Source organism: Kitasatospora sp. NBC_00458 (assembly GCF_036013975.1).
In the GTDB taxonomy this organism is placed as follows: domain Bacteria; phylum Actinomycetota; class Actinomycetes; order Streptomycetales; family Streptomycetaceae; genus Kitasatospora.
Genome location: NZ_CP107904.1, coordinates 2,011,759 through 2,067,798 on the forward strand (window position 1 = coordinate 2,011,759; position 56,040 = coordinate 2,067,798).

Annotated in this window: 52 protein-coding genes and 1 pseudogene (2 of these 53 cut by a window edge); 19 read left to right on the forward strand and 34 right to left on the reverse strand. The window is 74.0% G+C overall.

Annotation, left to right across the window (positions count from 1 at the left end; genetic code table 11):
• From OG550_RS07495 to infC, 4 genes are all read right to left on the reverse strand, one after another.
• Positions 1-311, reverse strand: partial view of a TrmH family RNA methyltransferase gene (locus OG550_RS07495; protein WP_327675848.1) — the beginning only. It extends 556 nt beyond the left edge of the window; only the first 311 of its 867 coding nucleotides appear in the window; it begins with the start codon at positions 309-311; its stop codon lies beyond the left edge, outside the window.
• A 113-nt stretch (positions 312-424) separates the two neighbouring features.
• Positions 425-820, reverse strand: coding sequence for a 50S ribosomal protein L20 (gene rplT, locus OG550_RS07500; protein WP_327675850.1), 396 nt, complete (start codon positions 818-820; stop codon positions 425-427).
• Positions 821-929: 109 nt separating this feature from the next.
• Positions 930-1,124 (reverse strand): 50S ribosomal protein L35, encoded by a 195-nt coding sequence (gene rpmI / locus OG550_RS07505; RefSeq protein WP_030055648.1) that lies wholly within the window; start codon positions 1,122-1,124, stop codon positions 930-932.
• A 139-nt stretch (positions 1,125-1,263) separates the two neighbouring features.
• A complete protein-coding gene (infC, locus tag OG550_RS07510; protein WP_327683722.1) occupies positions 1,264-2,037 on the reverse strand; it encodes a translation initiation factor IF-3 in 774 nt (257 codons plus the stop codon).
• Positions 2,038-2,498: 461 nt separating this feature from the next.
• Here infC and OG550_RS07515 point away from each other — a divergent pair, with 461 nt between their 5' ends.
• Positions 2,499-2,876: a DUF1844 domain-containing protein gene (locus tag OG550_RS07515; RefSeq protein ID WP_327675856.1), complete on the forward strand. Its 378-nt coding sequence runs from the start codon at positions 2,499-2,501 to the stop codon at positions 2,874-2,876.
• 159 nt (positions 2,877-3,035) lie between these two features.
• Here OG550_RS07515 and OG550_RS07520 read toward each other — a convergent pair whose 3' ends face one another.
• On the reverse strand, positions 3,036-3,779 hold the full coding sequence (locus OG550_RS07520) for an SseB family protein (RefSeq protein ID WP_327675858.1): 744 nt from the start codon (positions 3,777-3,779) through the stop codon (positions 3,036-3,038).
• Between the two features lie 120 nt (positions 3,780-3,899).
• Between OG550_RS07520 and OG550_RS07525 the strand changes: the two genes are divergently transcribed.
• Positions 3,900-5,132: an amino acid deaminase/aldolase gene (locus OG550_RS07525; protein ID WP_327675859.1), complete on the forward strand. Its 1,233-nt coding sequence runs from the start codon at positions 3,900-3,902 to the stop codon at positions 5,130-5,132.
• A 389-nt stretch (positions 5,133-5,521) separates the two neighbouring features.
• Complete coding sequence (locus OG550_RS07530; protein ID WP_327675861.1) at positions 5,522-6,442, forward strand: lytic polysaccharide monooxygenase auxiliary activity family 9 protein; 921 nt, start codon at positions 5,522-5,524, stop codon at positions 6,440-6,442.
• A 275-nt stretch (positions 6,443-6,717) separates the two neighbouring features.
• On the opposite strand, the gene OG550_RS07535 is transcribed toward OG550_RS07530, so the two are convergent.
• The 4 genes from OG550_RS07535 to OG550_RS07550 form a co-directional block, all read right to left on the reverse strand.
• Positions 6,718-7,938 carry a DUF2510 domain-containing protein gene (locus tag OG550_RS07535; RefSeq protein ID WP_327675863.1) on the reverse strand — a complete coding sequence of 407 codons (1,221 nt, stop codon included), beginning with the start codon at positions 7,936-7,938 and terminating at the stop codon, positions 6,718-6,720.
• Between the two features lie 130 nt (positions 7,939-8,068).
• Positions 8,069-8,887 carry a 3-oxoacyl-ACP reductase gene (locus OG550_RS07540; protein ID WP_327675866.1) on the reverse strand — a complete coding sequence of 273 codons (819 nt, stop codon included), beginning with the start codon at positions 8,885-8,887 and terminating at the stop codon, positions 8,069-8,071.
• A 9-nt stretch (positions 8,888-8,896) separates the two neighbouring features.
• Positions 8,897-10,276, reverse strand: a complete 1,380-nt coding sequence (locus tag OG550_RS07545; protein ID WP_327683724.1) for an aldehyde dehydrogenase family protein — start codon at positions 10,274-10,276, stop codon at positions 8,897-8,899.
• Between the two features lie 71 nt (positions 10,277-10,347).
• Positions 10,348-11,769 carry a glutamine synthetase family protein gene (locus OG550_RS07550; RefSeq protein ID WP_327675868.1) on the reverse strand — a complete coding sequence of 474 codons (1,422 nt, stop codon included), beginning with the start codon at positions 11,767-11,769 and terminating at the stop codon, positions 10,348-10,350.
• A gap of 153 nt (positions 11,770-11,922) precedes the next feature.
• Here OG550_RS07550 and OG550_RS07555 point away from each other — a divergent pair, with 153 nt between their 5' ends.
• Positions 11,923-12,660 (forward strand): gamma-glutamyl-gamma-aminobutyrate hydrolase family protein, encoded by a 738-nt coding sequence (locus OG550_RS07555; protein WP_327675870.1) that lies wholly within the window; start codon positions 11,923-11,925, stop codon positions 12,658-12,660.
• 115 nt (positions 12,661-12,775) lie between these two features.
• Here the strand turns inward: OG550_RS07555 and OG550_RS07560 are convergent, their stop codons facing one another.
• The 7 genes from OG550_RS07560 to OG550_RS07590 form a co-directional block, all read right to left on the reverse strand.
• Entirely contained in the window at positions 12,776-13,666 is an 891-nt protein-coding gene (locus OG550_RS07560) for an SGNH/GDSL hydrolase family protein (RefSeq protein ID WP_327675872.1), read from the reverse strand.
• An 82-nt stretch (positions 13,667-13,748) separates the two neighbouring features.
• Positions 13,749-14,987 carry a beta-ketoacyl-[acyl-carrier-protein] synthase family protein gene (locus OG550_RS07565; protein WP_327675874.1) on the reverse strand — a complete coding sequence of 413 codons (1,239 nt, stop codon included), beginning with the start codon at positions 14,985-14,987 and terminating at the stop codon, positions 13,749-13,751.
• The gene (locus OG550_RS07570; protein ID WP_327675876.1) at positions 14,984-15,352 is read right to left on the reverse strand and encodes an acyl carrier protein; all 369 of its coding nucleotides are present in this window, start codon (positions 15,350-15,352) and stop codon (positions 14,984-14,986) included. The genes OG550_RS07565 and OG550_RS07570 overlap by 4 nt, the downstream gene beginning before the upstream one ends.
• Before the next feature lie 44 nt (positions 15,353-15,396).
• A complete protein-coding gene (locus OG550_RS07575; RefSeq protein ID WP_327675878.1) occupies positions 15,397-16,806 on the reverse strand; it encodes an MFS transporter in 1,410 nt (469 codons plus the stop codon).
• Positions 16,807-16,900: 94 nt separating this feature from the next.
• Positions 16,901-17,806 carry a cyclopropane-fatty-acyl-phospholipid synthase family protein gene (locus OG550_RS07580; protein ID WP_327675880.1) on the reverse strand — a complete coding sequence of 302 codons (906 nt, stop codon included), beginning with the start codon at positions 17,804-17,806 and terminating at the stop codon, positions 16,901-16,903.
• A 193-nt stretch (positions 17,807-17,999) separates the two neighbouring features.
• Complete coding sequence (locus tag OG550_RS07585) at positions 18,000-18,953, reverse strand: acyl-ACP desaturase (RefSeq protein ID WP_327675882.1); 954 nt, start codon at positions 18,951-18,953, stop codon at positions 18,000-18,002.
• 77 nt (positions 18,954-19,030) lie between these two features.
• The gene (locus OG550_RS07590) at positions 19,031-20,302 is read right to left on the reverse strand and encodes a chromate transporter (RefSeq protein WP_327675884.1); all 1,272 of its coding nucleotides are present in this window, start codon (positions 20,300-20,302) and stop codon (positions 19,031-19,033) included.
• Positions 20,303-20,474: 172 nt separating this feature from the next.
• Between OG550_RS07590 and OG550_RS07595 the strand changes: the two genes are divergently transcribed.
• The 4 genes from OG550_RS07595 to OG550_RS07610 all read left to right on the forward strand — a co-directional run bounded on the left by OG550_RS07595 (position 20,475) and on the right by OG550_RS07610 (position 24,061).
• Positions 20,475-21,551, forward strand: a complete 1,077-nt coding sequence (locus OG550_RS07595; RefSeq protein WP_327675886.1) for a cation diffusion facilitator family transporter — start codon at positions 20,475-20,477, stop codon at positions 21,549-21,551.
• A gap of 114 nt (positions 21,552-21,665) precedes the next feature.
• On the forward strand, positions 21,666-22,571 hold the full coding sequence (locus tag OG550_RS07600; RefSeq protein WP_327683726.1) for a 5'-3' exonuclease: 906 nt from the start codon (positions 21,666-21,668) through the stop codon (positions 22,569-22,571).
• Between the two features lie 267 nt (positions 22,572-22,838).
• On the forward strand, positions 22,839-23,660 hold the full coding sequence (locus OG550_RS07605) for a hypothetical protein (protein WP_327675888.1): 822 nt from the start codon (positions 22,839-22,841) through the stop codon (positions 23,658-23,660).
• Entirely contained in the window at positions 23,657-24,061 is a 405-nt protein-coding gene (locus OG550_RS07610; protein WP_327675889.1) for a winged helix-turn-helix domain-containing protein, read from the forward strand. Before OG550_RS07605 ends, OG550_RS07610 begins: the two co-directional genes overlap by 4 nt.
• A 513-nt stretch (positions 24,062-24,574) precedes the next feature.
• Here OG550_RS07610 and OG550_RS07615 read toward each other — a convergent pair.
• Positions 24,575-27,430, reverse strand: coding sequence for a DEAD/DEAH box helicase (locus tag OG550_RS07615; protein ID WP_327683728.1), 2,856 nt, complete (start codon positions 27,428-27,430; stop codon positions 24,575-24,577).
• Positions 27,431-27,692: 262 nt separating this feature from the next.
• On the opposite strand from OG550_RS07615, the gene OG550_RS07620 reads away from it, so the two are divergent.
• The gene (locus OG550_RS07620) at positions 27,693-28,067 is read left to right on the forward strand and encodes a hypothetical protein (protein WP_327675891.1); all 375 of its coding nucleotides are present in this window, start codon (positions 27,693-27,695) and stop codon (positions 28,065-28,067) included.
• A gap of 37 nt (positions 28,068-28,104) precedes the next feature.
• Positions 28,105-28,461 (forward strand): annotated as a pseudogene (locus tag OG550_RS07625) (ArsR/SmtB family transcription factor); the annotation flags it as partial.
• 230 nt (positions 28,462-28,691) lie between these two features.
• Here the strand turns inward: OG550_RS07625 and OG550_RS07630 are convergent.
• Positions 28,692-29,891 (reverse strand): aminotransferase class V-fold PLP-dependent enzyme, encoded by a 1,200-nt coding sequence (locus tag OG550_RS07630; protein ID WP_327675893.1) that lies wholly within the window; start codon positions 29,889-29,891, stop codon positions 28,692-28,694.
• Between the two features lie 93 nt (positions 29,892-29,984).
• Here OG550_RS07630 and OG550_RS07635 point away from each other — a divergent pair, with 93 nt between their 5' ends.
• Entirely contained in the window at positions 29,985-32,078 is a 2,094-nt protein-coding gene (locus OG550_RS07635) for a S9 family peptidase (protein WP_327675895.1), read from the forward strand.
• A 130-nt stretch (positions 32,079-32,208) separates the two neighbouring features.
• Positions 32,209-32,706: an RICIN domain-containing protein gene (locus tag OG550_RS07640; protein ID WP_327675897.1), complete on the forward strand. Its 498-nt coding sequence runs from the start codon at positions 32,209-32,211 to the stop codon at positions 32,704-32,706.
• A gap of 22 nt (positions 32,707-32,728) precedes the next feature.
• Here OG550_RS07640 and OG550_RS07645 read toward each other — a convergent pair whose 3' ends face one another.
• Both OG550_RS07645 and OG550_RS07650 read right to left on the reverse strand, forming a co-directional pair.
• Positions 32,729-33,793 (reverse strand): LLM class flavin-dependent oxidoreductase, encoded by a 1,065-nt coding sequence (locus OG550_RS07645; protein ID WP_327675899.1) that lies wholly within the window; start codon positions 33,791-33,793, stop codon positions 32,729-32,731.
• An 85-nt stretch (positions 33,794-33,878) separates the two neighbouring features.
• Entirely contained in the window at positions 33,879-34,412 is a 534-nt protein-coding gene (locus OG550_RS07650) for a MarR family winged helix-turn-helix transcriptional regulator (RefSeq protein ID WP_327675901.1), read from the reverse strand.
• 257 nt (positions 34,413-34,669) lie between these two features.
• Between OG550_RS07650 and OG550_RS07655 the strand changes: the two genes are divergently transcribed.
• Entirely contained in the window at positions 34,670-37,045 is a 2,376-nt protein-coding gene (locus tag OG550_RS07655) for an immune inhibitor A domain-containing protein (protein ID WP_327675903.1), read from the forward strand.
• Positions 37,046-37,136: 91 nt separating this feature from the next.
• On the opposite strand, the gene OG550_RS07660 is transcribed toward OG550_RS07655, so the two are convergent.
• The gene (locus OG550_RS07660; RefSeq protein ID WP_327675905.1) at positions 37,137-38,591 is read right to left on the reverse strand and encodes an MFS transporter; all 1,455 of its coding nucleotides are present in this window, start codon (positions 38,589-38,591) and stop codon (positions 37,137-37,139) included.
• A gap of 74 nt (positions 38,592-38,665) precedes the next feature.
• On the opposite strand from OG550_RS07660, the gene soxR reads away from it, so the two are divergent.
• Positions 38,666-39,277, forward strand: a complete 612-nt coding sequence (gene soxR / locus OG550_RS07665) for a redox-sensitive transcriptional activator SoxR (protein ID WP_327675907.1) — start codon at positions 38,666-38,668, stop codon at positions 39,275-39,277.
• Between the two features lie 347 nt (positions 39,278-39,624).
• On the opposite strand, the gene OG550_RS07670 is transcribed toward soxR, so the two are convergent.
• Genes OG550_RS07670 through OG550_RS07690 form a run of 5 tightly spaced genes read right to left on the reverse strand, consistent with a single transcriptional unit; the run spans position 39,625 to position 45,307 of the window.
• Positions 39,625-40,602, reverse strand: coding sequence for an ABC transporter ATP-binding protein (locus OG550_RS07670; protein WP_327675909.1), 978 nt, complete (start codon positions 40,600-40,602; stop codon positions 39,625-39,627).
• Complete coding sequence (locus OG550_RS07675; protein ID WP_327675911.1) at positions 40,599-41,600, reverse strand: ABC transporter ATP-binding protein; 1,002 nt, start codon at positions 41,598-41,600, stop codon at positions 40,599-40,601. The genes OG550_RS07670 and OG550_RS07675 overlap by 4 nt, the downstream gene beginning before the upstream one ends.
• On the reverse strand, positions 41,600-42,586 hold the full coding sequence (locus OG550_RS07680; protein WP_327675912.1) for an ABC transporter permease: 987 nt from the start codon (positions 42,584-42,586) through the stop codon (positions 41,600-41,602). The genes OG550_RS07675 and OG550_RS07680 overlap by 1 nt, the downstream gene beginning before the upstream one ends.
• Positions 42,583-43,542: an ABC transporter permease gene (locus OG550_RS07685; protein ID WP_327675913.1), complete on the reverse strand. Its 960-nt coding sequence runs from the start codon at positions 43,540-43,542 to the stop codon at positions 42,583-42,585. The genes OG550_RS07680 and OG550_RS07685 overlap by 4 nt, the downstream gene beginning before the upstream one ends.
• Positions 43,543-43,555: 13 nt before the next feature.
• Entirely contained in the window at positions 43,556-45,307 is a 1,752-nt protein-coding gene (locus OG550_RS07690; protein ID WP_327675914.1) for an ABC transporter substrate-binding protein, read from the reverse strand.
• Positions 45,308-45,581: 274 nt separating this feature from the next.
• Here OG550_RS07690 and OG550_RS07695 point away from each other — a divergent pair, with 274 nt between their 5' ends.
• Positions 45,582-47,057, forward strand: a complete 1,476-nt coding sequence (locus tag OG550_RS07695) for an aminopeptidase P family protein (protein WP_327675915.1) — start codon at positions 45,582-45,584, stop codon at positions 47,055-47,057.
• A 45-nt stretch (positions 47,058-47,102) separates the two neighbouring features.
• Here OG550_RS07695 and OG550_RS07700 read toward each other — a convergent pair whose 3' ends face one another.
• Entirely contained in the window at positions 47,103-47,393 is a 291-nt protein-coding gene (locus OG550_RS07700) for a helix-turn-helix domain-containing protein (RefSeq protein ID WP_327675916.1), read from the reverse strand.
• Between the two features lie 35 nt (positions 47,394-47,428).
• Positions 47,429-47,800 carry a type II toxin-antitoxin system RelE/ParE family toxin gene (locus OG550_RS07705; protein WP_327675917.1) on the reverse strand — a complete coding sequence of 124 codons (372 nt, stop codon included), beginning with the start codon at positions 47,798-47,800 and terminating at the stop codon, positions 47,429-47,431.
• 129 nt (positions 47,801-47,929) lie between these two features.
• On the opposite strand from OG550_RS07705, the gene OG550_RS07710 reads away from it, so the two are divergent.
• Positions 47,930-48,340 (forward strand): MerR family transcriptional regulator, encoded by a 411-nt coding sequence (locus OG550_RS07710; RefSeq protein WP_327675918.1) that lies wholly within the window; start codon positions 47,930-47,932, stop codon positions 48,338-48,340.
• On the opposite strand, the gene OG550_RS07715 is transcribed toward OG550_RS07710, so the two are convergent.
• From OG550_RS07715 to OG550_RS07725, 3 genes are all read right to left on the reverse strand, one after another.
• Positions 48,300-49,340, reverse strand: coding sequence for a nitronate monooxygenase (locus tag OG550_RS07715; protein ID WP_327675919.1), 1,041 nt, complete (start codon positions 49,338-49,340; stop codon positions 48,300-48,302). The genes OG550_RS07710 and OG550_RS07715 overlap by 41 nt on opposite strands.
• Positions 49,341-49,423: 83 nt before the next feature.
• The gene (locus OG550_RS07720; protein ID WP_327675920.1) at positions 49,424-50,080 is read right to left on the reverse strand and encodes a response regulator transcription factor; all 657 of its coding nucleotides are present in this window, start codon (positions 50,078-50,080) and stop codon (positions 49,424-49,426) included.
• Positions 50,077-51,360, reverse strand: a complete 1,284-nt coding sequence (locus OG550_RS07725) for a sensor histidine kinase (RefSeq protein WP_327675921.1) — start codon at positions 51,358-51,360, stop codon at positions 50,077-50,079. Before OG550_RS07725 ends, OG550_RS07720 begins: the two co-directional genes overlap by 4 nt.
• Positions 51,361-51,534: 174 nt before the next feature.
• Between OG550_RS07725 and OG550_RS07730 the strand changes: the two genes are divergently transcribed.
• On the forward strand, positions 51,535-52,611 hold the full coding sequence (locus tag OG550_RS07730; protein WP_327675922.1) for an ABC transporter permease: 1,077 nt from the start codon (positions 51,535-51,537) through the stop codon (positions 52,609-52,611).
• Complete coding sequence (locus tag OG550_RS07735; RefSeq protein ID WP_327675923.1) at positions 52,608-53,288, forward strand: ABC transporter ATP-binding protein; 681 nt, start codon at positions 52,608-52,610, stop codon at positions 53,286-53,288. The genes OG550_RS07730 and OG550_RS07735 overlap by 4 nt, the downstream gene beginning before the upstream one ends.
• Positions 53,289-53,300: 12 nt before the next feature.
• Here the strand turns inward: OG550_RS07735 and OG550_RS07740 are convergent, their stop codons facing one another.
• From OG550_RS07740 to OG550_RS07750, 3 genes are all read right to left on the reverse strand, one after another.
• A complete protein-coding gene (locus tag OG550_RS07740) occupies positions 53,301-53,897 on the reverse strand; it encodes a Uma2 family endonuclease (protein WP_327675924.1) in 597 nt (198 codons plus the stop codon).
• A gap of 97 nt (positions 53,898-53,994) precedes the next feature.
• A complete protein-coding gene (locus OG550_RS07745) occupies positions 53,995-54,708 on the reverse strand; it encodes a GntR family transcriptional regulator (RefSeq protein WP_327675925.1) in 714 nt (237 codons plus the stop codon).
• 164 nt (positions 54,709-54,872) lie between these two features.
• Entirely contained in the window at positions 54,873-55,880 is a 1,008-nt protein-coding gene (locus tag OG550_RS07750; RefSeq protein WP_327675926.1) for an NAD(P)-dependent oxidoreductase, read from the reverse strand.
• A gap of 106 nt (positions 55,881-55,986) precedes the next feature.
• Here OG550_RS07750 and OG550_RS07755 point away from each other — a divergent pair, with 106 nt between their 5' ends.
• Positions 55,987-56,040, forward strand: partial view of a TetR/AcrR family transcriptional regulator gene (locus OG550_RS07755; protein ID WP_327675927.1) — the 5' portion only. 525 nt of this gene lie beyond the right edge of the window; only the first 54 of its 579 coding nucleotides appear in the window; its start codon is at positions 55,987-55,989; its stop codon lies beyond the right edge, outside the window.

The window sequence follows — 56,040 nt, forward strand, 5'->3', positions numbered from 1 at the left end:
GGGGTCACGGTGTCGCAGATCCCGGCGATGACCTCGTCGGTGGCGGTGAGCACCGGCAGGCCCTCGGCGAGGGCGGCGTCGACGATGCCGGCGTGCCGGTCGGCGGCCTCCGGGGTGGCGTAGACCTCGACGACGGCGTGCTCGCCCGAGTCCGGCAGCCGCCCGAACGCGATGGCCTCGCGGACGGCCTGCGGGCCCTCGGCGAGGAAGCGGCGTTCCTTGCCGCGCTGGCTCCGCTTGGCGAGGCGCCGGGCGGCGACCACCCGGGGCGAGCGCAGGGAGGTCAGCAGGGGGGTGTCGGTGCTCGGCATGATCTCGTCTCTGTGCGGGCTCTGTACGGACCGGCGGCGGTCGGAACGCAAAACCGGACCCGCAGGATCGAGCCTGCGGGTCCGGTCAGCTCGACTCGACTGATCCAGGAAGATCAGGCGGCGTCGGCGGCGGCCTTCGGGGCGTTCACGTCGGCCGGCAGCGCCTTCTGGGCGACCTCGACCAGGGTGGCGAACGCGCCCGGGTCGTTGACGGCGAGGTCGGCCAGCATCTTGCGGTCGATCTCGACGCTGGCGGCCTTCAGGCCCTGCACGAAGCGGTTGTAGGTGATGCCGTTGGCACGGGCCGCAGCGTTGATGCGCTGGATCCACAGCTGACGGAAGTCGCCCTTGCGCTTCTTGCGGTCGTTGAAGTTGTAGACCAGCGAGTGGGTGACCTGCTCCTTGGCCTTGCGGTACAGGCGCGAGCGCTGGCCGCGGTAGCCGCTGGCGCGCTCCAGGATGACCCGGCGCTTCTTGTGGGCGTTGACTGCCCGCTTGACGCGTGCCACTTGATTACTCCTTGGGTTGGACCACGGACTACTTCACGTGGTCCGTCATTCGAATGGGTCGGGAAGGATCAGCTGCCCCGCACACGGCTCGCACCGGGCGGGAGGGCGATCACTTGCCGAGAAGCTTCTTGATCTTCTTGGCGTCAGCGGGGGCCAGCTCGACGGTGCCGGCCAGCTTGCGGGTCAGCGTCGAGGGCTTGTGCTCCAGGAGGTGGCGACGGCCGGCGCGCTCGCGCAGGACCTTGCCGGAGCCACTGATCTTGAAGCGCTTGCTGGCGCCACTGTGCGTCTTCTGCTTCGGCATTTCGCCGTATCTCCTCGTCGGTCCGTCCACGCCCGCGCGGTGTGCGCCGCGCGGGCGTGAAGGATGGATCTGCGGTGACCGGGCGGGCGCCCCGTCTCCGTGGTGGCCGGTCCCCCGGGCCGCCCTGGCCGGTGAAGGCTCAGGCGCCCTGGGAGGCCTCGGCCGGCTGCTCGACCTCGGCGGCGGCCTCGACGTCGGCCTCGACGACGGCCTCGGCGGCCTCATCGTTGTCGTCGGCGTCGTCGATCTCGTCGGCCTCGGCCTCGGCCTCGGCGGCGGCGTTCTCGGCCTCAAGCGCGGCGTCGTCGTCGTCCGCGGCGGCGTCCGGGCCGGTGTTCCGGCCCTGGCGCTCGGCCTTGCGGGCGTCCGCGATCGCGCGGGCCTCGGCCATCGCCTCGGTCTTCTTCTTGTGCGGGCCGAGAACCATGATCATGTTACGGCCGTCCTGCTTCGGCGAGGACTCGATGAAGCCCAGGTCCTGGACGTCGTCGGCGAGCCGCTGGAGCAGTCGGAAGCCCAGCTCGGGGCGGGACTGCTCACGACCGCGGAACATGATCGTGATCTTGACCTTGTCGCCCTGCTTGAGGAACCGAACGACGTGACCCTTCTTGGTGTCATAGTCGTGCGGGTCGATCTTCGGCCGGAGCTTCATCTCCTTGATGACCGTGTGCGCCTGGTTCTTGCGCGCCTCACGGGCCTTCATGGCCGACTCGTACTTGAACTTGCCGTAGTCCATGAGCTTGCACACCGGCGGCCGGGCGGTCGCCGCGACCTCGACCAGGTCGAGGTCGTACTCCTGCGCGAGCTCCAGCGCCTTGGCAAGCGGCACGATGCCGACCTGCTCGCCGCTGGGACCGACGAGTCGCACCTCGGGGACGCGAATCCGGTCGTTGATGCGGGGCTCGGTGCTGATGGGGCCTCCTCGGTTGCACCTTCTGCGATGCGGCCGTCGGACGGCGGTCGCACGTAGTGGACTCGACCACTGGGCGGGGCTTCATTCGTGCTGCGCTGCCTGACTTGCTGGTAGGCACTGCATGCACCGCGACACGAAAAAAGCCCCGCTCGGTACAAGCGGGGCTCCACACAACCGGGGGCGACGCCCGGTGAGGGGCGCTGCGGGCGACTCGGCGCCTGGGCGCCCGTCGCGGACCGGACCCGTCGACCGCGAAGCCGATCGGGTGGGAGACTTTCGCGGTTGCCCTCTCGGGCCTCCTGTGGTGGAGCCTCCACTTGCTGGCCGGGCATCCGTGAGGACGCCTGGCCGGTCAGTCTCGAATCATACAGCGCCGGGCGGTAGAACACTATTCCGCCCCTCCGCGCCACCCCTTGTACGCTCCCTCTGTACGGAGACCGGCACGACGGAACGAGCCCCCCTTGAGCAGCGAGCCCACCCAGAACCCCGCCGCGGACGACGAGGCGATCGGCTTCGACGACCTCACCCGGGACATCGCCGAGGTCCCCGCCGTCGAGGTGATCACCACCGTCGCGGTGCACCTGATGAGCGCCGCCGCCGTGAAGTGCGGCCTCGCCGAGGGCGGCGAGAAGGACAAGGACCTCGACGAGGCCCGCAAGCTGATCACCGCGCTGGCCGGGCTGGTCACCGCCGGCGCCCCGGAGATCAGCAACTTCCACGCCGCTCCGCTGCGGGACGGCCTGCGCTCGCTCCAGCTGGCCTTCCGCGAGGCCTCGGTCGTCCCGGACGCCCCGGGCTCCGGTCCGGGCGAGAAGTTCACCGGGCCGGTCTACTCCTGAGCCCACCCGGCGCCGCGCGGCGGCGCCGGTGCGCGAGGCCCCTTCGGAACGCGGCGTTCCGGAGGGGCCTCCGCGTTTCCGCTGCGGGCCCGGCCGCCGCGGCGCCGGGGAGCTCCCGCGGTTACGGGGAGCTCCCGCGGCTGCGGCCGCGCGTGACGGCTAGCGCCGGTAGAGCGGCTCCCCCGGCAGGGCCGAGCCCGCGGGCAGCACCGCCAGGCTCAGGCCCCGGTCGAGCCGGACCCGCAGCACCGGATCGGCGGCGACCGCCCGACCGACCCGCTGGGCGGCCTCCTGCACCCCGGCCTGGTCCAGGCCCTCGTCCAGCACCACCGCGAGCAGGCCGTCCGCGTCCTGGTACGGCGCCAGCAGGCCGCACACCACCGCGGGCTCGGCGGCCAGCAGCGCCCGGACCGCCTCCCGCACCTCGGGGTCGGCCACCGGCGGCAGGTACGGCCGGTTCTCGGCGAGCGCGCGCAGCCGGGCGCCGGACAGCTGGTAGGCGACCGGGCCCGCCGGGTCGATCAGCAGGGTGTCGGCGCGCTCGGAGAAGGCGACCATCGCGGCCTGCGGGGCGGCCACCGGCGCCGGGCGGGCGTCGGCGCGCCAGCGGGCCAGGGTCTCCAGCGAGGTGAAGGCCGGCAGGGCGCGGCGGCCGTCGGCGGCCTCGACCACGGGGACGGCCATGTCACTGGTCTTCTCGTGCCGGTGCCCGTGCTCGTCCAGCTCCACCTCGCCGAGGATCGCCACGATCGGCACCATCAGCCGGGTGGGCGCGAGCGCTGCGAGCACCTGCGGATCGGCCGTGCGGTCCTGCGACCAGCGGGCGAGCGCGGCGGCCAGCGCCGGGTCGGCGGCGCCGTCGTCGGCGGCGAATCCGGGGTTGGGGATGTTCTTGCGGTCCACCCGGCCGACCCTATGCCACCGCGCCGGCCCCGCCCACGGACCGAAGGTCCCCGGAAAGGCACCCGACACGCCCCCGTCCACCCCCTACCGACCGGTAGCGCGGTGTGGCAGTCTGCGGCCATGGCCACCCTCGAAGCTGCTGCCCGCGCCGCCGCCGCGTCCTCCCCGGCGGCCGACCGCGCCCGGTACGACCGGGCCACCGCCCACCTGGACGGCCCGGTGGCCGTCGTCGACCTGGCGGCGTTCGACGCCAACGCCGCCGACCTGGTGCGCCGGGCGGCGGGCAAACCGATCCGGGTCGCCAGCAAGTCGGTGCGCTGCCGGGCCCTGCTGGACCGGGCACTGGCCACCGACGGCTTCGCCGGGGTGATGAGCTTCACCCTCGCCGAGTCGCTCTGGCTGGCCCGCTCGGGCCTGCGCGACGTCCTGCTCGCCTACCCCTCCACCGACCGGGCGGGCTTCGCCGAGCTGACGGCCGACCCGGAGCTGGCCGCCGCCGTCACCGTGCTCCTGGACGACCCGGCCCAGCTGGACCTGGTCGACGCGGCCCGGGCCGGCTCCGCCGAGGTCCGGGTCTGCCTCGAACTGGACACCGCGCTGCAGCTGCTCGGCGGGCGGGTCCGGGTCGGCGCCCGGCGCTCGCCGCTGCGCTCCCCCGAGGACCTGGCCGCCTTCGCCGAACTGGTCCAGCGCCGCCGCGGCTTCCGGGTGGTCGGACTGATGGCGTACGAGGGGCACGTGGCCGGGGTGGGCGACTCGGTGCCCGGGCGGCCGGTCCGTTCCCGGCTGATCCGGCTGATGCAGTCCAAGGCCCGCGCCGAGCTGGCCGGGCGGCGGGCGGAGACGGTCCGGCTGCTGCGCCGGGTCGCGGACCTGGAGTTCGTCAACGGCGGCGGCACCGGAAGCGTCGAGTCGACGGCGGCGGAGCGCGCGGTGACCGAGGTGGCGGCCGGCTCCGGGCTGTACCAGCCGCGGCTGTTCGACCACTACCGGGCGTTCCAGGGCCGGCCGGCCGCGCTGTTCGGCCAGCCGGTGGTGCGCCGGCCCGGGGTCGGCGTGGTGACGGTGCTCGGCGGCGGCTACCCGGCGTCGGGCGCGGCCGGTCCGGACCGCTCCCCCGTGCCGTACCTGCCGCCGGGGCTGCGCTACGACCCGATGGAGGGCGCGGGCGAGGTGCAGACCCCGCTGCTCGGCTCGGCCGCCGACGACCTGCTGATCGGCGACCGGGTCTGGTTCCGGCACGCCAAGGCCGGCGAACTGTGCGAGCGGTTCTCCGAGTTGCACCTGGTCGAGGGGGACTCGGTGGTGAGCACCGTGCCGACCTACCGGGGCGAGCGGCAGACCTTCCTCTGAGCGGGGCGGCCCGCCGAACGGGGCGGTCCGCCGAACGGGGCGGTCCGCGCCGCGGGCCGGGCCGCACCGCACCGCACCGCCACCAACGCACCACGCACGCACCACGCACGCACCACGCGTCGACCCGCCGCGCGGGCGGCCAACCTTGACCGCGCCTTAAGAGGGCCCGATGGGATGCCTAACCCCGGCATCCGGTCGGGCCTTTGCGCTGCTCGCAGGGCTACAGTCCGTCAAAAAGTGGCCCACAACGGCCTATTGCCAGCTGGTCTAGTCCAATCATACGCTCAGCTCAGGGGCCGGCGCGCCGGGTCGGCGGGCCCCTCGGACAGACGTGTCCGGCACTCCCCCACATCTTCGGCCCGGGAACACGGTCAAGGAGTCCCCACCCCATGTCCATGAAGCGAACCGCCATGTCCGTAGGCGTCATCGGCGCCGCGGTCCTCACCGTCTCGGTCACCGGCATCGGCACCGCGGGCGCGCACGGCACCGTCACCAACCCGGTCAGCCGGGTCGCGGCCTGCTACGCGGAGGGCCCCGAGACCCCCAAGTCGCAGATCTGCAAGGACCTCGTCGCCCTCAGCGGCACCCAGCCGCTGTACGACTGGAACGAGGTCAACCTCGCCAACGCCGCCGGCAACCACCAGGCGCTGATCCCGGACGGCAAGCTCTGCTCGGCCGGCCGCGACAAGTACAAGGCCCTCGACCTGCCGCGCGCCGACTGGCCGGCCAGCGCGGTCACCGCCGGCAAGGTCGACTTCAAGTTCCGGGTCACCGCCGCGCACCAGGGCAACCAGACCATCTACATCACCAAGCAGACCTGGGACCCGACCAAGCCGCTGAAGTGGTCCGACCTCGACGCGGTCCCGGTCGCCCAGGTGCCGACCAGCCGGACCTCCGACAACGGCTACTACAACTACAGCGGCACCCTGCCGCAGCGCACCGGCCGCCAGCTGCTCTACATGGTCTGGCAGCGCACCGACAGCCCCGAGGCCTTCTACAGCTGCTCCGACGTCGACTTCGGCAAGTCGGCGGCGGCCGGCCAGCCGGCGGCGCTCACCGCGCAGGCCCCGGCCGCGCCGAGCGAGGAGCAGATCTCCGCAGGCCTGTCCAAGTCCACCGTGGCCCACCACGGGCACGGCGGCAACGCCAACGAGCCGGCCGGCGCGGTCGTCCCGACCAACAGTGCCGCGGTGGGCGGCGGCTCGGCCACCGGCCCGCTGCTGCTCGCCGGTGCCGCCGCGATCGGCGTCGGCTGGGCCGGCATGGTGCTCCGGCGTCGTCGGGTCGAGGCTGTTCGACACGACGGCTGACCGCCGGAAGCCGGGGCCGGACCGCCCTACCCCCGTGAGGTCCCGGCCCCGGCGATGCTCCACCGCGCAGTGAACGGCGGCGGCCCGCCCGGACGATTCCGGGCGGGCCGCCGCCGTGTGTGAGCGGAGCGCGGGCCGTACGCGGGGCGGTGCCGTGCGCGCGGGGAGGCGTCCCGGTGTCCCGGCTTCGTGCCTCCCCGCCCTCCCGGTCGCCCCGTGCCGTCGGCCCGCGGGGTCCGGATCCGGGTCCGGGTCCGGACCCCGCGGGCCGGCGGTCAGGTCGTCGCGGTGCCGGAGCCGCCGCCGTCGGCCCCGCCCGGGAAGCCCGGGATGGCCGGCAGCTTGCCGCTGTAGTCGTCGATGCCCTTGACGATGGTGTCCATCAGCGCCACGTCGGGCGCCTTGGCGGTGATGTCGAAGCCCAGGTGCACCGAGACCAGCGACTTGCCGTCGGCGGACGGGAAGACCACGGTCTGCACGTAGCCGTCGTTGCCCTTCGTCGCGTCCACCTTCCAGCGGACCAGGTAGCCGTCCCGGCCGTCGACCTTCACCGCCTCGGACTTCAGCTCCTCGTGCGAGACGATCTCGTTGTAGGAGTCCTTGGCCGCCTTCTCGATGTCGGCCTTGGCGGCCGCCTGGGCGTCGGTGCCGCCTCCGGCGATCCGGCCCGTGTTGGCTCCGCCGAGCGAGCAGGTGCCGCCGCCCTCGCACTCGTACTGGCCGATGCTCAGGGCGGCGAAGCCGTCCCGGGTGGTGCCGCCCTCCCAGCCGGACGGGACGGGCAGGACGAGCCGGTTCACCACGTCGACGGCCTTGTCGGAGCCCGTTCCGCTGCCGTCGCCCTGGTCCCCGTTGCCGCCGTTGCCGCCGTTGCCGTTCTTGCTGTCGCCGCCCCCGTTGCCGTTGTTCTTGCCGTTCCCGTTCCCGTTCCCGTTCCCGTTCCCGTTCTTGCCCCCGCCGTTGCCGTTCCCCTGGCCGTTGCCGCCGCCGTTGCCCTGGCCGCTGCCCTGATCACCGGGGCCGCCGAGGTCCGGCAGGCCCCGCCAGGGGCCGTCGCCGTAGGGCCCGGTCGGGAAGGCGGGGCGGGCGGAGCGCTTCCGCTCCCCGTGGTCGTCCATCGCCAGGTAGGTGATGCCCGACCCGGCGCCCAGCCCGAGCAGGGCCGCCACCGTTGCGGCGATCACCAGCTTGGACGGCCGGCGCCGCCGCTTCGGGGGCGGCGGCACGGGCGAGCCGTAGGCGGTGCCGAAGGGGGGCGGCTCCGGGTAGCGGGCCGACGGTCCACCCTCCAGCACCTCCCCCTCCAGCACCCGGGTCTCGGCGGTCGCGTCCGGCCCCGGAGCGCCGGCCGCCGGGGGCTCCGGCGGCGGCGCGTCCGAGGGTGCGGGCCGGGTGCTGGCCGTCCAGCCCGTGCCGTCCCACCAGCGCTGCGGTCGCGGATCGCTGGTGATGTCCTTCGGGTCCGGGTACCACCCGGCGGGAATCTGCTCGCTCACGACAGAGAATCTAAAGGGAACCGGATAAACGCGATATCAGCTGGACGCCGAATTCCCGGCATTTTCCATGAGATTACGGTGAGAAGCGGAGCGGCCCGGGGCGGACGGGCCCGTGAGCGGCCCGGACGGCCTACAGCGGGGTCACGTAGGCCCCCGCGATCCCGCCGTCCACCAGGAACTCGCTCGCCGTGATGAAGGAGGAGTCGTCGCTGGCGAGGAACGCCACCGCGGCGGCGATCTCCTCCGGCCGGGCGAACCGGCCGAGCGGGATGTGCACCAGCCGCCGGGCCGCCCGCTCCGGGTCCTTGGCGAACAGCTCCCGTAGCATCGGGGTGTCCACCGGCCCGGGCGAGAGCGCGTTGACCCGGATCCCCTCCCGGGCGAACTGCACGCCCAGCTCGCGCGACATCGCCAGCACCCCGCCCTTGGAGGCGGTGTAGGAGATCTGCGAGGTGGCCGCGCCCATCCGGGCCACGAAACTCGCGGTGTTGATGATCGACCCGCGCCCGTGCCGCCGCATGTACGGCAGCGCGGCCTTGCAGCAGAGGTAGACCGAGGTCAGGTTGACCTCCTGGACCTTGCGCCACATCTCCAGCCCGGTGGTCAGGATGGAGTCGTCCTCCGGCGGTGAGATGCCCGCGTTGTTGAACGCGACGTCCACGCTGCCGTACGTCTCGTAAGCCTCGTCGAACAGCGCCTCGACCATGTTCGGGTCGGTGACGTCGGTGTGCACGAAGAGGCCTCCGACCTCCTGTGCGGCCGCCTTGCCGGTGGCCTCGTCGAGGTCCGCGCAGACCACCCGCGCCCCCTCCGAGGCGAGCCGGCGGGCGGCGGCCAGGCCGATCCCGCTGCCGGCTCCGGTGATCACGGCGGTGCGGCCGACCAGCCGCCGGCAGACCGGGGCGTCGGGCTCCTGGGCGTCCTGCGCGTCCTGGGACTTCCGGGTCACGGCGTGCTCCTACTCCTCGGTCCGGATGAAGACGTTCTTGGTCTCGGTGAAGTGGGCGAGCGCGTCCGGCCCGAGCTCACGGCCGACGCCGGACTCGCCGAAGCCGCCGAACGGCGTCCAGTAGCGCACCGAGGAGTGCGAGTTGACGGAGAGGTTGCCCGCCGCGACACCCCGGGCCAGGCGCAGCGCCCGGCCGATGTCCCTGGTCCAGATCGAGCCGGAGAGGCCGTACCGGGTGGCGTTGGCGAGCCGCAGGGCGTCCTCCTCGTCCTCGAAGGGCAGGACGACGGCGACCGGTCCGAAGATCTCCTCGGTGACCGCCGGCACCTGCGGGTCGGTGGGCGCCAGCACGGTCGGCGGGTACCAGAAGCCGGGGCCGTCCGGCACGGCGCCGCGGGCCAGCACCGGCAGGTCGGGGGTGACGTACGACGCCACCCGGCGGACCTGCGCGGCCGAGATGAGCGGGCCGAGCTGGGTCCCCGGGTCGGTCGGGTCGCCGGTGCGGACCGCTTCGACGGCGGGCAGCAGCAGGGCGAGGAAGTCGTCGTAGGCCTCGCGCTGGACCAGGATCCGGCTGCGCGCGCAGCAGTCCTGGCCGCTGTTGTCGAGGAAGGACATCGGGTCGGCGGCGCCCGCGAGGTCGGCGTCGGCGAAGACGATGTTGGGGCTCTTGCCGCCGAGTTCGAGGGTGACCCGCTTGGCCCGGGCCGCACAGCGGGCGGCGACCTCCTTGCCGACCGCGGTCGAGCCGGTGAAGACGATCTTGCGGACGGCCGGGTGGTCGACCAGGGCCCTGCCGGTGGTCGCGCCGGCTCCCGGGACCACCTGGAGCAGGCCCTCGGGCAGCCCGGCGGCGAGGGCGAGTTCGGCCAGCCGGAGCGCGGTCAGCGGGGTGGCCTCGGCGGGCTTGAGCAGCACCGCGTTCCCGGCGGCGAGGGCGGGTGCGAAGCCCCAGGCGGCGATCGGCATCGGGAAGTTCCACGGCGCGATCACCCCGACCACGCCGATCGGCTCGTGGAAGGTGACGTCGAGCCCGCCGGCGACCGGAATCTGCCGCCCGGTCAGCCGCTCCACGCCGCCGGCCGCGTACTCCAGCAGGTCGCGGACGTTGCCCGCCTCCCAGCGGGCGGTGCCGGTGGTGTGGCCGGCCTCGGCGACCTCCAGGGCGGCGAGTTCGGGGACGTGCACCTCGACCTGGTCGGCGAAGCGCCGCAGCAGTCGGGCCCGCTCGCCGGGGGCGAGGGCGGCCCAGCCCTGCTGTGCCTTGACGGCCCGCTGGACGGCGGCGTCCAGCCGTTCCGGGGTGGTGTCCGGGACGGTGGCCAGGGTCTCGCCGGTGGCGGGGTTGAGGACGGTGGAGGAGGCGGGCCCGGTGCCGGGGCCCGCCACGTCGGAGGTGTCGTGGGCCGCGGTGGCCCCGGTGGTCTCGGTGGTCGTGCCGGTGCTGGTCTCGATGGTGGTCACATCCGCTCGAAGGATCGGTAGCGCTCCCAGTCGGTGATGGCGCTGTCGTAGGCGGCCTGTTCGACCCTGGCCATGTGCAGGTAGTGCTCGACCACGTCGTCGCCGAACGCGGCCCGGGCCGCCTCGCTGGCGCCCCACAGGTCGGCCGCCTCGCGGAGCGAGCCGGGCACCCGGGCGTAGTCGTCGACGGCGTAGGCGTTGCCCAGGCAGGGTGCGGGCAGCTCCAGCTTGTGCTGTACCCCGTGCAGCCCCGCGGCGATCATCCCGGCCACCGCGAGATAGGGGTTGACGTCCCCGCCGGGTACCCGGTTCTCCATCCGCAGGCCCGGGCCGTGGCCGACCACCCGGTAGGCGCAGGTGCGGTTGTCCCGGCCCCAGGCGACCGCCGTCGGGGCGAAGGAGCCCGGGCGGTACCGCTTGTAGGAGTTGATGTTGGGCGCGTACAGCAGGGTGAACTCGCGCAGCGCGAGCAGCTGGCCGGCCAGGAAGTGCCGCATGGTGTCGGTCATCCGCCCGTCGGACCCGGCGAAGGCCGGCGCGCCGACGGCGTCGCGCAGCGAGAGGTGGATGTGGCAGCTGTTGCCCTCGCGCTCGTCGTACTTGGCCATGAAGGTGAGCGCGCAGCCGAGTTGGGCGGCGATCTCCTTGGCGCCGGTCTTGTACACGCTGTGCTGGTCGCAGGTGGTGAGCGCGTCGGCGTAGCGGAAGGCGATCTCGTGCTGGCCGAGGTTGCACTCCCCCTTGGCGGACTCCACGACGAGGCCGGCGCCGGCCATCTCGGTGCGGATCCGGGAGAGCAGCGGCTCGACCCGGGCGGTGCCGAGCAGCGAGTAGTCGACGTTGTAGAGGTTGGCCGGGGTCAGGCTGCGGTAGCCGCCCTGCCAGGCCTGCTCGTAGGTGTCGCGGAAGACCAGGAACTCCAGCTCGGTGCCGATGTCGGCGGCCAGGCCGTGCTCGGCCAGCCGCTCGATCTGGCGGCGCAGCAGCTGGCGGGGGGCGGCCGCGACCGGGTGGCCGCCGTGCCTGGCCAGGTCGGCGGTGACCTGGGCGGTGCCGGGCTGCCAGGGGGTGAGCCGGAGGGTGCCGAGGTCGGGGCGCATGGTGAAGTCGCCGTAGCCGGTCTCCCAGGAGGAGAGCGCGTAGCCGTCCACCGTGTTGAGGTCGACGTCGACGGCGAGCAGGTAGTCGCAGGCCTCCGCGCCGTTCTCGGCCACCTCGTCGAGGAAGAACCGGGCGGCGAAGCGCTTGCCCTGCAGCCGGCCCTGCATGTCGGTGAAGGCGAGCGCGACGGTGTGGACCTCACCGGCGTCGACCAGGGCGCGCAGTTCGTCCAGGGGGAGCGGGGCTCGGCGCGGCGCACCCGGGGCGGCTCCTGCGGGCGCGGCGGCACCGCCGGGCGCGGCGACGTGGTCGGACATGGCCGGCCTCCTCCTCCATCACGCTGCGAGATCGTTCGGTCACAGCGAACCGTACGGCCTGCCACTGACAGCGCGGAAGAGGGCGGGCGGGTGTGGCGCGCCGATATGCGTGGTTGGCGGTGTATCGGGTGGTGCGGGAGGAGAATGCCCGCCATGGATCGCAGGCCTTTTGTCGGCGTCAGCACCTATCTGGTGGACGCGAGTTGGAGCGACTGGAGGGACCGCCGGGTGGCCCTGGTGCCCGAGCGGTACACCTCGTACGTACGGGAGTCGGGCGGGATCGCGGTGCTGCTGCCGCCGGACGCCGCGGAGCGCGCACCGGAGGTGCTGGCGCGGCTGGACGCCCTGGTCATCGCGGGCGGGCCGGACATCGACCCGGCCTACTACGGTCAGCGGCCGCACCCGCTCACCGACGTGGACTCGGGCGAGCGGGACGTCTGGGAGTGCGCGCTGCTGCGGGCGGCGCTCGCGGCCGGCATGCCGCTGCTGGGCATCTGCCGGGGCATGCAGGTGCTGAACGTGGTCTGCGGGGGCACCCTGGTGCAGCACCTGCCGGACGTCGTCGAGGTGGACGTGCACACCGGCTCGCCCGGGAAGTACGGGACGCACGTGGTGCGGCCGGTCCCGGGGACGCTGCTCGGCGGGCTGCTGCCGGAGCCCGAGCTGACCGTGCCCACCTTCCACCACCAGGCGGTGGACCGGCTCGGCACGGGCCTGCGCGTCGGTGCGCACGCCCCGGACGGCACGGTGGAGGCGGTGGAGGGGCCGGGGTTCACGCTGGGAGTGCAGTGGCACCCGGAGCAGGGGGACGACCTGCGGGTGATGCAGGCGCTGGTCCGGGCGGCGACCGCGGCCCGGGCGGTGCAGCCGGAGCCGGTCGAGGTGGGGTAGCCGCCGGGCGGGGCGGCCCGTCCGCGCCCGTCCACGCCCGTCCGTGCCCGCACCCCGGGTGAGTGGGGTGCGGGCGGGGCGCCCCACCGGTGCTCGGGCGCCGCTCGGGCGGGCCTCAGGCGGTGGTCGGCGCCGGGCCGCCGGACGCCGCGCCGGCCGGTACCCCGGCCTCCGCGTCGGCCCCGGCCCCGGGCAGCCGGGCGGCGGCGTCGAGGAGGGCGGGGAGCATGCGGGCGGCGTGCTCGGCGTAGCCGCGGGAGCTGGGGTGGACCCCGTCGGGGCAGAGGAGGTCGGCCCGGTCCCGGAACTCGGGGCCGGAGGACGGCGCGAGCGGCGTACCGGCGCGGACGGCGGCGCGGGTCTGCAGGCGGGCGAGGCGCCGGGAGCGGTGCCCGCCCAGCAGGCGGACGGGGGTGCGGAAGCCGGGCGCGTGGCCGGGGTCGGGGCACGGCACGACGACCGGCTGCCAGCCGGTCTCGCGGAGCCGCCCGAGCAGCAGCGCGAACCGGCGGGCGGAGCGGCCGAGGGGCAGCGGGAGGAGGGCGTCGTTGCCCCCGACGATCACCACGGCGAGCCCGGGCCGCAGCCGCGCCGCCCTGGCGACCTGGTGGCGCAGGCCGGTCGTGGTGGCACCGACCCGGGCGAGGACGCGCAGCTCGACCGGCCGGTCGAGCCGGTCGCCGAGGGCCTGGGCGAGCCGGGCGCCGAGCGTCTCCTCGGCCCGGCCTGCGCCGAGGCTCCGGGCGAGCGAGTCGCCCAGCATCAGCAGGGTGACCGGCCGCTCGTCGGCGGGTTCGGCCGGGCCGTAGCGGCCGTCGGCGCGGGGGGCCGTCCAGTCGGCGGGCGGGCGGCGCATCAGCAGCCGGCTGTAGAGGCGGGAGGCGGCGAGCCCGGCCCGCACCAGCGGGCGGCGGGCGGCGGGGGCGGTGCGGGCGGCGGTGCGGGCGGCTTCGGCGGGCGGGGTGGTGGCGGCGTCCGGGGTGACCGGTGCGGTCGGGGCGGGCATGGCGGGACTCCGGGGCTGGCGGGCAGACGGGCTGGCGGGCAGGGGGCTGGGGGCGGACGGGCAGGGGCAGGGGCAAGGGCGTTCAGGCGGTGGTCAGGACGACGGCCGCGTTCTGGCCGCCGAAGCCGCTGGAGACCGAGACGGCGGCCTGGAGCCGCGCCCGCCTCGGCACCTTGGTCACCACGTCGAGATCGATCGCGTCGTCCGGCCGGTCGAGGTTGGCGGTGGGCGGGATCAGTCCGTGCTGCAGGGTCAGCACGGTGACCGCCGCCTCGATGGCGCCGGCCGCGCCCAGGCAGTGGCCGATCACGCTCTTGACCGCCGTGACCGGGGGCGGGTCGCGGAAGACCTGCCGCAGGGCGGCCGCCTCCGCGAGGTCGTTGAGCGTGGTGCCGGTGCCGTGCGCGTTGACGTGCCCGATCTCGTGCGGGGCCAGTCCGGCGTCGGCGAGCGCGGCCCGGACGGCGCGCGCCAGGCCCGCACCGTCCGGGCGGGGCGCCGTGAAGTGGTGGGCGTCCGCGGCGGAGCCGTGGCCCGCCAGGCGGGCGCGCGGGCGGGCACCGCGGGCCCGGGCGTCTGCGGCGCGTTCCAGCACCAGGACGCCCGCGCCCTCGCCGAGCACGAAGCCGTCCCGGTCCGCGTCGAACGGCCGGGAGGCACCGGCCGGGTCGTGCCTGCGGCGGGAGAGCGCGCCGAGCCGGTCGAAGGAGGTCGCGACCATGGGGGTGCGGCCGCTCTCCGCGCCGCCGGCCAGCACCACGTCGCAGGTGCCGGCCCGGAGCAGGTCGCAGGCGATGCCGAGGGCGGTGGTGCCGGACGCGCAGGCCGTGCTGGTCACCAGGTTGGGGCCGCGGGCGCCGAGGTCGAGACCGACCTCACCGGCGGCCATGTTGGGGATGGAGCGCGGCACCATCAGCGGGGAGACCCGGTCCGGCCGGCCCTCCGCGAGCCGTCCGTACTCGGCGGCGTGGGTGTCCGTGCTGCTGGCGCTCACCCCGAGCACCACGCCGACCCGGTCCGCGTCCCAGCCGGCCGGGTCGAGTCCGGCGTCGGCGACGGCCTCCCTGGCGGCCAGGACGGCGAGTTGGGCGAACCGGTCGAGCCGCCGGGCCAGCCGGCCGCCGAGCAGCGCGACCGGGTCGAAGTCTCCGGCCTGGCAGGAGAAGTCGACGTTCAGACCGGCGAGGCGCGGGTCGGTCCGGGCGGTCGGCTCGCCGCCGAGCAGGTGCTCCCAGCCGGCCGCCACGCCGAAGCCGGCGGGGGTGACCAGTCCGAGCCCGGTCACCGCCACCGACCGGGCGGCCGCCGTGTGAGCGCTCAACTGACGGCGCCCGCGGCCAGATCGGCGCCGGTCAGCGGGGCGCCGCCGGGAGCCGGGACCGCCCCTGCCGGCGGGACGGCGGCCGTTGCGGTGGCCGTTGCGGTGGCGGTTTCGGCTTCGGCTTCGGCGGTTGCGGTTTCGGCCAGGACGCCATCGGCGTGGGCGACGAGTCCGCCGAGCGTGGAATCCGGCCGGATGTCGCTGACGGTGGCGCCGATCCGCTCCTCGACCAGCAGGGAGAGCTCGACCAGCGCGAGGCTGTCCAGGTCCAGCGAGGCCAGCGTGGCGCCGGGCGTGACCAGTGCGGCGGGGACGTCGAACTCCTCGACCAGGCAGTCGCGCAGGACGGTGAAGGTGTCGGACATGGGGCGTTCCTTTCGATGGCGGGAGGTGTGAACGGCCGGGCCGTTCAGTCCGGTTCGGGCACGAGGACGGCCCTCGGCACCGGGCGCCGGCCCGGCAGCCGGAGCCAGGCGAGCAGGACGGCGACCGCCGCGACGGCCCCGCCGACCCGGGCGGCGGCGGTGAGCCCGGTGGCGAACGCGGCCGCGTCACCCGTCGCCGCACCGGCCCCGGCGGTGGCCAGCACGGAGCCGAGCACCGCCACCCCGAGGGTGGAACCGACCTGCCGGGTCGCGTCGTTGAGGGCCGACCCGACCCCGGCCATGGCGGCCGGCACGGCGCTCATCACCAGTTCGGTGGCGACCGGCGCGAGCAGTCCGGCGCCGAATCCGGAGACCGCCTCGAAGGCGAACACCGGCGCGTCCCCCGACTCCGCACCGAGGCGGCCGAGCTGGACGAATCCGGCGGCGATCAGCAACTGCCCGACGGCCACCGGCACACGCGCCCCGGCGTACCGGGCGACCACCGGGCCGAGGACGGCTCCGACCGCCAGTCCCAGTGACAGCGGGACCATCCGCAGTCCGGCCTGCCAGGCGGACAGGCCGCGGACCTGCTGGAGGTAGAGGGTCAGCAGGAACATCGCGCCGAACATCGCGAAGGACATCAGCGCCAGCGACACCGTGGCCGGCCAGGCCGGGCCGTCGCGCAGCAGCCGCAGCGGCACCATCGGTGCGGCGCAGCGGAGTTGGCGCAGCACGAAGAGGGAGGTCAGCAGCGCGGCGGCGGCGAGTGCGGCGAGCACCCCGGGGCTGGTCCAGCCGCGTCCGGGCGCCTCGATGATCCCCCAGACCAGGGCGAGCAGGGCGGCGCAGGAGAGCGGCGCGCCGAGCCGGTCCAGCGGCCGGGCCTCGGGGTCGCGCGACTCGGGGACCACCGGGGTCACCGCCAGGAGTACCGCCACCACGGGGACGTTGAGCCAGAACGCGGCCTGCCAGCCGTGCTGTTCGACCAGTCGGCCGCCGACCACCGGGCCGAACAGCGCACCGATCCCGGCGACCGCCGCCCAGATCCCGATCGCCCGCCGCCGGTCGTCCGCCGCGGGCAGCACGTGCACGACGGTGGAGAGCGTGGCGGGCATGAAGAGGGCCGCGCCGACGCCCATCGCGCAGCGGGCGGCGACCAGCGCGGCCGGGCCGTCGCCGAGCGCGCCCGCCACCGAGGCGAGCGCGCAGACGGCGAGCCCGGCGGCGAAGGCCCGCCGCCGGCCGTACCGGTCGCCGAGGGCTCCGGCGGCGAGCACGCAGCCGCCGAGGGCGAGCGCGTAGCCGTCGACGATCCACTGGGTCTCGGCCAGGGTCGGGCCGAGGTCGGCGCGCAGGCCGGGGATCGCCACGTTGAGGACGGTGAAGTCGAGTCCGAGGAGGAAGAGGGCGGCGCAGACGACGGCGACCGCCGCCCAGGCGCGCGTCCTGGTCACCGGCCCGGCCGCGGCGCCGGGTCCGGGCCGGGCTCCGAGGCCGGGTCGGGTTCCGGGTGCGGGTCCGGGTCCGGTCGAGGGGTCCACCCGGGCCTCAGACCGGCAGCCGGAGCGGCTCGTCACGCCGCCGGAAGCCGATCCGGTAGAGCGTGGCGGCGCCGCGCAGGAAGGTGACCTCGCAGGCGCGCAGGTAGCGGCGGTAGCGGCGGAAGCCGTCCGGGCCGACCAGGTCCTCGGCCTCGGCGCGGGCCCGCAGCAGCCGGGCGTTCCAGGCGCCCAGGGTGCGGGCGTAGTCCTCGGCGGAGGCGCGGACCGCGGTGACGGCGAAGTACGGGTCGCAGGCGGTGGCGATCTCGCTCAGCCGGGGCAGCACCGCGCCGGGGAAGATCTCGGCGGCGACGAAGGAGCCGACCGGGCCCTCTCCCCCGGCCACGCCGTCGTAGGCGATGGTCTGCAGCGACATCCGGGCGCCGGGGCGCAGCCAGCCGTGGCAGCGCTCGAAGTAGCCGCGGTAGGCGGCGAGGCGTTCGGCGGCGTCCATGTCGGCGGTGGCGAAGTGCTCGAAGGCGCCGATCGAGACGATCCCGTCGTAGGGCCGCTCGGGCCGGTGGCCGTCCCAGCTCTCCAGCCGGACGTCGACGCCGGGCAGGCCGAGCGCCCGGACGTGGGCGTGCTGGGCGCGGGAGAGGGTGAGCCCGGTGGCCCCGCCGGCCCGGCCGGTGAGGACGGCGTGGGTGAGCAGGCCGCCCCAGCCGCAGCCGACGTCGAGCAGGCGGAACCCGGCGTCGGAGGCGGCGCCGGCCAGGTCGAGGTGGAGGTCGAGCTTGGCGCGCTGGGCGCGGGGCAGCGCGGTGGTGTCGGGCTCGCCGGGGGCGATGCCGTCCCAGAGGGCGGCGGAGTAGCTGAGCGTCTCGTCGAGCCAGAGTGCGTAGAACTCGTTGCCGAGGTCGTAGTGGAACTCGATGTCGGCGGCGCTGGTGCCGACGGTGGTGGTGGTCATGCGGCGGTCGTGCCTCTCCTGTTCGGGGACGGACGGGTGGCAGACGGTGGGCGGTGGGCGGCGGGCGGTGGGCGGTGGGCGGTGGGCGGTGCGGGACGGGCCACCCGCGAGAAGCGAGGCCGACGGATGCCGGGTGCCAGGTGCCGGAGATCGGGTGCCGGGGATCGGGTGCCGGGCGCCGCCGCCGTCGGTCTCAGGCGGGCGCGGCCCGCTCGCGGCGGGCCCGGACGGCGAGCGCCTGGGCCCGGCGTTCGACGAACCGGGCGGCCCGGGCGTCGAGCCGCTCCAGGTGCCCGGCGAGCCGGTCGCGGGCCTGCTCGCCCTCGGGGCCGAGGCCGGTCAGTTCGAGGATCCCGAGCGAGCGGAGCAGCGGGACGAGCACCTCGTCGTGGTGGACCCGCAGGTCGTACACGCCCGCGACGGCGATCTCGCCCGCCATCCGGGCGAAGCCGGGCATGCCCTGGCCTGGCATGGCGAAGCCGCGGACGGTGGCGTCGAGGGTGACGAGCACGTGGTCCGCGTCCAGTTCCAGTGCGGCGCGCAGCAGTTCGCGGTAGAAGACCATGTGCAGGTTCTCGTCCTGGGCGACCCTGGCGAGCAGGCGGTCGCAGACCGGGTCGCCGCTGAGCCGGCCGGTGTTGCGGTGGCTGACCCGGGTGGCGAGCTCCTGGACGGCCGCGTAGGCGACGAGGCCGAGCACGCCGGTCGGTTCGGGGACGGCTCCGGCGGCGACCTGGGCCATCCGGGCGCGTTCCAGGGCGGTCGGGTCGACGGCGCGGGAGGCGTGCAGGTAGCCGCGGATGGCGGCGGCGTGCCGGTCCTCCTCGGCGGTCCAGCGGTGCAGCCAGGCGCCCCAGGCGCCGTCCCGGGAGGTCTGTGCGGCGATGGTCCGGTGGTAGCCGGGGAGGTTGTCCTCGGTCAGCAGGTTGACCACCAGGGCGGAGCGGATCGCCGGGGCGAGCGCGGAGTGCTCGGGCCGCCAGGGTTCACCGTCGAGCGGCCCGTCGAAGTCCCGGCCGAGGCTCCACGGCACGTACTGGTGCGGGAACCATTCGCGCGCCGCGGCGATGTGACGATTCATCAGTTCTTCGGCAGCGGGCTCCAGTTCGACGAGCCAGTGGACGGCTCGCACCGTGTTGATCTTCACGGGCGCCGATCGTTGCGCAGGCGCACGGGGGCGCGCAAACCGGCTTCACCCGGTCGGGTGAGCCCCTTCGGGAGGATTCACGCCACCGGCAGACCGGCGGCCGCCGCGAGCGCGCCGGCCGCCCCCGCGGCGAGCAGGGCGAGCACCACACCCCGCCGGGCCGCGACCAGCCAGAGCAGCGCCCCGGCCAGGACGCCCCACTGCCAGGCGTGGCCCAGTGCGGCGGCCAGCGGCACGGCCGAACCGGCGATGGCGCCGATCACCGCCGGGCCCGCGCCGGTGAGGAAGTCCTGCACCCGCCGGTCCGCACGGAGCCGGTCGAAGTGCCGGCCGCCGAGGATCACGAAGAGGAAGGACGGGGCGAAGGCGACCGCCGCCGCCAGCAGCCCGCCGGCGATCCCGGCGGCCGCGTAGCCGACCACGGCGACGGTCTGCACCACCGGGCCGGGGGTGACCTGGCCGAGGGCGACGGCGTTGAGGAACTGTCCGTCCGTCATCCAGTGGTGGCGGTTGACCGCGTCGTCCCGCATCAGGGGGATGATCACGAAGCCGCCGCCGTAGGAGAGCGCCCCCACCTTGAACGCCACCCAGGCCACCGCGCCCAGTCCGCCGAGCGCGGGAAGGCCGACGGCGAGCGGCAGCCCCGCGGCCGGCCCGGTCCGCCGGCCGCCGGAGCGGGGGCCGGACCCGGGTCCGGAGCGGGAGCGGGAGCGGGGCCGCCCGTCACCGGACCGGGGCCCCTTGTCGCCGGACCGGGCCCCCTTGCCGCCGGGCCGGGAGCGCGGGCCGGACCGGGCCGCGACCTCGGTCAGCCCTGCCGCGACCAGGACCAGCACCAGCCAGGGCCCGGTGACGATCGCGGCCGCCGCCCCCGCCAGCGCGTACCCGGTCCAGCGGGCGCGGGCGACCCGCGCCCGGCCGGCGCGGGCGAAGCTGCCGGGGATCAGCGAGGTGGCGGCCTGGACGGCGACCGCCGGCACGGCCGCCCCGGCCCCGGCGGCCGCCCCGAGCACCCCGGGCGGCGGGTCGCCGGCCAGGAAGAGCACCGCGAGCGCGAGGATCAGCGCCAGCCCCGGGGCGATGAAGCAGGCCCCGCCGACCAGCGCGCCGGGCGTGCCGCGCAGCCGCCAAGCGGTGAACACCGCCAGTTGGGTGGAGGCCGGACCGGGCAGCAGGTTGGTCGCCGCGATGCCGTCCTCGAACTCCTCCGGCGTCAGCCAGCCCCGCCGCTCCACGCAGAGCCGCCGCAGCAGCAGGATGTGCGCGGGCGGCCCGCCGAAGCCGAGCACCCCGATCCGGCCCCACTCCCGGGCCAGCACGCCCAGTCCCACCCGACCGGTCACGTCCACGTGCGGCTCCCCTGCTCGACGGCGGCGTGACGATACCCGACGGGGGTTACGGCTCGGCAATGACAACGGTCTCCAGTGCAGCCTTTGGATCTTCGTTCGATCTGAGGTTCACTTCGGTTGCAGGGCAGTTGCGCCCCCTACCCCACCCCCGCACGTCCAGGAGAGGACTTCGATGGCCGGGCACGAGCACTCCCACGATGATCATGCTCATGACCAGAAGCAGGCGCACGACGGCCACGCGCACGGTGCGGGCGGTCACGGCGGTCACGGTGGCCACGGCGGCCACTCGCACGGCGTAGCCGCCGACGCCGACCGCCGCTGGCTGCTCAGCGCGCTCGCGCTGATCGTGGTGTTCATGGCCGGCGAGGTGGTGGTCGGATTCGCGGCCCACTCGCTGGCGCTGATCTCGGACGCCGCGCACATGCTCACCGACGCCGCCTCGATCGTGCTCGCCCTGATCGCCATGCGGCTCGCCGCCCGCCCGGCCCGCGGCGGCTACACCTACGGACTCAAGCGCGCGGAGATCCTCTCGGCCCAGGCCAACGGGGTGACGCTGCTGATCCTCTCCGCCTGGCTCGGCTACGAGGCCGTCACCCGGCTGTTCGAGCCCCCGGAGGTGGCCGGCACGCTGGTGCTGGTCACGGCGCTGATCGGGATCGTCGTCAACATCGCCGCCGCCTGGTGCATGTCCAAGGCCAACCGCAGCTCCCTCAACGTCGAGGGCGCCTTCCAGCACGTGCTCACCGACCTGTACGCGTTCATCGCGACCGCCGTCGCCGGCGTGATCATGGTGACCACCGGCTTCGCCCGCGCCGACTCGATCGCCTCGCTGATCGTGGTGGCGCTGATGCTCAAGGCCGGCATCGGCCTGGTCCGCGACTCCGGGCGGATCTTCCTGGAGGCCGCCCCGGCGGGCATCGACCCGGACACGGTCGCGGACCGGCTGGTCGCCCAGCCGCTGGTGGAGGAGATCCACGACCTGCACATCTGGGAGATCACCTCCAACCAGCCGGCGCTCTCCGCCCACATCCTGGTCACCCCCGGCGGGGACTGCCACGCCGTCCGCCGCGAACTGCAGCGCAGGCTCGCCGACGAGTACGGGATCTCGCACAGCACGCTCCAGGTCGACCACGTCGGCGAGGACGAGGCGGGGGCGCTGCTCCAGATCACCACCCCGGGCGACCTCTCCCCCGAGCACTGCGCCGACGCCCACGGCCCCGTCCACCGGGCCGGGCCGCACAAGCACTGAGGCCACCGCGGCGGACGGCCCGCCGGTTCCGGTACGCGCGGGCCGCGCGCCCACCGGAACCGGCGGGCCGTCCGCCCGGTACGGCATGATCGGAGGGTGACCGCACCGCGACTGATGCTGCTCGACTCCGCCAGCCTCTACTTCCGCGCCTACTTCGGCGTCCCGGACTCCCTGCGCTCCCCGCAGGGCGAGCCGGTCAACGCCGTCCGGGGCCTGCTGGACTTCATCGCCCGACTGGTCCACGACCACCGGCCCGACCAGCTGGTCGCGTGCATGGACGCCGACTGGCGCCCGCAGTGGCGGGTGGACCTGATCCCCTCCTACAAGACGCACCGGCTCGCCGAGGCGGCCGAGGACGGCGAGGAGGAGGTGCCGGACACGCTCGCGCCTCAGGTCCCCGTGATCGAGCAGGTGCTGGACGCGCTCGGCATCGCCCGGATCGGCTCCCCCGGCTACGAGGCCGACGACGTGATCGGCACCCTGACCGCCCGCGCCACCGGCCCGGTCCAGATCGTGACCGGCGACCGCGACCTCTTCCAGCTGGTGGACGACGCCCGGGAGATCACCGTGCTCTACCCGGTCAAGGGCATGGGCAACCTCCAGGTCACCGACGACGCCCTGCTGCGGGAGAAGTACGGCGTGAACGGCGCGCAGTACGCGGACATGGCCGCCCTGCGCGGCGACGCCAGCGACGGCCTGCCGGGCGTCAAGGGCATCGGCGAGAAGACGGCCGCCCAGCTGATCCACGAGTACGGCGACCTGGCCGGCATCCGGGCCGCCGCGCTCGACGTGGGCTCGAAGCTGACCCCGGCCCGGCGCCGCAACCTGGTCGAGGGCTCCGCCTACCTGGACGTGGCCCCGACCGTGGTCCGGGTCGCCTCCGACGCACCGCTGCCCGACTTCGACCCGGCCCTCCCCGCCGAGCCGCTCGACCCGATGACCCTGGAGGAGCTCTCCGCCCGCTGGGGCCTCGGCACCTCCCTGGAGCGCGTCCTGGAGACCCTGGCCGCCACCCGCTGAGCCCCACCGGAAGGGGCCCGCCCGCTGAGCCCTCACCCACCCACCTCCCCCCCAGAAGGGGCCCGCCGCTTGCGACGGGCCCCTTCTGCCTTCTCGGGCAGCCTTTCGCCCGAATCGACTTTGGATCAACATGAACTCTTGACCGCCATCTACTTTGCGATGCAAAGTTCGTGTGTCCGGGAGGTCCCGGAGGCGGAACGGCACCGCACGCCGCTCCGCCGGGGCGGCCGCGCGACCCGCGCGGCGCACGCGAACGAGGGGTGGAGCATGGAACCGGTGGGAACGGTCGGAACGGAGACGGCGGCCGACGCGGCACGGTTGCTGGCCGACGCGGAAGGACTGCGGGCACGGACCCGCACCAGGCTGGGCGGATCGGGCGTACCGCTGCTGCTCTTCGGCACGCTCGCGCTCCTGGCCGCGCCGGTCGCCCGGCACGCCTTCAACTTCGGCTCCACCGCGCGGAGCCTGATCTCCTACCCGGCCTTCGCCTACGCGGAGCTCACCGGGCTCTGCGTCAGCCACAGCGCGGGCGGCGGCTGCGAGGCGGACGAGTTCGTCGGCTCGACCGTCCGCTTCCTCGCCTGGGGCTCCTGGTACGCGCTGCTGCCGCTGGCCTGGCTGGGCCTGGCCCGCTGGTACCGGCTGCGCGGCGAGGAGCGCGGCGTCGTCCCCCACCGGGCCGGGTGGCTCGGCTCCGTCGCCCTCGGGAGCACCGTCGTCATCGCGGTCCTGGTGCTGCTGATCACCATGCGCCGGCAGAACCTCTTCCTGACCCTGCTGGGGAACAACTACGCCTCGCCCTGGTACCTGGTCGGCATCGGCCTGGTGGCCCTCGGCGTCACCGAACGCGACCGGGTCGTCGCCTTCGCCGGCCTCGCCCATGCCCTGCTGCTCACCGCCTACCTGGCCGCGCCGTGGGGCAGTTCACTGCTGCCGTGGGTCCGGTCGGACGGCTCGGCGTGGATCGACGGCCCCCAGCCGAAGGCCCTGCTGCTCGCAGCGGTCCTGCTGGTAGCCGGTGCCGCCCAGTGGCGGGCCGCACGCACCCGGACGGCGGGCGGCAGGGCATCGAGTACGGTCACGGCATGAACGATGCGGAGGCGCCCGCCGGAACCGGCGGCGCGGATCAGGACACGGCCGAGCGGCCGCACCCGACCCTGGACCTGGACGACACCGTCCACCAGCGGGTCCGGCTCGGCGTCCTGACCGTCGCCCGCGAGGCCGAGAGCGTCGAGTTCGGCTTCCTCAAGCAGGAGCTGGGCCTCACCGACGGCAACCTGTCGCGGCACCTCAAGGTCCTGGAGGACTCCGGCCTGATCGCGGTGAACAAGGGCTACGCCGGCCGCCGCCCGCGCACCTGGATCACCCTCACCGCGCAGGGCGCCCAGGCCCTGGACCGCGAACTGCGCGCCCTGCGCGAACTCGTCCGCCGCCTCGAAGCCGCCGGCGCGGCGAAACCCGCCGAAGCCCCGGGACAGCCCCCCGCCTAGGAAGACGACCCGGCCGGCACCCCGCACCGAGGCCCCGGACCACCGACCGGCCCGGCCCCGGCCGGCTTTCCGCACACGCAGTGACGCGCCTCTCCCCAGCGCTCACACAGGCGAGACCGTCCGCGGCCTACCCCGAGCGGTTCTCGGGATAGGCCGCGGCTGCCTGCTGTCCGGCGACCCTGCTCGCGCAGCCGCCGGATCCGGCCTTCGGCAGAGGGACCGGCACCACCGTGCGCAGGAAGTCGGACCGGCCGACCTCCTGTGCACGCCCCACGTTCGCCCGGGAGCTCAGAGGCTGAACAGTGAGGGGCGGAAGGCTGGGAGTCGGGCGGCCCTCGCTCGGGTCGAGCGAGGGCCGCCGAGAGCAGGGCCCATCAGTCCGGACGTTCCCGGGCGACGGCCTGCGGCTGTGCAGGGGGAAGGGCACCCTGAGCGCAGGAACAGCCCGGACAGCAGGGTGCCGGCCTTCGAGACGGGTCTCGAAGGCCGGCACCAGAACTTCGAGCGCCGGGGTCAGCTCACCGAGGAGTAGGCGATGATGCCGCGGCGCAGGCCGTCGACCGCCTTGCGGGCGGTCTTGCGCAGTTCGGCGTCCTCGCCCGCGGCGTCCTGGATCTGGCCGAGCACGTCGATCAGCTGCTTGGTCCAGCGGACGAAGTCGCCGGCCGGCATGTCGGCGTCGCGCAGGACCTGGTCCAGCGAGTGGCCGAGGGCCCAGCGGTAGGCGGCCCAGGCGAAGCCGAGGTCCGGCTCGCGCTGGCCCACGCCCTCCGCGGTGTTGATCCGGTGCTGCTCCTCCAGGGCGTCGAGGTGGCCCCAGATCCGGACCATCTGGCCGAGCGCCTCCTTCGCGCCGCCCTCGGGGACCCGGGGGGCGGTGGCGTCGTCGGACTGGCGGGACTCGTAGACCAGCGCCGAGGCGCAGGCGGCGAGTTCGGCGGCGGCGAGGCCGCTCCAGACGCCCTCGCGAATGCACTCGGAGGCGAGCAGGTCGAGTTCGCCGTACAGCCGGCCGAGCCGCTTGCCGTCGTCGGTGACGGTGTCGCCGCTGAGGTAGCCGAGGTCGGTGAGCAGCCCGCAGACGCGGTCGAAGGTGCGCGCGATGGTGTGGGTGCGGGAGCGCATCTTGCGCTCCAGCATCTCGGTGTCCCGGTGCAGCCGGTGGTAGCGCTCGGACCAGCGGGCGTGGTCCTCGCGCTCGTCGCAGCCGTGGCAGGGGTGCTGGCGCAGGACGGCGCGGAGCCGGGTGATCTCGGGGTCGTCGGCGGCGGCCGCGCGGCCCTTGCGGAACCGCTCGGGCTCCAGGTGGCCGGCCTTGGTGCGCAGCGCGGAGGCGAGGTCGCGCCGGGACTGCGGGCTGCGCGGGTTGAACGACTTGGGGATGCGCAGCCGGTCCATGGCGACGACCGGGTGCGGGAAGTCGATCATGGCGAGCCGCTTGACCTGCCGCTCGGCGGTGAGCACCACCGGGCGCGGCCCGTCCTGGTAGTCGGGGTGGCGGGGGCCGCCCCGGGGCGAGCGGCTGACCGGCGGCAGGCCCGGGTCGAGGACGAGGGCGAGGCCGGCGAACTTGCCGGTGGGGACGTGGATGACGTCGCCGGGCTTGAGCTGCTCGATCGACTCGACGGCGGCGGCGCGGCGCTGGCTGCTGCCCTCGCGGGCGAGGTCGTTCTCGCGGTCCTTGAGCTGCCGGCGCAGGCCCATGTACTCGTCGAAGTCGCCGAGGTGGCAGGTCATGGACTCGCGGTAGCCGTCCAGGCCCTCCTCGTTGCGCTGGACCTGGCGGGCGATGCCGACCACCGAGCGGTCGGCCTGGAACTGCGCGAAGGACGTCTCCAGCAGTTCGCGGGAGCGGTGCCGGCCGAACTGGGAGACCAGGTTGACGGCCATGTTGTAGGACGGCCGGAACGAGGACTTCAGGGGGTAGGTGCGGGTGCCGGCCAGGCCGGCGAGCGCCTCGGGGTCGAGGCCGCGCTGCCAGAGCACGACGGCGTGGCCCTCGATGTCGATGCCGCGCCGGCCGGCCCGGCCGGTGAGCTGGGTGTACTCACCGGGGGTGATGTCGGCGTGGGTCTCGCCGTTCCACTTGACCAGCTTCTCCATGACCACCGAGCGGGCAGGCATGTTGATGCCGAGCGCCAGGGTCTCGGTCGCGAAGACGGCCTTGACGAGGCCCTTCACGAAGAGCTCCTCGACGACCTCCTTGAACCGGGGCAGCATCCCGGCGTGGTGGGCGGCGATGCCGCGCTCCAGCCCGTCCAGCCACTCGAAGTAGCCGAGGACGTGCAGGTCCTCGTCCGGGATGTCGGCGCAGCGCTCCTCGACGATGGCGCGGACCCGGCCGCGGTCGCCCTCCTTGTTGAGCCGCAGGCCGGAGGAGAGGCACTGCTGGACGGCGGCCTCGCAGCCGGCCCGGCTGAAGATGAAGGTGATGGCGGGCAGCAGGCCCTCGGAGTCGAGCCGGTCGATGACGTCGACGCGGCCGGGCGTCCAGACCTTGCCGGGGCGGCCGTTCGGCATGGAGCGGCCGCGGCCGCGGCCGAACCGGTCGCGCGGGTTGCGGTCCAGCTCGGAGCGGGCGAGGCGGACCAGCTCGGGGTTGACGGCCTTGGCCGGGTTGCGCGGGGCGTCCTTGGGGCGGCCGTCGCGGTCCGGGTTGGCGAACAGGTCGTACATCCGGTTGCCGGCCATCACGTGCTGCCAGAGCGGGACGGGCCGGGTCTCGGAGACGATGACCTTGGTGCCGCCGCGCACGGTGTCCAGCCAGTCGCCGAACTCCTCGGCGTTGGAGACGGTGGCGGAGAGGGAGACCAGGGTCACCGACTCGGGGAGGTGGATGATGACCTCCTCCCAGACGGCGCCGCGGAAGCGGTCGGCGAGGTAGTGGACCTCGTCCATGACCACGTAGCCGAGGCCGTCGAGGGTGCTGGAGCCCGCGTAGAGCATGTTGCGGAGCACCTCGGTGGTCATCACCACGACCGGGGCGTCGCCGTTGACGGTGTTGTCGCCGGTGAGCAGGCCGACCTTGGCCGCGCCGTAGCGCTTGACCAGGTCCCCGTACTTCTGGTTTGAGAGCGCCTTGATCGGCGTGGTGTAGAAGCACTTGCGCCCGCCCTGGAGGGCGAGGTGGACGGCGAACTCGCCGACGATGGTCTTGCCGGAGCCGGTGGGCGCGGCGACCAGGACGCCCTCGCCCGCCTCCAGGGTCCGGCAGGCCTCCAGCTGGAAGTCGTCCAGCGGGAAGTCGTAGAGCTGCTGGAAGCCGTACAGGGCGGTGGCCTGCTCCTTGGCCCGCGCGCGGAAGGCCGCGTACGCCTCGGCAGGGTTGAGCTCCCGGTCGTCGGAGGGCTCGGGCTCAGGGTTGTTCATCGCCGTCCGGGGGTCGTTGGTGTGATCTCGCATCTCAGCCAGAGGTTACCCGGCAGGACTGACATCGATAGCACCGTTTTTCCCGGCCGTCGGATCAGATCTCTCTCACATCCATAGTTGCAAATGTCTTCAACTGATCGGAAAGGCGTCGACTTCGAAAGTCTCCGGTCATCCCCGGTGCCAGGCCGTCCGGCCTGCCTACATTCGGTGTCGCGGCCGGCACCCACCGTCCGCATCCACCGGACGCACGGGAGGAAAGACGATGGCGAACCTGGAGACCTCGCTCAAGGAGGCCATGGCGATCGACGGCGCGATCGGCGTCGCCCTGGTCGACTACGGCAGCGGCATGGCGCTCGGCACCCTCGGCGACGGCGGCGAACTGGACCTCAACGTCGCCGCCGCCGGCAACACCGACGTGGTCCGGGCCAAGATGCGGGCGATGGAGCTGCTCAACCTGCACGACAACGAGATCGAGGACATCCTGGTCAGCCTCACCAGCCAGTACCACCTGGTCCGCCCGCTCACCACGCAGAGCGGCCGGGGACTGTTCCTCTTCCTCGCGCTCAACCGCAACCGCGCCAACCTGGCCATGGCCCGCCACCAGCTGAAGCGGATCGAGGTCACGCTGGAGATCTGAGGAACCGGAACGGACTGCACACCAGGGAGGGAGCGCTGTGGCGGTCGCGCTGTACCAGGCCAAGGCCGAGTTCTTCCGGATGCTCGGCCATCCCGTCCGGATCCGGGTGCTGGAGCTGCTGCAGGCCGGACCGACGCCCGTCCGCGACCTGCTCGCCGAGCTGGCGGTCGAACCGTCCAGCCTCTCCCAGCAGCTCGCGGTGCTGCGCCGGTCCGGCATCGTCACCGCCACCCGGGAGGGCAGCACGGTGGTGTACGCGCTCGCGGGCGGCGACGTCGCCGAGCTCCTCCGGACGGCCCGGCGGATCCTCACCGGCCTGATCTCGGACCAGAGCGTGCTGCTCGCCGAGCTCCGTGCCGCCGCCGACCCATCACCCGCCCGACCCGACGGCGCGGACGGCACCGCCGGGCCCGGCGGCTCCGACGGGCCCGGCGAGGACGACGGCGAGGACGACGGCGAGGACCGCAACGCCGACACGGTCGACGCGGTCGGCGACGGCGCGGAGCGCGACCGGCCGGCCGGTCACGGCCCGTTCCCCGAGCAGGGCCGGCCCGGGGAACGGGACCGGTACGACGAGCCCGTCGGCCGGGCGTCCGGGCGGCCGACCGGTCCGCCCTGCCCCGGCTAGGACGTGCCCGACGCGCCCGACGCGCCCCGGCCCAGCACCTCGGCCACCCCCGAGGCCAGCACCTCGTACTCCTGCGCCCGGTTGTACACCTGCGCGCTCACCCGCATCACCCCGCCGCCGGGCCACGGCCGCGCCACCGTACGGACGGCGTGCCGCCGCCACAGCGCGGCCATCAGCTCCTGGGCCGCCGGGAGCGTCTCGGCCACGCCCGGCGGCAGCCGCAGTGCGCGCATCGCCACCCCGGCCGAGTGCGGCAGCGGGGCCAGTCCGGCGCGCTCGGCGAGCAGCGCGGCGCCGTACGCGGCGAGCTGCTCGTTGTGCCGGCGGACCCGGTCGGCGCCGAGCCCGTCCAGCAGGTCGAGGCCGGCCGGGGCGGCCAGGTACGGCGTGTAGTCGCAGGTGCCGCGCCACTCGACGTTGGACGGGAAGCCCTGGTGGTCCTCCCAGGAGAGGATGAGCGGGCGGATCTTGCCGGTCCACTCGGGGCGGACGACGAGGGCGCCGGTGGCGCGCGGGGCGAAGGCCCACTTGTGCAGGTTGCCGAACCAGAAGTCGGCGTCCGCGGGGACCGGACCGGCCAGCATGCCGGGCTCGTGCGCGGCGTCCACCACGGTGGTCACGCCGCGCCCGCGCAGCGCGGCGAGCAGGTCGGGGGTGGCGACCCGGCGGGCGGTGGTCGAGGTGATGCCGTCGAGCACGGCGAGCACGGTGCGGTCGGTGACCTCGGCCAGGACCGCCTCGCGGACGGCGTCCCCGTCCGGGGTCCCCAGCGGCAGGGCGACGGTGCGCAGCTCGGCTCCGGCCTGCTCGGCGCGGCGGCGGACGGCCTCGGTGACCGTGCCGTAGCCGTGGTCGGTGACCAGGATCCGGTCGCCGGGGGCGAGCGGGACGTTGGCCAGGGTGACGGCGATCGCGTCGGTCACGTTGGGGACGAGGGCGAGCCGGTCGGCCCCGGTGCCGAGGGCGGCGGCGATCCGGGCGCGGGCGTCGGCGACGCGCTCGGGCAGGTCGCCGAAGAAGCCGTCGGGGTCGGCCTCCTGTTCCTCGTGGAGCCGCCGCTGGAGCCGTTGGACCGGAACGGGCACGGAACCGAAGGAGCCGTGGTTGAGGTGGGCCACCGTCCGGTCCAGTGAGAACAACTCGTCCGTTCCGGGCAGTGGTTCGGGGGGTAGGACGGTCCTCGGGTGCTCGCTCACCGCGTCTCCTCCTGCTTACGCATCAATGTGGTGTGTGACATTTCACATGTCGCCCTACTGGTCCGCGAGCCTCCGCACGGCGACCATCGGGCGGTGACCATCACCGACCCCTACCTTTCCCTCAGCGCCCGGACCGGCCGCTTCGGCTTCGGTGCCCCGCGAGCGATCTCGCTCAACCAGGACGGTACCCGGCTCCTGCTGCTCCGCTCCACCGGTCCCGAGGACCCGGTCGACCGCCTCCACCTCCTCGACCTGACCACCGGCGAGGAGCGCGAGGTCGCCGACCCGGCCGCGCTGGCCCCCGGCCGCACCGGGGACCGGGACGACCTTCCGGCCGTCGAGCGCCGACTGCGCGAGCGGACCCGGCTCGTCGCCGCCGGCATCGGCACCTACGCGGCCACCGCCGACCTGGCCGTCGCCGTCTTCGCCCTGGACGGCCGGCTCTTCCGCACCGACACCGCCACCGGCCGCACCGAGGAACTCCCCACCGCGGGCCCCGCCTTCGACCCCCGCCCCGAGCCGGCCGGCGAGCGCGTCGCGTACGTCGCCGACGACGCCCTGTACGTCACCGCCGCGCCCGGGCAACCGGCCGCCGAGCCGCTCCGGCTCAGCCCGGAGGACGGCGCCCGCTGGGGTGTCGCCGAGTTCGCCGCCGCCGAGGAGCTGGGGCGCAGCCGCGGCCACTGGTGGCGCCCGGACGGCGGCGCGCTGCTCGCCGCCCGGGTCGACGAGTCCGCCCTGCCGGTGCTCCACTTCGCCGACCCGGCCCACCCGTCCCGCGAGCCCGAGCACTTCGCCTACCCGCAGGCCGGCGGCCCCAACGCCGACGTCCGGCTCTGGGTGCTCGGCCTGGACGGCACCCGCACCCGCCTGGAGTGGGACACCGAGGCCTACCCCTACGTCTGCGCCGCCGAGTGGGACGGCGAGGACGAGCTGCTGATCACCGTCGCCGACCGGCTCCAGCAGAACGTCCTGCTGCTCGGCGCCGACCCGGCCACCGGCAGCACCCGCGAGCTCTCCCGCACCACGGACGAGTTCTGGGTCGACGACCTGCCCGGCACGCCCGCCCGGCTGGCCGACGGCCGGCTGCTCACCGTGCACGACACCCCCGAGGCCCGGGGCCTGGCCCTCGACGGCAAGCCGCTGGACACCACCGGCCTGCAGGTCCGCCGGGTGGTCGGCCGGCTGGGCGGCCGACTGCTGTGCGAGACCGGCGAGGACGACCCGTTCGACCAGCACGTCCACCTGGTCGACCCGGACGGCGGGGCGCCCGAGCGGCTCTCCGACGGCCCCGGCCTGCACTCCGCGGTGGCCGCCGGCGAGACCGTGCTGCTCACCTCGGCCGGGCCGGACGGCGTCCGCCGCCGGACGCTCGGCCCCGGCGGCGGGCTCACCCTGGAGGACCGCTCGGCCGCGCTGCCGTACCGGGTCGAGCCGCAGCTCGCCCGCGTCACCGAGCGTCGCCTGCCCACCGCCGTGGTGTACCCGCGCGACCACGTCCCCGGCCGCCGGCTGCCGGTGCTGCTGGACGTCTACGGCGGGCCCGGCTACCAGGCGGTGGCCAACGAGCCGCGCCGCTGGCAGCTCAAGCAGTGGTGGGCCGACCAGGGCTTCGCCGTGATCACCACCGACAACGGCGGCACCCCGTTCGTCTCGCCCGCCTTCACCCGGACGATCTTCCGCCGCTTCTCCCAGGTGGCGCTGGACGACCAGGTGGACGCCCTGCACGCGCTCGCCGAGCTCCACCCCGACCTCGACCTCGACCGGGTCGGCGTGCGCGGCTGGTCGTACGGCGGCTACTTCGCGGCGCTGGCCGTGCTGCGCCGCCCGGACGTCTTCCACGCCGCCTGCGCGGGCGCGCCGCCCACCGACTTCCGGCACTACGACACCGCGTACACCGAGCGCTACCTCGACCTGCCCCAGGAGAACCCGGACGGCTACGCGGCGGACTGCCTGGTGGACGACGCGCCCGGACTCTCCCGGCCCCTGCTGCTGATCCACGGCCTGGCGGACGACAACGTGCACCCCTCGCACACCCTGCTGCTCTCCCAGGCGCTCACCCGGGCGGGCCGGCCGCACAACCTGCTCGCCCTCCCGGGCATCACCCACATGACGCCGGGCGGCGTCAACGAGCAGCTCTCACAGGCTGAACTCTCTTTCCTGCGAGGTGCGCTGGACATCGAGTAGACCGCGGATCCGGTCTTCGGCGCGGAATCGGCACCTCCTCTGCCGATGGCCGCGCCGACCTCCTAGGGTTCCCGGCGGGCGCCCCGAAGGTGCGCCACGGGTACGTCAACCCCACTCCACCGGAGGAACGTTGAACACCTCACGCCTGCTCGGAACCCGGCCGGCCCGGACCGCCGCCGCGACCTTCGCGGCCCTCGCGCTCTCCCTCGCGGCGGCGGGCACCGCCGGTGCCGCCGGCACCGGAACGACCGGCACCGTCTACTCCTACGCGCTGAAGAACCACAACACCGGCCGATGTGTCGACGACAGCTGGGGCGCCGGGCTGCGCGCCTTCGCCTGCAACGGCCTCAACTACCAGAACTTCAACTTCTACAAGCAGGCCGACGGCACCTGGGTCCTGCAGAACCAGAACACCGGCCGCTGCGTCGACGACAGCGGCGCCGCCGGGCTCCGCGCGTTCGGCTGCAACTACCTGGACTTCCAGAAGTGGCGGCTGACCTACCCGAGCGGCGGCGGCGCCGTCTACCAGAACGTCAACACCGGCCGGTGCATCGACGACAGCGTCGGCGTCGGCCTGCGCGCGTTCGCCTGCAACGGCCTGAACTACCAGACCTTCGACTTCGTGTGACCCGCCCGCGCGGGCCGGCGGCTCACACCGCCCCCGCCCGCTCCGGCCGTTCGCCGGACGGGACCTCGTCCAGCGGGCGGCTCGGCAGCTCCCGGCGGAGCACCGGGGCGATCTCGGAGAAGAACAGCTCCAGGGTGCCGAGGTAGTCGGCGCGGTCCAGCACCTCGCCGTCGACGTGCAGGTGCAGCAGCTCGTGGCCGAACCGCGCGTGCTGCCCCAGCACCTTCTCGATGATCTGCTGCGGGCTGCCGACCAGCACCGAGCCGCGTTCGACGAAGTCCTCGACCTCGTCGAACCGGAGCGTGCCGCCGTCGAAGGCCCGGTTGACCTTCAACCGGGCCTCGAAGACCGGGCGGTAGCGCGCGACGGCCTCCTGCGAGGTGCGGGCGCCGAAGTACCCGGCCGTCCCCGCACCGACCAGCGCGCGGGCCGGGTCGTGCCCGTACGCCGCCCAGCGCTCCCGGTAGTGCCGGACGATCGCGGCGTACGGGTCGATCGGGCCGGCGCCGTTGGGCGTGAACACCGGGTCCCCGTGGCGGGCGGCGAAGTCGGCGGACTCCGGGTTGTGCCCCGCCCCGTGCCAGATCCGGATCTCCCGCTGGTAGGGGCGGGGCAGCGGCTCGGCGTCGGTCAGCGAGCGGCCGAGCCTGCCCTCCCAGCTGACCTTCTCCTCGCGCCAGAGCCGCCGGAACAGCTCGTAGTTCTCCTGGAGCAGCGCCCACTGGTTCTCCTTGGTCACCCCGAACAGCCGGGAGGAGCGCGGGTAGGCGCCCTTGGCGACGATCAGGTCGAGGCGGCCCTCGGCGAGGTTGTCGAGGGTGGCGTAGTCCTCGTAGGCGCGCAGCGGGTCGAGCATGCCGAGGGTGGTGACGGCGGTGAAGAGCCGGATCCGCTTGGTGACGGCGGCGATGTGGGCGAGCAGGACGGGCGGTGCGCTGGAGACGGCGGGGCGGTCGTGGCGCTCGCCGATGCCGTAGGCGTCGAACCCCAGCTCCTCGGCGAACACGGCGTAGTCGACGAGTTCGCGGAGCTGTTCGCGGTCCGGCTTGGACTGGTCCGGGACGTGGGGCAGGAGCAGGAAGCGCATGGCGGTCCCCCCTGGGTGCCATCGGGTTGATGTGTCAACCCCAGCATGGGCGTGCGGGGTTGACACGTCAACCCGCTCGGGGGTCTCAGCAGGCGGGCCCCTCGCCCGCCGGCCCGGCCGGCACGCCGCCCGGCTCCCCGCCCGCCGCGCCGGCCGCCTCCTCGCCCTTCAGGCCGGCCAGCAGTACGGCCGATATCCCGATCAGGTCGGCTCGCTGACGATCCGTCAGCGGATCGGTGAGCCAGCGCCGGATGTGCGCCGCACGGCGCGGCAGGGCGGCGGTGACCGCGGCCCTGCCCCGATCGGTGAGCGCGATGACGGCGCCGCGCTCCTCGCCCGGACAGGGCTCGCGGGCGACCAGGCCGCGGCCGGCCATCCTTCCCAGGTGGTGGTGCAGCCGGCTCTTCTCGAACTGGGTGACCCCGCTCAGCCGGTACTGCCGCAACCGGCCCCCGGGGGCGGCCAGCAGGGCCTGGAGGATGGCGAGGTCGGGCTCGGAGAGGCCGGTCTCCTGCTGCAGCTGCTGGGCGAGGCGGCGCCAGAACAGCACCTGGGTCTCCAGGAACCCGGTCCAGACCTCGTCCTCGTGCTCGTCCAGCCACTCCGCCCGCTCACCCATGCGGCCGATGCTACCGATCACCCGCCCACCGCCACCGCCCGCGATCACCGCCCGCCACCGCCGCGCATGCCGTCCCCGCCCCCGCGCATGCCGTCACCCCGCACCACCACCCCGCACCACCACACGGCATCACCACGCCGCACCTCCCGGACGCCGCCGCCCCGGCGTCATCCTCCGGCATCTTCCGTGTGACCCATGACATGTGAAATATTACCTGCGCTCACCAGACCACCCACCGTCCGGAAAGGACCGGTCAGTTGCGCAGACTGTCCGCGGTACTCGCGGCCGCGCTCACCACGAGCGCGATAGCGGCCACGCTCCTCGGCTCCCCAGCCCAGGCCGCTCCCCCCACCCCCTCCTTCACCATCTCCGCCGAGAACGGCGACAGCGCCGAGGCCGGCGGCGCCGAGGCGCCGTCCGGCCCGCTCGCGCCGCAGGAGCGCGAGCGCCAGTCGCTCCGCACCAAGGCGCTGGAGCAGGTCAACAAGGGTGCCGTGGCGAAGACCTCGGACCGGCGGGCACCCGCCAAGGTCCGGATCGGCAACGACTACGTCCAGCTCGCGCAGCAGCGCAAGGACAAGGTCTTCGTCATCCTCGCCCAGTTCGGCGACGAGGTCGACAACACCACCCAGTACAACGGCCAGCCGCGCTACGGCGGCACCCCCGGCCCGAAGCACAACGCCATCCCGAAGCCCGGCAAGAGCGACAACCACACGCTCTGGACCGAGGACTTCAGCCGGAACTACTACCAGAAGATGTTCTTCGACGACTCGCCCGGCGCGGTCTCGATGCGCAACTACTACCGCACCCAGTCCTCCGGCCGGTACGACATCGAGGGCACCGTCAGCAACTGGGTGACCCTCCCGTACAACGAGGCCCGGTACGGCAGCAACAAGGGCCCGCAGGGCTCCGGCGCCTGGACCCAGGGCCAGGAGTTCATCCGGGACGCGGTCAAGGCCTGGTACGACGGCCAGATCGCCAAGGGCCGGTCGGCCGCGGACGTCAAGGCCGAGCTGGCCCAGTACGACGTCTACGACCGCTACGACCACGACAAGAACGGCGAGTTCGGCCAGCCCGACGGCTACCTCGACAACGTGATCGTCGTGCACGCCGGCGTCGACGAGACCTGGGGCGGCGGCGCCCAGGCCGCCGACGCGCTGTGGGCGCACCGCAGCTGGACCTTCCCGGACCCGACCGGCCAGGTCGGCCCGGAGGGCAACAAGATCGGCGGCGCCCCGGTCGGCGACAGCGGCCTGTTCGTCTACGACTACGTCCAGGCCGGCGAGAACAGCGGCGTCGGCCTCTTCGCCCACGAGTTCGGCCACAACCTCGGCCTGCCCGACCTGTACAGCACCTCCGGCGGCGACAACAGCGTCAACTTCTGGTCGCTGATGTCCTCCGGCTCGTACCTGGGCAAGGGCAAGAACACCACCGGCGGCTACCCCGGTGACCTCGACGCCTGGAGCAAGCTGCAGTTCGGCTGGCTCAACTACGACGAGGCGCAGGCCGCCACCCGCTCCAGCCACGCGCTCGGCGTCAGCGGCTACAACACCGACCAGGCCCAGGCCGTCCTGGTCCACCTGCCGGACGGCACCACCAGCACCGACCTCGCCGACCCGCGCGAGGGCGCCAAGCAGTGGTGGAGCGACCAGGGCGACAACCTGGACAACGCGCTGGCCCGCGAGGTCGACCTGCGGTCGGTGACCGGCCCGGCCGCCCTCGACGCGGCGGCCTGGTACGACATCGAGCAGGACTACGACTTCCTCTCGGTCGAGGCCTCCACCGACGGCGGCAAGAGCTGGAAGCCGCTCGGCGGCACCGTGGACGGCGCGCCGATCGGCAACACCACCGCCAACACCCCCGGGCTGAGCGGCACTTCGGGCGCGTTCCGGCAGCTGCACATCCCGCTCGACGCCTACGCCGGGCAGAACGTCCGGGTGCGCTTCCACGTCACCTCGGACGGCAACACGCACGGCAAGGGCGTACTGGTCGACGCGGTGAAGATCACCGCCGGCGGCACCGAGCTGTTCGCCGACGGCGCCGAGAACGGCCTCAACGGCTGGACCGCCACCGGCTTCAACGTCGTCACCGGCCGCACCGCGGTCAAGCAGCACCCGCGCGCCTACCTGGTCGAGAACCGCCGGTACACCGGCTACGGCGCCTTCCTCAAGACCGGCCCGTACAGCTTCGGCTACACCGGTGTCGAGGGCAAGAAGGACATCGTCGACAACTACCCGTACCAGGAGGGCGTGCTCGTCTGGCTCTGGGACACCGGGTACGGCGACAACAACACCAAGGACCACCCGGGCGGCGGCCTGATCCTGCCGATCGACGCCCACCCGGCGCCGATCCGGTTCGCCGACGGCACGCTGGTCAACGGCCGCGCGCAGACCTACGACGCGACCTTCTCGCTCCAGCCGACCACGGGCTTCACCCTGCACAAGGCCGGTGTCCCGGTCCGGATCGGCTCCAAGCCGGCCGTCCCGGCCTTCAACGACCGGACCGGCGTCTACAGCGACCCGGCCACCCCGCAGCTGGGCGTGAAGGTCCCGGACACCAACACCAAGATCGAGGTGGTCCGCGAGTCCCAGGGCGGGAAGATCACCACCGTCCGGGTGGGCCCGGCGTCCTGACCCCGGCGCCCTGACGCCGGCCCCCGCGAAAGACAGGTAGGCCGCCCCGGCTCTCCCCCACACGGAGAACCGGGGCGGCTCCGCGCGTGACCTACCGCGCCTTCCGAAGGCTCATTGCGGCGGTGACCACACCGAACACGGTGAGCCCGCCGAGACCGAAGACCATGTACCGGGCCGCGTCCAGCCGCGAGTCGCCGCCGATGCTCACCAGGGTGCCGGCCAGCGCCGAACTCACCGAGTAGGCGATCAGCTGGGTGGTGTTGAGGCCCGCGGCGGCCTTGGAGCCCTCCACCTCGTCGTCGGTGCTGCGCATCGCGGACACGCTCAGGTGCGGGAAGGCCACCCCGATGCCCGTACCGCCGACGATCAGCACCGCCGCCCAGAGCAGCACCCGGCCGGTCGACGCCGAGCCCGTCTGGAGCAGCCCGTAGGCCAGCAGCCCGGCGGTGAGCACCGCCGGCCCGATCCGGATCGCGAGTTCGCGGGCCCGCGTCGAGTCCATGTTCACGCTGAACAACTGGGCGGACGTCCAGCCGGCCGACACCGTCGCCCCGAGGAACCCGGCCGCCAGCGGGCTCAGCCCGCCCAGCTCCTGGCCGAACAGCGGGATGAAGGTCTCGGTCATCACACCCGCGCAGTAGACCGCGACGGTCAGGTAGATCCACTTGAGGTGGTTGCCGCGCCGGTAGGTGAGCTTCGGCAGGACGGTCGCCGAACCGCCGCGCTCGGCCAGCACGAAGCCGGCCAGCAGCACCAGGCCCGCGCCGATGCAGAGCGCCGTCGCCCAGCCGCGCGGCACGGTCGAACTGATGCTGAACGCGGCCGCCGAGAGGGTCAGCAGCACCAGCGAGGGCAGCGGCAGCGGCTCGGTGTGCTGCCCCGTGCCGGTCGGCCCCGGCAGCGCGCGGCGGGCCAGCACGGCCAGGACCACCGCGGCGACCAGCAGCAGCACGTACGCCCCCCGCCAGGCCCCCAGCTCGGCGAAGAGCCCCCCGAGCGACGGTCCGACCAGCGTGCCGACCCCCCACATCGCCGAGACCAGACCGGCCGCGCGGGTCCAGAGCCGCTCGGGCAGCGCGGTGCGGATCACCGCGTAGCCCAGACCGGCCACCAGCCCGCCGCCGAAGCCCTGGACCACCCGCCCGATGATCAGCGTCTCCATCGACGGGCTGGCCGCGGTCAGCGCCGCGCCCGCCCCGAAGACCAGGAACCCGGTCAGGTAGGCGCGGGAGGCGCCCAGCCGCGCCAACAGCCGGCTGACCAGCATCGCGGCGATCACGGCGGCCATCAGGAAGCCGGTGGCGACCCACGCGTAGTACTTGGCGCCGCCGATGTCCTCCACGATCGAGGGCAGCAGGGCGGCGGTGAAGTAGAGGTTCATCGCGTACAGGGCGACGCCGCCGGCGAGGATCGACGCCGAGGCGGCGAACCGTCGCGAGAACAGTTCGCCCCAGCCGCCGGAGGACTCCGGCGGCGCCGCCTCCGGAGAGTGAACTCCCTGTTCGGAGGCGGCGGAGGCGGTCTGCGCTTGCGGGGATTCGGTCACGCTTCGGTACGCTAGTAGTTCAAGAGAACTTGAAGTCAAGGGCTCGACACGCACAGCAGCAGCGAGAGGTCGCCGTGACCCCCACGCCTCCCACGCCCCCTGCGGCCGGCACGACGCCCGCGGCCGGAGGCACACCCGCGGCCGGCGCGACCCGGCGGCCGGGCGACCTGCTGAGCGTGGGCGAGGTGGCCCGCCGGAGCGGCGTGGCGCCCTCCGCCGTGCGGTTCTACGAGGAGCAGGGGCTGATCGTCTCCGAGCGGTCCGCCGGCAACCAGCGGCGCTACCACCGGCACGTGCTGCGCCGGCTCTCGCTGGTCCTGGTCGCCAAACGGCTCGGCATCCCGCTGGCCGAGGTCGCCGAGGTGTTCGAGGGCCTGCCCGCCGACCGGATGCCGGACAAGCGCGACTGGGAGCGGATCTCCCGCCGCTGGGCGGCGCTGCTCACGGCCCGGCGGCGCGAGATCGAGCGGCTGGAGCAGGAGCTGACGGGCTGCATCGGCTGCGGCTGCCTCTCGCTGCGCCGCTGCCGGGTGCTCAACCCGCAGGACTCGCTCGGCACCGACGGTCCGGGCCCGCGCCGTCTGCTGGACGACGAGTTCGACCCCGACGAGCCCGATGACCCCGACGAGCCTGACAAGCCCGACGAACAGGCCCGGCCGGCCGGGCAGCCCGGGCCGGAAGCGTAGTCCCCCGGCGCGCCGGACCCGCAGGACCGGCAGAACCTGCCGGACCTGCCGGACAACGCCGACGGGCCCGACGGATCCGCCGATCCCGTCGGGCCCGAGGGCGCCGGCACCGGTCCCGACGAGCGGTGACCGGCGTGGACCCGGCCGGGCGCGGCCCTCGTGAGGTTCCCCGCCGCGCCCGACCGGGGGCTTGGACGCGCGAGGACCCTGCCTCGCGCAGTTGGTCGCGCGAGGCCGCTGCCTCGCGCAGTTGGTGCCGTACCGCCCTCCGTGGGGGATCGGACGGTACGGCGGCTTCGGACGGCCGGGGCGCGCGGGGGCGCCCCGGACCGATCGCGGAGAGCGGCTCAGTTCTCCGGGAAGTGGCAAGCCGCCTCGCGCCCGCCGGCACCGGCGATCTGCAGCAGCGGACGCTCGGTCCGGCAGATCTCCTGGGCCTTCGGGCAGCGCGGGTGGAAGGTGCACCCGGGCGGCGGGGCGGCCGGGCTCGGCGGGTCGCCGAGCAGCACGATCCGCTCGCGCGCCCGTTCCGCGGCCGGGTCCGGCAGCGGGACGGCGGAGAGCAGCGCCTTCGTGTACGGGTGCGCCGGGTTGCCGTAGACCTGCTGCTTGTCGCCGATCTCGACGATCCGGCCGAGGTACATCACCGCGACCCGGTCGCAGACCCGCTTGACCACCGAGAGGTCGTGCGCGATGAAGATGTACGCCAGCCCCAGCTCCTTCTGGAGCTGCTCCATCAGGTTGACGACCTGGGCCTGGATGGAGACGTCCAGGGCGGAGACCGGCTCGTCGGCGACGACCAGCCGGGGCGAGGTGGCCAGCGAGCGGGCGATGCCGATCCGCTGCGCCTGGCCGCCGGAGAACTCGTGCGGGTAGCGGTCCAGGTGTTCGGGGATCAGCCCGACGAGCTCCATCAGCTCGGCGGCGCGCTTGCGCGCGTCGGCCGCGCCGGAGCCCTGGACCAGCAGCGGCTCGGAGATGATCCGGGCCACCGTCTGCCGGGGGTTGAGCGAGGAGTACGGGTCCTGGAACACCATCTGCAGGTCCCGCCGGTGCGGGCGCAGCTGGTTCTGGCTCAGGCCGCCGATCTCGGTGCCGTCGAACTTGACGGTGCCGGAGGTCGGGTCGATCAGCCGGACGACCATGCGCCCGGTGGTGGACTTGCCGCAGCCGGACTCGCCGACCAGGCCGAGGGTCTCACCGGCGCCGACGTCGAAGCTGACGCCGTCGACGGCGCGGACCAGCGGACCGGGCCGTCCGGTGCGGGAGCGCCGTCCGGGGAACGTCTTGACGAGGTCCCGGACGGACAGCAGGGGCTCGGTCATCCGAGGACTCCTTCCGGCACCAGCGGCAGGTGGCAGGCGGCTTGGTGGCCGGGGGCGAGCGGCCCGAAGGCCGGGCGTTCGGCCAGGCAGCGGGCGTGTTCCTCGGCGGTGGCGGCGGTGGTGCGGGCGCAGCGCGGGGCGAAGGAGCAGCCGGGGGCGGGGGCGATCAGCGACGGCGGGCTGCCGGGGATCGCCCGCAGCGGTGCGTCGTCGGTGTCGTCGAGGCGGGGCAGCGAGTCGAGCAGTCCGCGGGTGTACGGGTGCGCGGGGGCGCCGAACAGCCGGTCGACGGGGGCCTGTTCGGCGGCCCGGCCGCCGTACATGACCATAACCTCGTGGGCGACCCGGGCGACGACGCCGAGGTCGTGGGTGATCATCACGACGCCGAGGCCGCGCTCCTGCTGGATCCGGGCGATCAGATCGAGGATCTGGGCCTGGACGGTGACGTCGAGCGCCGTGGTGGGCTCGTCGGCGATCAGCAGTTCCGGTTCGCAGGCGAGTGCCATGGCGATCATCACGCGCTGGCGCATGCCGCCGGAGAACTGGTGCGGGTACTCGTCGACCCGGCGGGCCGGCTCGGGGATGCCGACCTCGGCCAGCATCTCGATCGCGCGCTCGCGGCCGGCCTTGCGGTTGGCCTTGAAGTGCACCCGGTAGTGCTCGGCGATCTGCTCCCCGACGGTGTAGAAGGGGTGCAGGCTGGACAGCGGGTCCTGGAAGATCATGGCGATCCGCCGGCCCCGGACGGTGCCGAGCTCCTTCTCCCCGAGGCCGTTGAGCTCCTGGCCGTTCAGCCGGATGGAGCCGGTGACGGCGGCGCCGCGGTGCAGGCCCATGACGGCGAGCGAGGTGACGGACTTCCCGCTGCCGGACTCGCCGACCAGGCCGAGGGTCTTCCCGGCCTCGACGGCGAAGGAGATGCCGTCGACGGCGCGGACGGTACCGCGCGGGGTGTTGAAGGAGACCCTGAGGTCGTCGACCTCCAGAAGGACGGTCATCAGTACCTCACTCTCGGGTCGACGTAGGCGTAGAGCACGTCGACCAGCAGGTTCGCGACGACGATGAAGAAGGCCGCGAGCAGGGTGACGCCGAGGATGATGGGCTGGTCGGAGCGGAGCAGGCCGTCGTAGAAGAGGCGTCCGACGCCGGGCAGGCCGAAGATCGACTCGGTGATGACGGCGCCGGCCAGCAGGCCGCCGAGGTCCATGCCGAAGATGGTGAGGATCGGCGTCATGCCGGAGCGCAGCCCGTGCTTGACGGTGACGGTCCGGGCCGGGAGCCCCTTGGCGCGGGCCGTGCGGATGTACGGCTCGGCCATGGTCTCGATCATCGAGTTGCGGCTCTGCCGGGCGTACATGGCCGCGTTGAGCAGGGCCAGGGCGATCCACGGCAGCAGCAGGTTGGAGGCCCATTCGAGCGGGCCGTCGGTGAACGCGTGGTACGCCGGGTAGGGCAGCAGGCCCATGGTCCGGACGACGCCCCAGATCAGCATGATCGAGGTGAAGTAGACCGGCAGCGAGGCGGTGCCGACCGAGAGCACCATCAGGGCGCGGTCGGCGAGGCTGCCCTTGCGCAGCGCCGAGGTGACACCGGCACCGAGGCCGAGGGCCAGCCAGAGCACGGACGCGCCGAGGGCGAGCGAGACGGAGACCGGCAGGCGGTCGACGAGCAGGTCCCAGACCGGCAGCGAGTACTCGTAGGAGTAGCCGAGACAGGGGAATCCGCAGTGCACGGCGCTCGGGCCGCTGCCGTAGTCGCGGCCGGCCACGATGCCGGCGAGGTAGGAGCCGAACTGTTCCCAGATCGGCGCGTCGAGGCCCATCGCGGCCTTGACCTCGGCGAGCCGCTCGGGGCTGCAGGTCTTGCCGCAGGCGGCCGCCGCCGGGTCGTTGGGCAGCAGGTAGAAGATGGTGAAGGTGATGGCGCAGATGGTCAGCAGGATGCCGGCCACGCCGATCAGCCGTCGGCCGAGGAAGAGGATCACGACCGGCCTCCCCGGGGGTCGAGGATGTCCCGCAGCGCGTCACCGAGGAGGGTGAAGGCGAGTACGGCGATGAAGAGGAAGGCCGTCGGGATCAGGAAGTACGTCGGGTCGATCTCGTAGTGGACGATGGACTCGGCGATCATCTGGCCCCAGGAGGCCGTGGGCGGGCGGACGCCGACGCCGAGGTAGGAGAGTGCGGCCTCGGTGGCGATCATGCCGGGGATCAGCAGCGTGGTGTACGCGATGATCGGGCCGGAGACGTTCGGCAGGATCTCCCGGGTGAGGATGCGCCAGGAGCGCGCGCCGCCCACCTTGGCGGCCTCGACGTACTCGCGGTGCTTGAGCGAGAGGGTCTGGCCGCGGACCACGCGGGCGATGCCGGGCCAGCCGAACAGGCCGATCACGACGGTCATCAGCAGGATCCGGTTGACGTCCTTGGCCACCGACATCATCGCGATCATGAAGATCAGCGAGGGGAACGACATCGTGAGGTCCATCAGCCGGGACAGCACGGTGTCGACGCGGCCGCCGAAGTAGCCGGCGGCGATGCCGGCGAGGGTGCCGGCGGCCACGACCAGGGCGGTGGCGGTGAAGGCGATGATCAGCGAGACCTGGCCGCCGTGCAGGACCCGGGCGAACAGGTCGCGGCCGGTGACCGGCTCGACGCCGAACCAGTGCCGGGCGCCGATGCCGCCGAAGTCGCCGATCGGCACGCCGCCCATGTACGGGTCGATGGCCCGCTTGTCGAACTCCTCGGGGGACCAGCCGCCGAGGGCGCTCAGCGGGCCGGCCAGGGCGGCCAGCAGCACCAGGACGCCGACCGTGATCAGGCCGAACCTGGCCGCGCCGCGGGCCCAGAGCTGGTCCCAGACCAGCCGCCAGGGCCCGCGCCCGGCCTTCGCGGGGCCCGCCGCCGCGACGGGCGCGGCGGCGGGCTCAGTGGAAGTACTACTCATTGCGAACGGTCCCTCAGCCCTGGCTCTTCGACGGGTCCTTGAGGCCGATGACGGCCATGTCGATCATGCCCGCGTAGCCGGAGTTGCCGAACGCGCCGGCCACGTTGGTGCCGACCAGCAGGGGGCGGCGCTGCCACATCAGCGGGACGGCGGGGGCCTTCTTCATCAGGTCCTCGTCCAGCTGCGACCAGGCCTTGTTAGCCTCGTTGACGTCCGTCATGGCCGCGATCTGGTCCATCCGGTCCATCGTGGCCTGGTCACGGAACTGGCTGTAGTTGCCCTGGTTGCCCTTCTCCTTGATGGTCCGGCCGTCGAAGAGGAACGGGAAGAAGGTCGCGGCGGACGGGTAGTCCGGGCACCAGCCCTGGATGAGCAGGTCGGGGGCGTTCTTGATGTCGCCGACGGTGTCCGCGAAGGCCGACGGGTCGACCGTGTTGACGGTGACCTGGATGCCGGACTTGCTCAGCGACTGCTGGAGGGCCTCGCCGCGGGTCTTGTCACCGAGGGAGACGGTGAGCGAGAGCTTGAGGTCGGTCTTGCCGGCCGCCTTCAGCAGCTCCTTGGCCTTCTCCGGGTCGCCGGTGGCCGGGATCTTCAGCGGGTCGGCCTTGGTGCCGCCGTTCAGCGACGGCGGCAGGAAGGAGGTGGCGACGTCGGCCATCGCGGGGCCGCCGAACGCGGTGACCTGGCTCTCCCGGTCGACGGCCCACATCATCGCCTCGCGGACCTTCGGGTCGTCGAACGGCGCCTTGGAGGTGTTCAGGTAGAGGCTGTCGGTACAGCCGGTGCGCTCGGCCACCATGCGGGCCTTGACGTCCGCCTTGGGCAGCACCTTCGGCACGGACTCGGGGCGCATCCACGGCATCTCGATGGCGGAGGCGTCGGCGCCGTCGCTGGCGATCACCCGGTCGTCGGCCTGGCCGCCCTTGAGGCCCTGGGTCACCACGATCTTGTCGGGGTAGGCCTTGCGGACCGGGTCGCTGGCGGCGTCCCAGTTGGTGTTGCGGACCAGCACGAGCTGCTTGCCGCGGTCGTAGGTCTCGATCTTGTACGGGCCGGAGGAGAACGGCCGGATGTCGTACTGGGTGCCCTTCTCCTGGGCCTGCGGCACCGGGGAGAAGGTCGGCAGGGTGGCGGTGTAGGCGAACTCGGCGACCGGGCGCTTGAGGCGGAAGACGATGGTCTTGTCGTCCGGCGTCTCGATGCTCGGCAGGTGCTCGCCGGTCAGCGGGCCCTTGTAGTTCTCGCCGCCGGCCAGGTACTGGACGGCGTAGTCGGGGCCGCCGGTGAGGTCCGGGGAGAAGGAGCGCTCGACGTTGTACTTGACGTCGGCGGACTTGATCGGGGTGCCGTCCTCGTACTTGAGGCCGTCCTTCAGGGTGAAGGTCCAGGTCTTGCCGCCGTCCGAGGGGCGGCCGGTGTCGGTGGCGAGGTCGGGGACGATCTCGTTGCCGGCGGCGCCCGGCTCGGCCTTGAAGGTCACCAGGGTGCGGTAGATCAGGCGGGTGCCGAAGTCCATGTGCGGCAGCACCCAGTTGCGGGCCGGGTCGAGGTGGGCGAAGTCCTGGTTGGTCAGCACGGTGAGGGTGCCGCCCTTGACCGGCGTGCCGCCGATGATCGTGCCGCTCTCGGCACCCGGGCCCTTGGTGGAGCTCGGCGCGGCGTCCCCGCCGGTGTCGCTCTTGTCCTTCGCACAGGCCCCGAGGCCGAGGGTCAGTGTCGCCGCAATGGCCGCCGCGAGGGCCGCCTGGGTACGCCTGGTCATGTGCAACTCCGCTGTGGGGGGGCCAGCCGTAACGGCCCGTCGTCCGCCCCGGGGTGATCCGGGACCCTGCCGGGAGGGCGACCTCAGGGGGTCTAGCCGCTCCGTGGTGTGACCCGTAACATAGTAATGTGAAATTGCACTGCACAAGAGGTGACGCGACCCGTTACCGAGCTGTGTCCGTGCCGCCCCCTCGCCCCGATCGGCCGACGCCCAACCCGCAAGGCTCCGATCAGGGAAACCCCGTTCCAGGAAGCCCCGCTTAGGAGTACCCCCGGTGACCCTCCGTCAGACCGGCCTCAACACCGGCAGCCACGACCTCCCCGTCTCCCCCGCCCTCAACGCCTTCATGGGCACCTCCTGGGCCCCGACCCCGCTCCCCGCCGAGAACCGGGTCCCCGCCCACGCCGCCCTGCCCGGCCGCCACGCCCGGCTCTCCGCCGCCTTCCCCGGCGAGCGCCTGATCGTCCCCGCCGGCCGGCTGAAGGTCCGCAGCAACGACTGCGACTACCGCTTCCGCCCGCACAGCGCCTACGCCTGGCTCACCGGCCTCACCGGCGAGGACCAGGTCGGCCACGTCATCGTCCTGGAGCCCACCGGCCCCGAGGGCCACGAGCCCGTCCTCTACCTGCGCCCCCGCTCCGTCCGCGGCGGCGACCCGGTCCGCGGCGCCGAGTTCTTCCGGGACCGCCGCTACGGCGAGTTCTGGGTCGGCCGGCGCCCCGACCTCGACGAGGCCGCCCGGCTCACCGGCGTGCGCGCCGAGCACCTCGACGACCTCGACAAGCTGCTCGCCGGCCCCCAGCCCGCCACCCGCGTCCTCGCCGGCGTCGACTCCGAGCTCGACACCGCCGCCGGCCGCCCCGGCGCCGCCGCGCGGATCGACTCCGACGCCGCCCTGGCCGCCGTCCTCTCCGAGCTGCGCCTGGTCAAGGACACCTGGGAGGTGGAGCAGCTCCAGCTCTCCGTCGACCACACCGTGCTCGGCTTCGAGGACGTCGTCCGCGCACTGCCCGCCGCGTTCCGCCACCACCGCGGCGAGCGCTGGATCGAGGGCGTCTTCAACCTGCGCGCCCGCGCCGAGGGCAACGGCACCGGCTACGAGACCATCGCCGCCTCCGGCGCGCACGCCTGCGTGCTGCACTGGATCCGCAACGACGGCGCCCTCGACCCGAACGCGCTGCTGCTGCTGGACGCCGGTGTGGAGACCGACACCCTCTACACCGCCGACATCACCCGCACCCTCCCGCTGAACGGCACCTTCACCGCGGTCCAGCGCCAGGCCTACGAGCTGGTCCTGGCCGCCCAGCAGGCCGGCATCGACACCCTGCGCCCGGGCGCCCGCTTCCGCGACTTCCACACCGCCGCCGCGCGCGTCATCGCCGAGGGCCTCGCCGACTGGGGCATCCTGCCGGTCTCCGCCGAGGAGGCCCTGGCCGACGACAGCGGCCTCTACCGCCGCTACACCCTCTGCGGCACCGGCCACATGCTCGGCCTCGACGTCCACGACTGCGCCAAGGCCCGCGCCGAGACCTACCTCGACGGCGTCCTGGAGGAGGGCCACGTCCTCACCGTCGAGCCCGGCCTCTACCTCCAGCCCGACGACGAGACCCTCCCGGCGGAGCTGCGCGGGATCGGCATCCGGATCGAGGACGACCTCGTCATCACCTCCGACGGGGCCCGCCTGATGTCCGGCGCCCTGCCGCGCACCGTCGACGGCATCGAGTCCTGGATGGCCGGCCTGCTCGCCTGACCGGCACCGGCCCGGCCCGCGACGGCCCGGCCCGCGGCAGGGGGATCAGGCGACCTTGATCGTCCGGTCCCCCTGCCGCACGGTGACCTCCACCTCGCCCCCGATCGCGGCGGCGTACGCCCGCAGGTTGTCCAGGCTGTCCACCTGCCCGTGCTCGATCTGCGAGACCCGCGCCTGGCTCACCCCCAGCACCCCGGCCACCTCCTTCTGCGTCAGCCCCGCCTTCCGCCGCAGCTCGGCCAGCTCGTACCCGCGGATCCGCGCCAGCGTCTCCCGCCGGATCCGCGCCCGGTCCGCCACCGCCTCCGGCGAAGCCAGCGCGGGAAACCGCTCCATGGCCTCCGCCCGCACCTCAGTCCAGCTCCGGCCCTTCATGCCCACTCGCCCTCTCGCCGTTCCCCGACGTACGTTGCGTACCGCTCCTCCGCCAGGGGAATGGCTTTCTCGTACCATTCCGACCAACGACCTGACTTGTCCCCTGCCACGAGGATGATCGCCTCCCGCTGCTTGTCGAAGACGAACAGCATCCGTACCTCGCTTGCGCCGGCCGAGCCCGGCCTCAGTTCCTTGAGGTTGTGCAGACGGCTCCGGTGGATCCGGTCCACCGCAGGACGCCCCAGGGTCGGACCTTCCTCGGCGAGCAGATCGAGCGCTTCCAGGATGTTGCCCGCAGTCTTCGGGTCGTCCTCGCAGATCCGCAAGTACCACTCCTCCACCGGGGCCAGCAGTGTGATCTCCCACATGGCACCGACTTAAGTACGCGCTTATACGGTACCGCTCGGATTCCACTGCGAACCACCCCTGCGGGGGATGGTGCTGCCCGGCGTGCACGCCCCGGTGGTGCGCCCTGGCGCGATGGGATGATCGGCTGCATGACTGGAGCCGGTACGGAGATGCTGACGCCCGCCGAGGCGGTGGAGCGGTCGGGGTTCAGCCTCGACACCTTGCGGTACTACGAGCGGATCGGCCTGCTGGACGCCGTGCAGCGGGACCGCACCGGGCGGCGCCTGTTCAGCGAGCACGACCTCGCCTGGCTCGGCATGCTGCGGTGCCTGCGGGACACCGGCATGCCGATCGCGGGCATGCTGCGGTTCACCGAACTCGCACGCGCCGGGGACGCCACGGTCGCCGAGCGGCTGGCCGTGCTGGAGGAGCACGACGCCCGGGTCGAGGCGCAGATCGCCCACCTGCGGCGGCAGCAGGGCCACATCCGCCGCAAGATCGGCCACTACCGCTCCGTGCTCACCGACCAGCCCCGCGAGCCTGCCGCCACAGCTCCTTGACGAGCTCCGCCGCCGGACCGACGAGCGCCGCCCGGTGGCCCGTCCCGGCCCACAGGTGCATCGCCCCGGTGTCCCCCCGCCGGGCCGCCGCCGCGCGCAGCGGCGCCGTCAGGTGGTGCACCTCCGGGTAGGCGGCCGGGGCGTACGGCCCGTACCGGTCGATGAACGCGTTGCGCAGGCCGCGCGCCGGGCGGCCGGTGAACGCCCTGGTCACCGCCGTCTCGTCGAACTCCGTGAGCGCCGCCCGGTGCGCCGCCGACGCCCCGGACTCGTCCGCGCGCAGCAGCGCCGTCCCGAGCTGGACGGCGACCGCCCCGGCCCGCAGTGCGCCCGCGACCGCGGGGCCGTCCGCCAGCCCGCCGGCGGCGATCAGCGGCAGTCCGGTCACCGCCCGTACGGCGGCGAGCAGGTCGAGCAGCGGCCGGTCCCCCGGCAGGTCCGCCGCCCGGTGGGTGGCCCGGTGCCCGCCGGCCTCCGGCCCCTGCACGCAGAGCGCGTCCATCCCGACGGCCTCGGCCCGCCGCGCCTCCTCGGGGGTGGTCACGGTGCCGACCTGGAACGTGCCCGCCGCCCGCAGCGCCCGCGCCTCCTCGGCGGAGGGCAGCCCGAAGGTGTAGGACACCACCGGGACGGGGTCGGCGAGCAGTGCGGCGACCTTGGCGTCCCAGTCGTCCCGGTCGGGTGCGACCTCCTCCGGCAGCGAGACGCCGTGCCGCTGCGCCTCCGGCCGGAGCCGGTCCCGGTAGGCGGCGACGGCCGCCGGGTCGCCCGGCCCGGCGGGCACGAAGAGGTTGACGCCGAAGGGGCGGTCCGTGGTCTCCCGGACCAGGCGGACCTGTTCGGCCACGGCGGCGGCGCTCTTGTAGCCGGCGGCCAGGAAGCCGAGTCCGCCCGCCCCGTTCACCGCGGCGACCAGCTCCGGCGTGGACGCCCCGCCCGCCATCGGGGCGGCGATCACGGGCACGGCGAGTCGGTCGAGTTCGTCGGGTCGGACGGCCATCCGGGGATCCTCCACCCACGTGTCACAGCGCGGCTCGAACGGCCACCACCCTACGCCCCGGCGGGTCCGGGCCCGGCGCCGGATCAGCCCCCCGCCCCGCGCCGGATCAGCCCCCTGGCCCGCGCCTCCCGGACCGCCGCCGTGCGCGACTCCACCCCCAACTTGGTGTAGACGTGCACCAGGTGCGACTTCACGGTGGCCTGGCTCAGGTGCAGCTCGCGGCTGATCTGCTGGTTGGTCAGCCCGTCGGCGACCAGCCCCAGCACCTCGGTCTCGCGGGCGCTGAGCGCGGCCGCGGGCGTCCGCATCCGCTCCAGCAGCCGGTCCGCCACGGTGGCCGCCAGCGCCGTCCGCCCGGCCGCGGCGGCGCGGACCGCCCTGGCCAGCTCCTCCGGCGGCGCGTCCTTCAGCAGGTACCCGGTGGCACCGGCCTCCAGTGCCGGCAGGGTGTCGGCGTCGCTGTCGTACGTGGTGACGACCAGCACCCGCGGCGCCCCCTCGCCCCGGGCGGTGATCGCGGCGGTGGCCTGGGCGCCGTTCATCGCCGCCCCCGGCCCGAACTGGAGGTCCATCAGGACCACGTCGACGCCCGGGTCCGCCGCCAGTTCGACGGCCCGCTCGGCGGTCGCGGCCTCCGCGACGATCGCGAAGTCCGGTTCGCTCTCCAGGACGGCCCGCAGCCCGGCCCGGACCACGGGGTGGTCGTCGGCGAGCAGCAGGCGGATCACGCCGTCGGTCATGCGGGTTCCTCCGTCGTGGCGGCGGGCACCGGCAGCAGCACGGCCAGCGCCGTACCCTCCCCCGGGGCGGACTCGACCGCGAAGGTGCCGCCGAGCGCCCTGGCCCGGGCCCGCATCGACGGCAGCCCGAACCCGCCGCCCCCTGCCGCACCCGCACCCGTCCCCGAAGCCGTACCCGCGTCCGGGCCCGAGCCCGGGCCCGGACCCACGCCCGGGCCCGCTCTCGTGCCCACCGCCGCCGGGTCGAAGCCCGCCCCGTCGTCCACCAGGTCCAGCGCGACCTCCCCCGCCATGAAGCTGAGCGTCATCTCCGCACGGCCGGCCCCCGCGTGCTGCACCGCGTTGCCGAGCGCCGACTGCGCGATCCGCAGCAGCGCCACCTCGTGCGGCACGGGCAGCCGGACCCTCTCCCCGGAGACGTGCAGCCGCACCGGCAGCCCGCTGTGCGCCGTGGTCGTGGCGCAGAGCCGCTCCAGGGCGTCGGGCAGCGAGCCGCTCTCCAGGTCGGCCGGGGTTAGCCCGCGGACGAAGCGGCGCGCCTCGGCGAGGTTGTCCTGGGCGGCCTGCCGGGCCTGTTCGACGTACTCCGCGGCGGGCCCGGTCCGCTCGGGCAGGGCCCGCTGCGCGGCCCGGAGCAGCAGCTGGATGCTGGAGAGGCTCTGCGCGAGGGTGTCGTGGATCTCCCGGGCGAGCCGTTCGCGTTCCGCGAGGACGCCGGCCGCGTGGTGGGCGGCGGCGAGGTCGGCGCGGGCGGCGGTCAGCTCGTCGATGAGGCGGCGCCGTTCCTCGCTCTCCCGGTAGAGCGCCTGGTAGCCGAGGACGGTCGCGGTGGCGACGGCGGCCCCCAGCAGCGGCCCGATCGCGGCCGCGACGCTGGCGGCGTGCTGGTGCGCCGAGTAGGCGGTGATGGCGGCGACCGCGGTGAGCAGCACCGCGGCCGGCCCGGCCCGGCGGCCGAGCAGGTGGAGTTGGAGGAAGTACAGCGGGAAGGCCAGCCAGACCCCGTCCGGGGTGGCGACGAGCACGCCCGCCCAGGTGAGGCCGAGCAGCGCCAGCCAGAGCCCGGCGGCCCGGCGGGAGCGGCCGACGGCGCCGATCAGCGGTCCGGCCGCGTAGACGGCGGCCATCGCGGTCGCCGCCGCGGCGACGGCCGCGAGGTCGGCGCCCCGGCCGGCGGCGGCCCGCGCGACGGCGAGCGCGAGCAGTCCCGCCACCAGCAGGTGCAGACAGGCCCGGAGTGCTCGGGCGACGGGGGTGGTTCGTGGTCGTTCGGTCGCCATCCGTCCAGGGTAGGGTCCGCGGCGCCGTCGGGCATCAATCAAAAGGTTGAACTCCGCTTCGGCCCTTCGATGCGGAGGATCCAATCCCCGGTGCGATGCCCGGGCACCCCCGTCTCGACCACTCTGGTCAGTGTCGGAAGCCGCGTCGGGAAGCATCGGGAAGTAGGGCCGAAGGTGTTCGTCGCCTGGAGGGACCTGGGGTTCGCCAAGGGGCGGTTCGCCCTGATGGGAACCGTCATCGTACTGATCACCGTGCTGGTCGGCCTGTTGTCGGGCCTGACCGCCGGGCTGGGCCGGCAGAACACCTCGGCGATCACCGGGCTGCCCGCCGACCACCTGGCCTTCGCCAGGCCGGCCGACGGGCAGAAGCTGTCGTTCACCGACTCCCAGCTGTCCGCCGAGCAGTGGCAGGGCTGGGCCCGGACCCCGGGCGTCGCCTCCGCGGAGCCGCTCGGCATCACCACCACCAAGGCGGCGGCCGGGGCGCGCACCGCGGCGCTCTCCGTGTTCGGCGTGCCGGACGGTTCGGCGCTGGCACCGCAGGGCGCGCTGCTCGGCCCCGGCCGGGCGGTGCTGTCGCAGACCGCGGCGGAGGACCTCGGCGGACTGCGCCCGGGTGACGCGTTCACCCTCGCGGGGCGACCGCTGACGGTCGCGGCGGTGGCGGGCGACGCCTCGTACAGCCACACCCCGGTCGTCTGGGCGAGCCTCGCCGACTGGCAGCAGGCCGCCCCGGGCGGCGCCGGCCACTCCACCGTGATCGCGCTCACCACCGCTCCGGGCGCCGACCTGGCCGCCGCCGACGCCCTCCTCGGCACCGAGACGCGCAGCAGGGCGGACGCGCTCTCCGCGATCGGCTCCTACACCTCCGAGAACGGCTCGCTCCAGCTGATGCGCGGCTTCCTGTTCGCCATCTCGGCCCTGGTGATCGGCGCCTTCTTCACCGTCTGGACGATCCAGCGCAGCGGCGACATCGCCGTCCTGAAGGCGCTCGGCGCCTCCACCCGCTACCTGCTGCGGGACGCCCTGGGCCAGGCGGTGGTGCTGCTCGTCCTGGGCACCGCCGCCGGCACGGCGATCGCGGCCGGTCTCGGCGCGCTGATCGGCCCGGCGGTGCCGTTCGTCCTGGACGCGCCGACCGTGCTCGTCCCGGCCGCCGTGATGATCGCGCTCGGCGCGGTCGGCGCGGCCCTGTCCGTCCGCCGGATCACCGCCGTCGACCCGCTGACCGCCCTGGGGAGTGCCCGATGACCCTGCACCTCGACCGCGTCACCCTCACCTACCCGGACGGCGACGGCCGGCTGACCGCCCTGGACGAGGTCTCGCTGACCGTCCCGAAGGGCACGGTCACGGCGGTGGTGGGCCCGTCCGGCTCCGGCAAGTCCAGTCTGCTGGCGGTGGCCGCGACGCTGATCGCCCCGGACTCCGGCCGGGTGGTGGTGGACGGCGTGGAGACGGCCGGGCTGGACCGCAGCGCGCTCACCGCACTGCGGCGGGACCGGATCGGCATCGTCTTCCAGCAGCCCAACCTGCTGCCCTCGCTCACCGCCGCCGAACAGCTCCAGGTGATGGCCCACCTGGACGGCCGCTCCCCGCGGGCCGCCCTGCCCCGGGCGCTGGAGCTGCTGGACGCGGTCGGCCTCCGCGGGCAGGCGGCCCGGCGGCCGCACCAGCTCTCCGGCGGTCAGCGCCAGCGCGTCAACATCGCCCGCGCGCTGATGAACGACCCCACCATGCTGCTGGTGGACGAGCCGACCAGCGCCCTCGACCACGAGCGCGGGGCGGCGGTCCTGGACCTGTTGACCGCCCTCACCCACCGGCGGGCGACGGCCACCGTGCTGGTCACCCACGACCGGACCCACCTGACGGCGGTCGACCAGGTCGCCGAGGTCCGCGACGGCCGGCTGACCGTCCCAGCGGCGGTCTGACCCCGGCTGCCGCTACTTCTTGGCCGCGAGCACGTCGTCCACCGACAGCGTCACCGGTGCCCCGATCGACTCGGGCAGCGTGAACGACTGCCCGGGGTGGTGGACGGCGTGCACGCGGTAGTCCCCGCCCTGCGGGTCGGTGAGCACCATGACCCGCTGGTTCGTCCGGTCCACGATCACGTAGACCGGGACCCCGGCGGAGGCGTAGGCGGCGGGCTTCTTCTTGAGGTCGTCACCCAGGTTCGACGACGTGACCTCGACGACGAGCCGGAAGACCACCGGGTCGTAGCAGTTGTGCTCGACGAGGTGGTCGTCGCTGTTCGCGTCGAGGATCGCCAGGTCGGGCACGGCGAAGTCCGACGGCCCGTCCGGCAGCCAGATCCCGACGTTCTGGAAGACCTCCGTCTCCTCGCCGTCCAGACCTGCCGCGAACAGCCGGCGCATGAGCCGGGTCAGCGATCGGCCGTGCTGCATGTCGGGCGGCGGGGTCACGGTGATCTGGCTCCCGATGATCTCGACCCGGTAGCCGGTGAACTGGTCGGAGATCAGCTCGGCCACTTCGAGCAGGCTCGGCTGCTCCACGGGTCCTTCCACGGTGGCGGCGGACACGGAGTTCCTCCTCGCTGCCGATGTCGGGAACATCATCGTAGGACCGGGGGCCCTCCCCCGGCCCGATCACCGCAACTCACCCGAACGGGCGACTCCCCTACCGCGCCCGCAGCCGAAGCGCCGGACGGGCCTCCTCCGCCGCCTCCTCCTGGCCCTCCGCCCACAGCGAGCGGACGTGGCTGAGGTGGCGGGACATGCAGTCCTCGGCGCCGGGGGCGTCACCGGAGATCATCAGGTCGAGCAGCGCCAGGTGCTCCTCCGCCGAGGACACCAGCTCGCCGCGCTCGGCGAGGCGGTTGAGGCCGTAGAGGCGGGAGCGCTTGCGCAGGTCCCCGACGACCTCCACCAGGCGGGCGTTGCCGGCCAGCCCGAGCAGGTCGAGGTGGAACTGGCGGTCGGCCTCCAGGTAGCCGATCAGGTCGTGCTTGCCGGCCGCGACGACGATCGCCTCGGCCTGCGGGCGCAGCGCCTCCAGCTGCTCGGCGGTGGCGGAGCGGGTGACCCGGCCGATCGTCGGGACCTCGATCAGGGCGCGGATCTCGGTGAAGTCGTCGAGGTCCCGCTCGGTCAGCTCGGTGACCCGGAAGCCCTTGTTGCGGACGGCCTCGACCAGGCCCTCGCGGGCGAGGTCGAGCATGGCCTCGCGGACGGGGGTGGCGGAGACGCCGAAGTCGGCGGCGAGCGCGGGCGCGGAGTAGACCACTCCGGGGCGGAGTTCACCGGAGATCAGGGCCGCGCGGAGCGCGTGGGCGACCTGGTCGCGCAGCCTCTCCTGGACGGAGATCAGGGTGCGGGGTTTGAGGTCGGCCATGGTGTTCCTCCGAGTGGGTGCAGAACACCAGCGTACAATGTCACGTTACGTTGAGTGTGCAACAGTCCGTGATTCGGAGGGCCCGTCGGCGACCGGATCCCGCGCCGGGCCCCATCGTGACAGGGCCGCCGACCGGTGGCAACGGTCGGCGGCCCCCGACCGCGTCACTCTCCGGCCGGATCCCCCGTTCCGGCTCCCTTGAACAGCCCGATCAGGCTGGTCGCGCTGGACCCGCCGTGCCCGGCCTCGACGCCCCGCCGGAAGGTGTCGGCGAGCAGCCGGGGCAGCGCGCCGTCCACGCCGGAGGCCTCCACCGTGTGCCGGACGTGTTCGAGGCTGGCGAGGCCCATGGTGAGCCGGTCGACGTCGCCCGCGTGGTGCCCGGCGGCGATGCGGGGGGCGTAGAACGCCAGGAAGCCGGGCATCGAGGCGGCCGTCGAGGTGGCGTAGGGCAGGAACTCCTCGGCCGAGATGCCGTTGGCCTCCGCGACGGCGGTGGCGTGCAGGTAGCCGGCCAGCGAGGTCCAGAAGAGGTCCATCTGGATCTGGTAGTACAGCTGGGCGAGCCCGGGGTCGTCGCCCCGGTAGTCGGCGCCGGTGAGCACCTCCAGGGCGGCCCGGTGCTCCCGGAAGCGCTCGACCGGGCCGCTGTAGAAGGTGGCCGACTCCGGCTTCCCGATGCCGGAGGGCGGCACCTGTACGCCGCCGGTGAGGTGGGCGGCGCCGTGTTCGGCGAGCCGGCGGGCCGCCTCCCGGGCGCGCTCGGGGGTGTCCGAGCTGAGGTTGACGACGGTCTTCCCGTGCAGGGCGGGTCCGGCGGCGGCGAGGACGTCGAACACCGCGTCGTAGTCGGTCAGGCTGAGCACGACGAGGTCGTTGGCGGCCACGGCCTCGACCGCGCCCGGCGCGAGGACGGCGCCGCGGGCGACGAGGTCGTCGGCCCGGCCGGCGGTCCGGTTCCACACCGTGACGGCGTACCCGGCGTCCAGGTAGGCGGCGGCCATCGCCCGCCCCATCGGCCCGAGGCCGATCAGGGTGACGGATCGCCCGGCCGCGCCCGCCCCGGACCCGGCCCGCTCAGTGCGCTCGACGCCCTCGGCGTGCTTCTCGACGTCCTCGACGTGCTCGACGTGCTTCTCGGTGTGCTCGGTGTGCTGTGCGGCGGCAGGCATGGAAGTCCCCTCCGAAGGGCTCGCTAGAACGAACGCTCTATCCAGGAAGGAAGCTAGCACAGCACTGGAACGAACGCTCTATTTATCGATCGGCTAGACTCGCGCCGTGAAGACGACCACCACCGGCACCCGTGAGCGGATCGTCCGGGCCACCTCCCGA

What these genes read in the sequence shown, in the direction of transcription:
- OG550_RS07555 (WP_327675870.1), top strand. Translation starts at nt 11,923, where the DNA reads ATGGATCGCAGGCCTTTTGTCGGCGTCAGCACCTATCTGGTGGACGCG.
- OG550_RS07600 (WP_327683726.1), top strand. Translation starts at nt 21,666, where the DNA reads ATGCTGCTCGACTCCGCCAGCCTCTACTTCCGCGCCTACTTCGGCGTC.
- OG550_RS07745 (WP_327675925.1), bottom strand. Translation starts at nt 54,708, where the DNA reads ATGGCCGACCTCAAACCCCGCACCCTGATCTCCGTCCAGGAGAGGCTG.
- OG550_RS07605 (WP_327675888.1), top strand. Translation starts at nt 22,839, where the DNA reads ATGGAACCGGTGGGAACGGTCGGAACGGAGACGGCGGCCGACGCGGCA.
- OG550_RS07645 (WP_327675899.1), bottom strand. Translation starts at nt 33,793, where the DNA reads ATGCGCTTCCTGCTCCTGCCCCACGTCCCGGACCAGTCCAAGCCGGAC.
- OG550_RS07550 (WP_327675868.1), bottom strand. Translation starts at nt 11,769, where the DNA reads ATGTCCGACCACGTCGCCGCGCCCGGCGGTGCCGCCGCGCCCGCAGGA.
- OG550_RS07560 (WP_327675872.1), bottom strand. Translation starts at nt 13,666, where the DNA reads ATGCCCGCCCCGACCGCACCGGTCACCCCGGACGCCGCCACCACCCCG.
- OG550_RS07700 (WP_327675916.1), bottom strand. Translation starts at nt 47,393, where the DNA reads ATGGAGCGGTTTCCCGCGCTGGCTTCGCCGGAGGCGGTGGCGGACCGG.
- OG550_RS07650 (WP_327675901.1), bottom strand. Translation starts at nt 34,412, where the DNA reads ATGGGTGAGCGGGCGGAGTGGCTGGACGAGCACGAGGACGAGGTCTGG.
- OG550_RS07750 (WP_327675926.1), bottom strand. Translation starts at nt 55,880, where the DNA reads ATGCCTGCCGCCGCACAGCACACCGAGCACACCGAGAAGCACGTCGAG.
- OG550_RS07570 (WP_327675876.1), bottom strand. Translation starts at nt 15,352, where the DNA reads ATGTCCGACACCTTCACCGTCCTGCGCGACTGCCTGGTCGAGGAGTTC.
- OG550_RS07615 (WP_327683728.1), bottom strand. Translation starts at nt 27,430, where the DNA reads ATGAACAACCCTGAGCCCGAGCCCTCCGACGACCGGGAGCTCAACCCT.
- OG550_RS07525 (WP_327675859.1), top strand. Translation starts at nt 3,900, where the DNA reads ATGGCCACCCTCGAAGCTGCTGCCCGCGCCGCCGCCGCGTCCTCCCCG.
- OG550_RS07595 (WP_327675886.1), top strand. Translation starts at nt 20,475, where the DNA reads ATGGCCGGGCACGAGCACTCCCACGATGATCATGCTCATGACCAGAAG.
- OG550_RS07705 (WP_327675917.1), bottom strand. Translation starts at nt 47,800, where the DNA reads ATGTGGGAGATCACACTGCTGGCCCCGGTGGAGGAGTGGTACTTGCGG.
- OG550_RS07715 (WP_327675919.1), bottom strand. Translation starts at nt 49,340, where the DNA reads ATGGCCGTCCGACCCGACGAACTCGACCGACTCGCCGTGCCCGTGATC.
- OG550_RS07720 (WP_327675920.1), bottom strand. Translation starts at nt 50,080, where the DNA reads ATGACCGACGGCGTGATCCGCCTGCTGCTCGCCGACGACCACCCCGTG.
- OG550_RS07685 (WP_327675913.1), bottom strand. Translation starts at nt 43,542, where the DNA reads ATGAGTAGTACTTCCACTGAGCCCGCCGCCGCGCCCGTCGCGGCGGCG.
- OG550_RS07675 (WP_327675911.1), bottom strand. Translation starts at nt 41,600, where the DNA reads ATGACCGTCCTTCTGGAGGTCGACGACCTCAGGGTCTCCTTCAACACC.
- OG550_RS07670 (WP_327675909.1), bottom strand. Translation starts at nt 40,602, where the DNA reads ATGACCGAGCCCCTGCTGTCCGTCCGGGACCTCGTCAAGACGTTCCCC.
- OG550_RS07530 (WP_327675861.1), top strand. Translation starts at nt 5,522, where the DNA reads ATGTCCATGAAGCGAACCGCCATGTCCGTAGGCGTCATCGGCGCCGCG.
- OG550_RS07735 (WP_327675923.1), top strand. Translation starts at nt 52,608, where the DNA reads ATGACCCTGCACCTCGACCGCGTCACCCTCACCTACCCGGACGGCGAC.
- OG550_RS07610 (WP_327675889.1), top strand. Translation starts at nt 23,657, where the DNA reads ATGAACGATGCGGAGGCGCCCGCCGGAACCGGCGGCGCGGATCAGGAC.
- OG550_RS07690 (WP_327675914.1), bottom strand. Translation starts at nt 45,307, where the DNA reads ATGACCAGGCGTACCCAGGCGGCCCTCGCGGCGGCCATTGCGGCGACA.
- OG550_RS07710 (WP_327675918.1), top strand. Translation starts at nt 47,930, where the DNA reads ATGACTGGAGCCGGTACGGAGATGCTGACGCCCGCCGAGGCGGTGGAG.
- OG550_RS07620 (WP_327675891.1), top strand. Translation starts at nt 27,693, where the DNA reads ATGGCGAACCTGGAGACCTCGCTCAAGGAGGCCATGGCGATCGACGGC.
- OG550_RS07725 (WP_327675921.1), bottom strand. Translation starts at nt 51,360, where the DNA reads ATGGCGACCGAACGACCACGAACCACCCCCGTCGCCCGAGCACTCCGG.
- OG550_RS07580 (WP_327675880.1), bottom strand. Translation starts at nt 17,806, where the DNA reads ATGACCACCACCACCGTCGGCACCAGCGCCGCCGACATCGAGTTCCAC.
- rpmI (WP_030055648.1), bottom strand. Translation starts at nt 1,124, where the DNA reads ATGCCGAAGCAGAAGACGCACAGTGGCGCCAGCAAGCGCTTCAAGATC.